The organism is Methylobacterium sp. ME121 (assembly GCF_000974725.1).
Classification (GTDB): Bacteria; Pseudomonadota; Alphaproteobacteria; order Rhizobiales; family Beijerinckiaceae; genus Methylobacterium; species Methylobacterium radiotolerans.
Map to the genome: position 1 here is coordinate 1 of NZ_BBUX01000047.1, position 45,990 is coordinate 45,990.

A 45,990-nucleotide genomic window follows, 5' to 3' on the forward strand; every position below is an offset into this window, starting at 1 on the left:
AGTCTTCCATGGCCGGGTAGAGGATCTCCTCGACCGCCGGGTTGAGCCGGTGGATCTCGTCGATGAACAGGACGTCGCGCTCCTCCAGGTTGGTGAGCTGCGCGGCCAGGTCGCCGGCCTTGGCGATCACCGGCCCGGAGGTCGAGCGGAAGTTCACGCCCAGCTCGCGCGCCACGATCTGGGCCAGCGTCGTCTTGCCCAGCCCCGGCGGACCGACGAACAGCACGTGGTCGAGCGCCTGACCGGTCTTCTTCGCAGCCTCGATGAACACCTGCATGTTCGCACGCGCCGCACGCTGACCGATGAACTCCGACAGGCTCAGAGGGCGGATCGTCTGGTCCACGTCGTCGGTGCGCTTCTCCGGCGTCAGGAGCGCGTTGGTCGGAGGCTTCGGCTTGCTCATGAACCCTGCTTCGTGGACCGTGTCGCGCGGCCCGCGATGGGCGGCCACGCAGGACGGCTGGGCACCGGCGCGTCCGGTTTTGTTCTTCCTTACCCGTGAAAGCCGCGAAGTCTAAGCGCCGTCGCCGGGCGGCATGCCCCGGCGACATGACCCGGCGCTGGCCGGGTACCGTCACCGGCGATGTGAGCGAGCGCACCGGCCGCGCCGTCGGTGCAACCGCGATGCAACCGAACCGTCGGCCCGCGCATTCCTGGACCGAACCTCCAAGCACGGCCGCAGGGCGCATTTCCCCATGAGACTCCGTACGATCGCTGCCGCCGCAGCCGGCACCGTCATGCTCGCCTGGCCGCTCGCGGCCCAGGCCGCCAACGGCCCGGCCGAGACCAAGGTCGCCGAGGCCAATCCGCAGGTTCATCCCGTCTCGGCGGAGCGGGACGACGACGTCACCTGCAGTCGGGCCCGCCGTCGCCTGTGGATCGAGGGCGAGGGCTGGGTGGTCCGGCGGATCACCACCTGCCGCTGACCGGGCCCACCTCTGGGGGCCATCGGCCGGGGATGACGGGGCCTTACGCACTCTGCGCGACTGGAGACGCGGAACGGCCGATGATCCGGTCTGTTGGCCCTGCATCCGGCGCGGACCGCGCGCCGACAACCATCGGAGCCGGCCCCATGGCGAACCGGATGATCCTGACGGTGCTCGCCGTAGCGGCCGCGACGCCCGCCTCGGCGCAGACTGTCCGGAGCCCCGATCCCTATGCACCGGTGGCCTACGCGCCCGGCTACGCCGCCGATCCGAGTTTCGCCGGCGAGTTCGTGCGCGGGACCTATATCGGCGCCCCGCTGACGCGGGTGCCGCGCCCGACCCAGATCGTGCCCAGTCCCTGGAGCTACGGCACCTACGGCGTCCCGACGGTGACCGGCATCCCGGCCGCTCCGGCGGCCCAGCCGACCCTGACGGTGATCGACGCCGTCCCCCGCGGCCGCCGCGGCGAGCGCGCCGCCGGCGCCGCCCCGGTCGCGGGCGCCCGGGTCATCGCGGTTCAGGTTCCCCGGCGCTGAGCGCCGCGAACCACGCCGCGTAGGGCGTGTTGCGGACGAGGTGCCGGTTGAGGTCCGGGGCACCGTCCGTCCACCAGACCGGCCCGCGCTCGCCGAGCGCGATCTTGGCCGCGTCGACCTCGGCCCTGGCGGAAGCCAGCGCGCCCGCCGCGGCCGGCTCGCCCGCCCGCTCGGCCCGCTTGGCCTCCTTCACACCCCGCCGCGCCGCCATGAGGCGCTTCACCAGCGCCGCGCGGCAGGCGTCCGAGAGATCGGGATTGGCGCGGCGCCACAGACGGCCCCGGACAACGATGTAGCGCCGATCCGGAGTGGTAATGGCCGCGGTCATGCCGGGGTTCAGCTCCGTTGGGGGGAGGTTAAGCCTTCCAGCTTACACGGCGGATATCAGTTGCGGGTCACGCCATGCAGATCGTCATCGTCGACTCGAGCCGCGTTGTGCTGCAGATCATCGCGTCCCTGATCGAGCCGCGCGGCCACGCGGTGCACCCCTTCACGGATTCGGAGCGGGCGCTGAAATTCCTGGCGGCGACGCCGGCGGTCCGTGTCCTCATCACCAGCCTGGAGGTGCGGCCGCTCTGCGGACTCGAACTCTGCTGGTCGGCACGGCTGCTCGCGGAATCCCGCGGGCCGCTGCACGTCATCACCATGTCGTCGGCGCGCAACGTCCGCAGCCTCGCCGAGGCCCTCGACAGCGGCGCCGACGACTTCATCGAGAAGCCGCCGAGCGCCGAGGAGCTGAACGCGCGCCTGCGCGCGGCCGAGCGCCTGACCACCATGCAGGAGGAACTGATCCGCCTCGCCGAGACGGATCCGCTGACCGGCTCCTACAACCGGCGCGCCTTCTTCAACCGCGCGCGCGCCGCCGTGGCGCAGGACCCGCGGCCGGACGCCGTCTCGGCCATCCTCCTCGACATCGATCACTTCAAGCGCATCAACGACGAGCACGGGCACGATGTCGGCGACGTGGCGATCAAGGCCGTGGCCGACTTGATCTCCGGCTCCGGGATCGCCGGACGCCTCGGCGGCGAGGAATTCGCCGTCATCCTCCCGGGGCGCGACCTCGGGGAGGCCGTGGCGCATGCCGAGCGCCTGCGCGGCGACGTCCAGGCCCTGCGGATCCGCGGGGCCAAGGGTCCGATCGCGCTGAGCTGCAGCTTCGGCGTCAGCACGTGGCGTGACGGCGACAGCGTCGAGGCCCTGGTCAAGCGGGCGGACGTCGCGCTCTACGCGGCCAAGGGCGGCGGCCGGAACCGGGTGGTCCCGGATCAGGGCACGGGCGTCCACGCCGTCGCGGGCTGACACGGACCGCCCGTACCAGATCGGCACAGTCGGTCGGGCGGTGTCCCACGGTCGTCCCAGATCGGCGCATTGATCCGCCGAGTATCCGTTCTCGGGCAGCGATTCTGCCAATATAAAGCTTAATATTCGCGAGCTGTTGCTGGAACGGATCTTGGAACTTCGCCTTCGATCCCGGCCGCCTGTATCAAGCCGGGAGAGAGAGGTGCGAGGTCATGAGTACGGCCGTTGGCGTCCTGATCCTGGATGAGCCGGAGGACCTGAGCGCGACGGTTCGCGCCACCCTCGAGCACATGCCCGAATTCCACACCATCGGCGAGGCCGATCTCGACCGCGCCGACGCCGGCAGCAGCGTCGCCCTGGTCTTCCTCGACGAGATCCGGCTGGCCGACGGGATCGCCCGCATCGTCGCCCTGAAGGAGCGCCAGCCGGCGCTCCGCACGCTGGTCGCCTTCGGTGCCCTCACGGCGGACGACCTCCGCGCCCTGCTGGCCGCGGGCGCCGACGCCTTCGTGGCGCGCTCCAAGTCGCCGCGCGAGCTCGGCGCGGCACTGCTCGCCCTCGCGGAGGGCTCCGACGTCCTGGTCCCGTCGGAGCAGCCGGTGGCGATGCCGCCGGAGGCGGGCGAGAGCCTCGGGCTGACGCCCCGCGAGGCGGAGGTCCTGCGCTTCCTCAGCTCCGGGTTCAGCAACAAGGAGGTCGCGCGGCGGCTGGCGCTCAGCGTGCGCACGGTGGAGACCCACCGGCTCAACCTGCGGCGCAAGACCCAGACCGGCCGGCTGAAGGACCTGGTCTCGCTGGCCCGCCAGCTGGGCCTGGCCCCCGTGGTCGACTCCGGCGACCAGGTCCGGCGCGGCACCGACAGCCGCTCCTCGGGCAACGACAACCAATCCCGGCACTGAGAGGGGGATCGGGCGGTCTCGTGGAGACCGCCCCCCTAGGCGGCCGCGGCCGCCTTCCGGGCTCCGGACGCGCGCTTGGCCGCTGCCGTCCCGCTCTTGGACCGCTCGGGTGCCTTCGCCCCCCGCCCGCGCGCGCCCGCCGGCTTGACCCGTCCCTTGGCCTTGACGGCGTCCTCCGCGGCTGAGAGGCGCGCCTGCAGCAGTCCCAGCACCGCCGCCTCCTCGGGCCGGAGGCTGGAGAGGTCCTCGCTGAGTTCCGATTCGACCGCGTCCTTCACCTGCAGGAGCAGACCGCCCTCCAGATAGCAGTCGAGGATCTGCGGGTGGATGTAGCACTTGCGGCAGATCGTCGGCGTGTTGCCGAGGCGGCCCGCGACGTTCTCGATGGCCGCGCGGATGTTGCGCTTGGCCCCCGCCTCGCTGTCGAAGGTCTCGAACTCCCGCAGCGTCAGCGCCGCCAGCACGGTGCCGGCCCAGGTGCGGAAATCCTTCGCGGTGAAGTCCTCGCCGGTGATCTCGCGCAGGTACGCGTTCACGTCCGAGGAGGTGACGTCGCGCTGGGTGCCGTCCGGATCCAGATACTGGAACAGCTCCTGCCCCGGCAGATCCTGGCAGGCCTTGACGATCCGGGCGACCCGCCGGTCCTTCAGCGACACGTCCCAGGTCTTGCCGCTCTTGCCCTTGAAGCGGAACGACAGGGCCGCCCCCTCGATCCGGACGTGGGGGTCGCGCAGGGTCGTGAGGCCGTAGCTCTTGTTGGTCCGCGCGTAGTCGTCGTTGCCGACGCGGATCAGCGTGGTCTCGAGCAGGTGGACCACGGTGGCCAGCACCTTGTCGCGGGAGAGGCCCGGCCGCTTCATGTCGGCGTCGACGCGTCGGCGGATCCCGGGCAGCGCGTCCGCGAAGGCCATGATCCGCGAGAACTTGTTGGCCTCCCGCGCCTGCCGGAAGTCCGGGTGGTAGCGGTACTGCTTGCGCCCCTTGGCGTCGCGGCCCGTCGCCTGGATGTGGCCGTTGCGGCGGGGACAGATCCAGACATCCGTGTAGGCTGGCGGGATCGCGAGGCTGCGGATGCGGGCCAGCACCGCCTTGTCGCGCACCGGCGCGCCCTTCGCGTCGAGGTAGCGGAAGCCGGTGCCGCTGCGGCGGCGGGTCAGCCCGGGCCGGCCGTCGTCGACGTAGACGAGTCCGGCCTCCTCGGCCGCGGCGCGGAGGTCTCCGCCGCTCTCCGCCGTCTCGACACACGCCATGACCTGCCCCTCCCATCGACGCCGCCCGGCTGCCTCGCCCGGCGAGAAGGCCTTGGACAACCGGCGGCACGCGATCGCCGTTCCGGGCCTGCACATCCGCCGCAGGACGGGCCGCGGCGCCGTGCTAGAGGGGGGGATGCACGCCGATGCCGCCCCCGGGAATCTGCCCGTTCCGATGCGCCGCCTGGTCTTCGTGGTGACCGAGGACTGGTTCTTCGCCTCCCATTTCCTGCCGATGGCCCGCGCCGCCATCGGCATGGGTCTCTCGGTCGCGGTGGTGACGCGGGTCCGCGCGCACCGGGCCGCCATCGAGGCGACCGGGGCGCAGGTCGTCCCCCTGGAGGCCGAGCGAGCGAGCCTCAACCCCATGGCCGCGGGCTACGCGGCCGGGCAGCTCGCGGCGATCCTGAAGGCGCTGAAGGCCGACGTCGTCCACTGCATCGCCCTGCGCGGCATCCTGGTCGGCGGCACGGCCGCCGCCATGGCGGGCATCCCGGCCCGCGTCTTCGCCCTGACCGGCCTCGGCCTCGTCGGCGCCCGCAGCGACCGGCTCGGGCGGGCGGCGCGCCTCGCCCTGCGCGCGCTGATCCGGGGACCGCTGGCCTCGTCCCGCACGCGCTTCCTGTTCGAGAACCCCGACGACGCCCTGGCCCTGGGCCTGGACCCGCTCGACCGGTCGGTGACCGTCGTGGGCGGCGCCGGCGTCGATCCGACGCTCTTCGTCCCGCATACGCTGCCGCCGATGCCGCCGCTGCGAGTGGCACTCGTCGCCCGGATGCTCTGGTCGAAGGGGATCGACGTCGCCGTCGAGGCGGTCCGCCTCGCCCGGGCTCAGGGCGCGCCGGTGGAGCTGGCGCTGTACGGCGCGCCGGACCCGTCGAACCGGCGGGCGATCGACGCCGCCACCCTGCGCGCCTGGAGCCGCGACGGCATCGTCTGGCACGGGCCGACGACCGACGTGGCGGCGGTCTGGGCCGGCCACCACGTCGCCTGCCTGCCGTCCCGCGGCGGCGAGGGCCTGCCGCGGACGCTGCTGGAGGCCGCCGCCTGCGGCCGGGCGCTGGTCGCGTCCGACGTCCCGGGCTGCCGCAGCCTCGTGCGCGACGGTGTCGAGGGCCTGCTGGTCCCCCCCGACGACGCGCCGGCCCTGGCCGCCGCCCTGGCGCGCCTGAGCGGCGATGCCGGTCTCGTCGCCGGCCTGGGCGCGGCCGCGCGGGCCCGGATCGAGACCGGTGGCTTCACCGAGGACGCGGTGACCGACCGGGTCCGCGCCGTGTGGCGCGACCTGCTGGAGGCCTGACCGTGCGCGCACCGGACGATCCCGCCGGCTTCATCCGCAGCAACACCCGCCTGCTGCCCGTCCCCCACGCGCCCGAGATCCGCCTGCACGTCGCCGATGAGGCGACGGATCTCTGGCAGCGGACCGAGGAGGAATTGCAGGCGATCGGGCTGCCGCCACCGTTCTGGGCATTCGCCTGGGCGGGCGGCCAGGCGCTCGCCCGCTACGTCCTCGACAACCCGGACGTCGCGGACGGGGCGCGCGTGGTGGATTTCGCCTCGGGGTCCGGCCTGGTGGCGATCGCGGCGGCCCGCGCCGGGGCGCGCCACGTCGTCGCCAGCGACCTCGACCCCTTCGCCGTCGCGGCGATCGGGCTGAACGCCGCGGCCAACGGCGTCGGCGACCGCGTCGCCGCAACCTCCGACGATCTCCTCGCCACGGATCCCCAGGCCGATCTCGTCCTGGCGGCCGACGTGTTCTACGAGCGCGACCTGGCCGAGGCCGTGACCGCCTGGCTCGTCGGCCTGCAGGCGCGGGGCGTCACCGTGCTGATCGGCGACCCGGGCCGCACCTACCTGCCACGGGACCGCCTCGACTGCCTCGCGACCTACGCGGTGCCGGTCTCGCGCACGCTGGAGGATTCCGAGATCAAGCGCAGCCATGTCTGGCGGCTCCGGGGATGACGGTTCCGTCGAGACCGTCCCGCCGGACCGCCACCCGCGCGGCCGCGCCGAGGCTTTATCCGGCGCGGGAATGCGTTACCGTCGAATCGACTCGTGTCGCGTGCCGCGCATGCGCCAGAGTGTTGGAAGGCCCGGATCGGGGCGTGCTGCGGCGGAAGGTTTCGTGGTGAGTGTCGAGTCGAGTGTGAAGCCCAGCCGTGCCCGCGTCGTCGCCTTCTCGGGTAGCGCCAAGCGGCCCTCGCGCACCCGCATCCTGGTCGAGGCCCTCGGCGCCGAGCTCGGGCGCCTGCGCGGGATCGACCTCGCCGTCTACGACCTGATCGATGCCGGTCCGGGCCTCGGCGCGACGCAGCGGGACGACCTGTCGGCGCCGGCCGCGCGCCTCATCGAGGCGATCGAGGCGGCGGACGCCCTGATCGTCGGGACGCCCGTCTACCAGGGCGGCTATGCCGGGCTGTTCAAGCACGTCTTCGACTTCGTCGACCCGGCCCGGATGATCGGCATGCCGGTGGCGCTGACCGCGACGGGCGGGGGCCTGCGCCACGCCCTGGTGGTCGAGCACGGGCTCCGGCCGCTGTTCGGCTTCTTCGCGGCCCATGTCGCGCCGACCTCGGTCTATGCCGGCTCCGACGACCTCGTGGACGGACGCATCGTCGACGAGACCGTGTCGGTCCGGCTGCGCGCCGCGGCCGCGGAACTATCCGCCCTGCTCGACGTGTCGCGGACGGCCGCCTCCGGCCCATCAGCCTGACGGGAGACTCCCCCGACCTGAGGCGGGCCCTAGATCGATGCGGGACCACGCTCATCCGCGAGGGATCATGTCAGGCTCTCCGCTCACGGCCGGCAAGGCGCCGACCGCGCTGCCCGCCACCTACGTCACGGCGTCCGGACTGCCGCGCTACCACCCGGTGTCGCAGGCGCTGCACTGGCTGAACGCCGCCCTGGTCCTGGCGGTGCTGCCGCTCGCCTGGGTCGCGATCAGCCTGCCGCCGACCCCCGCCAAGGGCAGCATGTTCGTGCTGCACAAGTCGGTCGGCCTGACGATCCTGGCGATCGTGGTCCTGCGGATCGTCTGGCGGATGGTCCGGCCCGCGCCGCCGGACCCGCAGGCGCCCCGGCTCCTGACGCTGATCGGGCGCGTCAACCACTACCTGCTGTACGCGATCTTCCTGATCATGCCGATCAGCGGCTACCTGCTGAGCGCGCTGTCGGGACGCGACACGCCGTATTTCTGGCTGTTCACGATTCCGGGACTGCCGAAGGATGACGCGACCCAAAAGGTCTTCGAGTCGATCCACGTCTTCGGCCAGTGGCTCGTCTACGCCCTGGTCCTGCTGCATATCGCCGGCACGGCGTGGCACCTGGTCATCCGGCGCGACGGGCTGCTGGAGCGGATGCTCCCGGTCCAGGACGGGCGCGGCTCGTCTCGCTGACCCGACCGACATCGGGCCGCGCGGGGCGGTCAATCGACGCGGCGCAGGACGAAGGTGGTGCCGACCTCGGGATCGCGCCGCCAGCGACCGTCGCCGCTCGGCACGAGGTCGATACTGTGGCCGCGCTTGGCGGTCAGCGTCATCCGGCCGTTCGTGTAGCGCCAGCGCACCGGGTCGAACACCTCCAGGCCACTGTCGTGGCAGCCGGGAACGATGTGGACGCCGCCGCCGCTCCCATCGAGGTTGATCCGGCAGGTGTCGCGCTGCTGGAAGCGGTCGAGGGCGTAGAGGCCCGGCGCCGGCCCCGCCGAGGCGGTCGCCGCCGGCTGTAGCTCGGCCGGGACCCGGGCCGCCGTCCGGAGCGGGGAGGGGGCCGGGTTTGCCGGATCCGCCGGCGCGATCTCGGGTGCGGCCGCCGCGTCGGCCGGCCGCATCGCGACGATGTCGAGGGGAACGAGACTGTAGCGCTCGCCGCCCTCGGCCTGGGCGACGAGGCTGCGCTGGTCCGGCCGCTTGGCGAAGTCGAGGACCGGGCGGACGTTGCGGTCGACGAGGCGGACGGCCCCGTCGACGAAGAGCCAGCCGGCAACCCCGTTCAGGATCGGCAGGGCCCGCCGGCATCCGGCCGGGAAGCGCAGCCGCTGCCCCGCCTCGCCGCTGTCGAGCACCAGCGTCATGACGCAGCGGCGGTTGGTGCCGTCCCGCGACAGGTCCCAGGTTCCCGGCACCTGCCCGAGCTTCTCGGGGAGGCTCGGCGGCGCGGTCGGAGCCGGGGGCGCCGCGAGCGTCTCCGCGGCCGGAGGAGGGGACGGCGGTGCGGCCTCGTCTGTGGCCGCGGGCACGTCCTGGGCGGCGGCCGGTCGGACGATCGCGGCGGCCGCGATCAGCGCCGATGCGGCCAGCAGGGCGGCCCGAGCCTGTCTCACGCGGTCGGTCTCCAGGGTGTCTCGGCCACGGGCGTCAGCGGACCCCGCCCCTCGAACCACGAGACGACGTTGTCGACGACGAGCTGGGCCATCGCCGCGCGGGTGTGCTCGGAGGCCGACCCGACATGCGGCAGCAGCACCGTGTTGTCGAGGGCGGCGAGATCCGCGGGCACGTGCGGCTCGTTCTCGAACACGTCGAGGCCGGCGCCGAGGATCGTACCGGCCCGCAGCGCCGCGGTCAGCGCCGCCTCGTCGACGAGGGTGCCGCGGGCGACGTTGATCAGGATGCCCTCGGGACCGAGGGCCTCCAGCACGGCCGCGTTCACGAGGTTGCGCGTGTCGGCGCCGCCGGGCGCCACCACGATCAGGATGTGGACCGCGCGGGCGAGGCCGAGCAGCGTGTCGTGATACGTGTAGGGCACGTCCGCCTGCCGGCTGCGGCCGTGATAGTCGATCTCGACGCCGAAGCTCTCCAGCCGGTGGGCGATCGCCCGCCCGATCCGGCCGAGACCGAGGATGCCGACCCGCCGCCCGCGCAGGGACGCCGTGAGCGGGAAGGGCGCCTTGGGCCAGTGGCCGTCGCGCAGGTAGCGGTCGGCCTGCGGGATCCGCCGCAGGGTGGCGAGGACGAGGCCGAGGGCGAGGTCGGCGACCTCGTCGGTGAGCACGTCCGGCGTGTTGGTGACGACGATGCCGCGCTGCCGCGCTCCGGCGGCGTCGACGGCATCGTAGCCCACGCCGAAATTCGCGATCAGCTCGAGGTTCGGCAGCCGGTCCATCAGCGCCCCGTCCACCGCGCCGCCGACGCAGAGCGCGCGGATCCGCGGGCCGATCTCGGCGAGCAGAGCCTCCGGGTCCGCGGCCTCCGCCAGCCGGTGGACCCCGTATCGTCCGTCGAAGGCTTTCTCCACGAGCGGGTGCATCTTCCGGAGCAACAGGATCTCTGCCGGGGCCTCAGCCATCGTTCACTCCCACGTTCGGCCGTTCGTCGGTGCCGGCCGCCTCCCCCGTCCCGGCATAGAGCCTGTGCGGGGTGGCGCGCCAGCGCGTCGGAGCCGCCGCGGTGACAACCGCGCGGATCAGCCGGGCGGCCAATCGACCGGCACAGGGCTCGCCTCTTTCGAAAACCGCGCGCGATGCCTACTAAGGACCACGCATCATCGCGAGAGTTCTGCACCGACCCCATTCGCCGAAGACGAAGACCGATGACCAGCCCGCGCACCCTCTACGACAAGATTTGGGACGACCACGTCGTCGATGTCCAGCCGGACGGCTCCAGCCTCCTCTACATCGACCGGCACCTCGTTCACGAAGTGACGAGCCCGCAGGCGTTCGAGGGTCTCCGCGTGGCGGGCCGCAAGGTGCGCCATCCGGAGAAGACGCTGGCCGTCGTGGACCACAACGTCCAGACCTCCGACCGGTCGCAGGGCATCGACGATCCCGAGAGCCGCACGCAGCTCGAGGCGCTCGCCGAGAACGTGCGCGACTTCGGCATCGAGTTCTACGACGCCCTCGACCGCCGCCAGGGCATCGTCCACATCATCGGCCCCGAGCAGGGCTTCACACTGCCCGGCCAGACGATCGTGTGCGGCGATTCGCACACCTCGACGCACGGCGCCTTCGGGGCGCTGGCCCACGGCATCGGCACCTCGGAGGTCGAGCACGTGCTCGCCACCCAGACGCTGGTGCAGCGCAAGGCCAGGAACATGCGCGTCTCCGTCGACGGCACGCTGCCGCCCGGCGTGACCGCGAAGGACATCATCCTCGCGATCATCGGCGAGATCGGGACCGCCGGCGGCACCGGCCACGTCATCGAGTACGCCGGCGAGGCGATCCGCGCCCTCTCGATGGAGGGCCGGATGACGATCTGCAACATGTCGATCGAGGGAGGGGCCCGCGCCGGCATGGTCGCCCCCGACGCGACGACCTTCGCCTACGTGAAGGACCGCCCCAAGGCGCCGAAGGGCGCGGCCTTCGACGCGGCCCGCCGCTACTGGGAGAGCCTCGTCACCGACGCGGGCGCGCATTTCGACCGCGAGGTGCGCCTCGACGCGGCCAACCTGCCGCCGATCGTCAGCTGGGGCACGAGCCCCGAGGACGTGATCTCGGTGCAGGGCCGCATCCCGGACCCGTCCGAGATCGCCGACGAGAACAAGCGGCAGTCGAAGGAGAAGGCGCTGGCCTACATGGGCCTGACGCCGGGGACCCGGATCACCGACATCACCCTGGACCGGATCTTCATCGGCTCCTGCACCAACGGCCGCATCGAGGATCTGCGCGAGGTCGCGCGGGTCGTCGGCGACCGGAAGGTGCACGAGGGTGTTTCGGCGATGATCGTGCCGGGCTCCGGCCTCGTGAAGGCGCAGGCGGAGGCCGAAGGTCTCGACAAGATCCTGAAGGCGGCGGGTTTCGACTGGCGCGAGCCGGGCTGCTCGATGTGCCTCGGCATGAACCCGGACAAGCTGCGTCCGGGCGAGCGCTGCGCCTCGACGTCGAACCGCAACTTCGAGGGCCGGCAGGGTCCGCGCGGGCGCACACACCTCGTGTCTCCCGCCATGGCGGCGGCCGCGGCGGTGGCCGGACGCTTCGTCGACATCCGGGAGTGGCCGCAGGGCTGAAATCCCGATTGACGCCGGCGGCTCCGTTGCCTAAACGGAGCCGTCGCCGGCCGATGGCCGACGGCGAGCCCAGGTGGCGGAATTGGTAGACGCGCTGGTTTCAGGTACCAGTCTCGCGAGAGGTGAAGGTTCGAGTCCTTTCCTGGGCACCAAATGCCTGACAGCAGCCCGCCAAAGCCTTGGCGGGCTTTGTTGTTTCTAGAGGCCGAGAACTCCGGACCGGTCTCCGGGACCCCGCCGCGAGCCGTCGAGGTTCGATTGACGGCCCGGATACCGGTCGCGCCTCCCTCGTTCGGGGATCGGCGGCGCGCATCCGGGTGTCGGGTCTTCGCCGACGCGGACCTGCCGAGGATCGGGCGCGCGGAGGCAGCGGTCTGCAGAACGAGGCGCTCGATGGCGTGGCCTGCCGGCCCTCACGCGAATCGTGCTGGCGGCCGTCGGACAGGCTGGGGGGCGAGGGGCCTCGCCGATTCGACGGAAGATCCCGGGCCCGGGCCAACCACCGTGCGCCGCGGTCTCGGAACCGCACCACCGTCCCGCGCGTAGACCGGACCTCGACATTCCCCAGCGAGATCACCTCGAACCGCCCGGCTCCGGCCGCGGCGGTTTTTTCGCGCCGGGCGTTCCGCTGGCGCGGTGCTCGCGACGGCGCGACATCCCTCCGGGGATCGTCGCTCGGCCCCGCCGGCACCGCCGCGCGGCGCGTCCTCGATCAGGCTGCGGTGACGCGACGGTAGCTCGCGGCGAACGCCTCGGCTTCCTCGTGCGTCAGATCGGTGACCACGAGCCCCGGCGCGTAGACCGTCCAGCGGCCGTCGTTGTCCTCCGACATACGGATCTCGACCACCGCGGACCTCCTCGATCTCGGGTAGAACCTTGCTGTCAGACTGACGATTTCTTGTGCGGGATCAATACCTCTTAAGATACTGGACGGCGCCCGACGCGGACGCGCGGGGCGCCATCCGCGGAAGCGCCCGGTCCACCGGCGCCGGTCCTGTTTCCGGAATCCCCGCGCGGGACCGCCGTTCCGCGGCACGCGGCACGTATCGGTAACCCCGGTCGGTCAATCTATCTTCGAGCCAAGTTGCGTATCGGCTCGGCTCACTCGCTGGTGAGATCAGGCGCTCCCCCGCCCCGTGAGCAGATCGGGGCGGGGCCGAGAGCGCGGGCGGCCTGGCAAGCCTTCTGCCGCGTCCCGATCCTATGTCCGACCTGCCGCCCGCGCCGCGTCGCGACAGGAGTGCGCAGGCCGGGCTGGACCGCTACAGCCAGCGCTCGTCGAGGTCGGTCGCGTTCCGGTCGGCGACGGGCTGCGTCTCGTCACCCTCGGCGAAGACCACCACGTCGTCCGGTCCGACATCGCGGGTCGCGTAGAAATCCCAGCGCCGGTGGATCACGCGCGGGCCGCCGAAGATCCGGTAGGCGTTCCAGTACCGGTCATCACGGAAGCCGACGTAGTGGACGCAGCGGGTGGCCATCGGCTCACCGCAGGCGGGCGATCAGCCGGGCCAAGCGCGGCCGCAGCGGCAGGGACAGCCGGTAGGCCAATTCGGCGAGCGGGAGCACCGGGCGCGCGCCCAGGACGCGCAGGTCGACCACGCGGCCGAGCCAGCGCCAGCCGGGCAGGGTCCGCCAGAGGCGCGCGAACGCGGCCGCACCGGAGATCAGCTGCCCGTCCGCGGTCCGGACGTGGAAGCGCCGCAGGGCCCGATCCCGGTCGAGATCCGGGCCGAGCACCGGCTCGGTCGCTCCGCGGCCGACATCGACGAAGGCGACCTGGCCCGCGCCGGCGCATCGGCGATACTGGTCGATCTCGGCGCGGCACAGCGGGCAGCCGCCGTCGTAGTAGACGCTGAGCGGCCCGTCGGAGCGTTCGTCGGCCGTGGCCGCGCCGGTGCCCACGGTCTCAGTTCGCCGCCGGGCTCAGGACCAGCTTGCCCTTGAAGGGCGCGTCGGCGTTGCGCGTGCTGGTGCAGGCGTACTCTTCCTGCCCGGCCTTCATCGTCCGCAGGCGCAGCGTGCCCTTCCCGTTCTGCTTGACCGTGTAGCCCTTCTCGCTGGCGACATGCACCAGGTCGCCGTCGGCGTGCAGCACGAGGCCGTTCTCGAACTGCCCGGGCGCGGTGATCGTGACCGGCGCGTCGGCGCTGCTCACGATGTTCAGCGCGACGTTGGTGTCGGCCGGAAGCTTGAGCTCGGCCGGGGCGCAGACCGGCTTGCCGTCCTTCAGGCTGATCGTCAGTTCCACGGGCGGCATCGCGTCGGTGGCAGGCTGCGGCAGGGGCTTGCCCTGAGCGAGAGCCGGCCCTGCGGCCAGGAGAACCAGGAGCGTCGCCGATCCGCGCACGAGTGTCAGCATGTGGAGTCAGTCCCGGTTGGAGGGTCGGCGCGGCCCGCGAGCGCACCGCCGGAAAAGGCGGTGCGCTCGGCGACGTTCCCGGGCGCAACGCCGCACCCGTCCGGGTACGGAGGGGTCCGATTGTCGGGATGCCGCCGATCGCGCTCGCGGCCCCGGTGGAGCCGCCCGTCCGCGGTGGCGGCACTCTCCCCTCAGGCTCGGCCCGCGTATCCCGGAACGCGACGCGGGATATAAGGACCCGCTACGGTTTTCGGCGAGGTCGATTCGCGTGCGGTCCGGTTCAAGGCTCTCCGAACGCTGGTTCACGCTGGCGCTCTGGCTCGTCGCGCTCGTCTTCGCGTGGTTCCTGATCGGGCTGGGATCGCTGGTCGTCGGCGATCTGCCGCAGGTGGAGCACCGCTACACCCTCGACCAGTTCCTCGACACCGACCAGGGCACGGCGTCGGCCGAGGCCCTCAAGCAGATCCGCCGGGAGCAGGACGACAACCGACGGAAGGTCGAGCAGGATCAGCTCGCCCTCGAGGCTGCGCAGTCCGCCTCCGAGGGCGCGCGCGAGACCTTCGCCAACTGGCTGAAGACTCGGGACGCCACCCAGCGGGTCGACCAGGATCCCGGGCTCGTCGCGCGCACCCAGCAGCTCGACGCGCTGAAGGCCGCCGAGCGCAGCGTCGAGGAGCGGCTCGCGGCCCTGGCGCGGACGGGGCTCGACCTGTCGGAGCGCGAGGCGGCGCAGCTGCGCGTGGACAGCGATCTGCGGGCGGCGGCGCAGGCGCGGCTCGACGCGGCCGAGCGCGGCCAGGAACTGCGCGTCTTCGGCTATCGCCTCGCCCTGACGCTGCCGCTGCTGGCCCTCGCCGGATGGCTCCTGCTCAAGCGCCGCCGCACCCGCAACTGGCCGTTCGTGTGGGGCTTCGCCTTCGCGGCGGCCTTCGCGTTCTTCGTCGAGCTCGTCCCCTACATGCCGAGCTACGGCGGCTACGTGCAGTACGGCGTCGGCGTGATCGTCACGCTGGTCGCGGGTCGCGCGGCGATCAACGCGCTGCACGCCTACCGCGCCCGGCAGGCGGTGGTGGAGGCGCGCCCGGACGCCGAGCGGCGGACCGAGATCGCCACCGACCAGGCCCTGGCGCGCCTCGCCAAGAAGGCGTGCCCCGGCTGCGAGCGGCCGATCGCCCTCGACGACGCGAGCACGAACTTCTGCCCCCATTGCGGCCTCGGCATCTTCGCGCACTGCCCGTCCTGCGCGCAGCGCAAGAGCACCTTCGAGCGCTTCTGCCGCGCCTGCGGCACCCGGAGCCCGGATCTCGCGAGCGCGGTGACCTGAGGCCGCCCGGACACCCGGTTGCGCCTCAGGCGTTGTCGCCCCGGATCGCCGCGATGACCGCGTCGGTGACCTGACGGGTCGTCGCCGTGCCGCCGAGGTCCGGCGTGTGCAACTCTGGATCCGCCGTGACCCGCTCGACCGCGCGCATCAGCCGGTCGGCCGCCGGCTTCTCGCCGAGGTGCTCGAGCATCTGACACGCCGTCCAGAAGGTCGCGATCGGGTTGGCGATGCCCTTGCCGGCGATGTCGAAGGCCGAGCCGTGGATCGGCTCGAACATCGACGGGAAGGTCCGCTCCGGGTTGATGTTGGCGGTCGGTGCGATGCCGAGCGACCCGGCGAGCGCCGCCGCGAGGTCCGACAGGATGTCGGCGTGCAGGTTCGTCGCCACGATCGTGTCGAGGGTCTCGGGCTTCGTCACCATCCGCATCGTCATGGCGTCGACCAGCATCTTGTCCCAGGTCACGTCCGGGAAGTCCTTCGCGACCTCGGCGGCGATCTCGTCCCACATCACCATGGCGTGGCGCTGGGCGTTGGACTTGGTGACGACGGTGAGCAACTTGCGCGGGCGGGTGCGGGCGAGCTCGAAGGCGTAGCGGATGATCCGGTCCACGCCCGAGCGGGTCATCATCGAGACGTCGGTGGCGACCTCGTTGGGATGGCCTTGGTGGACCCGGCCGCCGACGCCCGCATACTCGCCCTCCGAGTTCTCGCGCACGATCACCCAGTCGAGTTCCGGACCCGAGACGTTGCGCAGCGGGCTGGTGATGCCCGGCAGGATCCGGGTCGGGCGGACATTGGCGTATTGGTCGAAGGGCTGGCAGATCGCGAGCCGCAGGCCCCAGAGGGTGATGTGATCGGGCACGTCCGGCGCCCCCACGGCGCCGAAGAAGATCGCGTCGTGGTTCCGGATCTGCTCGCGGCCGTCGGCCGGCATCATCACGCCGTGCTTCTTGTAGTAGTCCGAGCCCCAGTCGAAATGGTCGAACCGGAAGGCGAAGGAGCCGGCCTTCTCGGCCAGCGCGTCGAGCACCTCGATGCCGGCGGCGATGACCTCGACGCCGATGCCGTCCGCGGGAATGGCCGCGATGGTGTAGGTCTTCGTCATAGGTGTCTTCTCGAGCGTCTTCGGGGGCGAGGCGAGTAAGCGAACCCTGACGGTGGCGCGGGCTCGGCGTCCGGATCGGGACGTGTAACGTTTTGTGACACCGCGCAGTTTCGCGTTGCCGTGCCGTCCGCCGCCCCTATGCTCGCCCGATGCACGAGGGCACCACCATCGCCATCGTCGAGGACGATCCCGACATCCGGGCCCTGCTCGCCGGCTACCTGGAGGGCGAGGGGTTCCGCACCGTCGCCCTCGACGGTGGCGCGGCCCTCGACCGCCTGCTCGCGTCGGGCGTCGCGCCGCACCTCGTCGTCCTCGACTGGATGCTGCCCGGCGAGGACGGCCTGTCCATCTGCCGCCGCCTGCGTGAATCGGGCGGGCCACCCATCGTGATGCTGACCGCCAAGGATGAGGACATCGACCGGGTCCTCGGACTGGAGATGGGCGCCGACGACTACGTCTCGAAGCCGTTCAACCCGCGGGTCCTGCTGGCCCGGATCCGCGCGGTCCTGCGACGGGCCCACGGCGCCGGCGTCCAGGCCGCCGAGGCCGCGAGCGAGCGGCTGAGCGTCGCCGACCTCGTGGTCGATCTCGCGGCCCGCACGGTGCTCACCGGTGAGCCCGCCGCCGAGGTCCCGCTGACCAGCGCCGAGTACGACCTGCTCCACTGCTTCGTCACCCGGCCGCAGCGTGTGCTCTCGCGCGACCAGCTCCTCGACTGGACCCGCGGCCGGACCGCCGACGCCTTCGATCGCACCATCGACGTCCAGGTGAGCCGACTGCGGCACAAGCTCGACGCCTCGGGCAGCCAGGCCGCGTCCCTGCTCAAGACCGTGCGCAACGCCGGCTACATCCTCGCCGCCCCGGTCCGCTCCGGAGCCCCGTGATGGGCCGCATCGGGCTCCTCGGGCGCATCATGCTGCTCCTGCTGGGCGCCCTCTCACTCCTCGTCCTCGCCACAGTGGCCCTGGATCACTGGCAGCGCCGGGAGGAGCGGTGGCCCACCGGCTCCCGCTTCCCGCGGGTCGATCAGGCTGCCGGCATCATGACGCTGCTGCGCGACGCGGATCCCGCTCAGAGACCGGCCATCCTGAGGGCGGTGAGCGGCGAGGTGCTGCGGGCGGAGATCGTCGACGCGTCGCCCGAGACGACCGACCTGATCCGCGAGCCCCACCTCGAAGCCCGGCTTCGCCGGATGACGGCGGAGCCGGCCGACCGCGTCCAGGCCTACACCGACGCCACCCTGCTGCGCCGCGGCGTCGATCCGGCCAACATCGACCCAGCGGAGCGCACCGGACCGGTCGGGCGCCTCGCGCTGGCGACCTACCGGCTGCCCGACGGCCGGTACGCGGTGATCACCGCGGCCCAGCACCATCGCTCGCTCATGCCGTGGCTGTTCGGCCAGCCGCTGAGCCTCTGGGTGGCGGTGCTGGGCGCCGCGGCGGCGGGACTCGTCCTGGTCGGCACGCGCCACGAACTCGCGCCGCTGCGGCGCCTGACCGACGCGGTCACCCGGTTCGACGGCCGCGCCCCGGAGCGGGTGAGCGCGCCCCGGGGCGCGCCGGAGATCCGGCGCCTCGCCCAGGCGGTGCAGGGCATGCAGGAGCGGATCGCGGGCCTTATGGCCGAGCGCTCGCTGCTGATCGGCGCCATCTCGCACGACCTCAAGACCTACCTGACCCGGCTGCGCCTGCGCGCGGAGGCGGTGGCGGAGCCGACGCTCCGGGACAAGCTGGTGGCGGATCTCGACGCCATGACCGAGCTGATCGACGCGTCGCTGGGATTCGCCCGCGGCACCGCGGTCGAGGCGACGCGGGCGCCTGTGGACCTCGCCGATCTCGTCGCCGTCGAGGTGGCCGAGCACGCCGCGCAGGGCGCCACGATCAGCCTGACCGGCGAGGAGGTGCGGGACGCCACGGTGGCCGGCGACGCGGTCGCCCTGCGCCGGGTCGTCGCCAACCTGATCGGGAACGCCGTCAAGTTCGGGCGCTCCTCGGTGGCGGTGGCGGTGAGCCGGGCCGGGACGGTCTGCCGGATCGTGGTCGAGGATGACGGGCCGGGCATTCCCGAGGCCGAGCGGACGGCGGTGTTCAGCCCGTACTACCGGGTCGAGCGCTCGCGCAGCCGGCAGACCGGCGGGACCGGCCTCGGCCTCGCCATCAGCCGGCAGATCGCCGAGGCCCACGGCGGCACGGTAGTGGCGGAGGCCGGTGCGGAAGGCGGCGCGCGGCTCGTCGTGACCCTGCCGAGCCTGTCCTGAACGCGGGCGGCAACGAGCAGGCAACCGGCCGTTACACATCGTTACAGGACGGCGCGGCCCGGTCACATCCGGGAAGCGCGCGCGGACGAACCTTCGCTCACACGCCGCGGCGGATCCTCCGCCCCGGCGGCGGCGGTCGGCTCAAGGCCGGACTGCCCGATCGAGCGGAAGGAGATCATCGATGTTGAAGGTTCTCGTCCCGGCCGCGCTCCTCGTCGGCCTCGCGGTCCCCGCCTCGGCGCTGCCGCTGGTTCAGGACGCGGTCTCCGACGGGGCCGACGGCGCCCGGATCATCCAGGTCTACGGCGGCTGCGGTCCCTACGGGCATCGCGGCCCCTACGGCGGCTGCCGCACCGGCGGCCAGTGGGGCGGCTACGTTCGCGGCCGCTCGTGCCCGGCGGGCTTCCACATCGGTCCCTATGGGCGCCGTTGCTGGCCGAACTGAGCCGCCCCCCGTTCCTCGCCCGGCCCCGCGGCCGGACTCCCGTCGAGACTTCGCTGGAGTTGAGTCATGATCCGCACCCTCGTCATGCCCGTGGCGCTCGCCGCTGGGGTTCTGATGGCCGGTTCGAGCGCCGAGGCGCGCGACGGCTGCGGTCCCGGCTTTCACCGCAATCCCTACGGCTGGTGCCGCCCGAATCTCGGTTATCGGCCGTTCGTCTACGTCCCGGTCTATCCGCGGGTCGGCTATCGGTGGCACTACGGCTACCGCTACCCTTGGCACCGGCGGTTCGCGTGGGGCGGCTATCGCTGGGGCGGGTTCCGCCATGCCGGCTGGCATGGGGGATGGCACGGCGGCTGGCATCATGGCGGTTGGCGCCATCGCTGGTGAACCGGTGCCGGATCCGGCCGCGCCCGTCCCCTATGGCAGGACGAGCCCCGACGCCGCGTAGGTCAGGGCCGCGACCAGGGCCGCGGCCGGCATCGTGATCACCCAGGCGATCACGATGCCCTGCGCGACGTTCCAGCGGACCGCCGAGACCCGCCGCGCCGCGCCGACGCCGACGATGGCGCCCGTGATCGTGTGGGTGGTCGAGACCGGGATGCCGAAGGCGGTCGCGGCGAACAGCGTCGCGGCGCCGCCGGTCTCGGCGCAGAAGCCCTGCATGGGCGACAGCCGCGTGATCTTCGAGCCCATCGTGTGGACGATGCGCCAGCCGCCCAGAAGGGTGCCGAGGGCCATGGCGGTCTGGCAGGACAGCACCACCCAGAGCGGCACGTGGAAGGCCCCGCTCTCGCCGTGAGCGTAGAGCAGGGCCGCGATGATGCCCATGGTCTTCTGGGCGTCGTTGCCGCCGTGGCCGAGCGAGTAGAGCGAGGCCGAGACGAATTGCAGGCCCCGGAACAGGCGGTCGACGGCGTGCGGCGTCGCGCGGACGAAGATCCACGAGACGGCCAGCATCAGCAGCAGCCCCAGGGCGAAGCCGAGGGCCGGCGAGAGGACGATGGCGGCGCTGGTGGCGATGACGCCGGGCCAGACGATCACGCCGACTCCCGCCTTGGCGATGCCGGCGCCCAGCAGGCCGCCGATCAGGGCGTGGGAGCTGGAGGACGGGATCCCGGCGTACCACGTGACGAGGTTCCACGTGATGGCGCCGCCGAGGGCGCCCATGATGACCCGGTCGTCCACCGTGGCGACGTCGATGATGCCCGAGCCCACCGTGCCGGCGACGTGCAGGCCGAAGACCAGGAAGGCGACGAAGTTGAAGAACGCCGCCCAGAACACGGCGTAGCGGGGCGCCAGCACCCGCGTCGACACGATGGTGGCGATGGAGTTGGCGGCGTCGTGCAGCCCGTTCAGGAAGTCGAAGACCAGGGCGAGGACGATGAGGACGACGAGGAGCGTCACGCGGCGACCTGCGGCTCAGACATGTTCGACGACGATGCTGCTGATCTGGTTCGCCACGTCCTCGAACCGGTCCATGACCTTCTCCAGATGGCCGTACAGTTCGGACCCGACGAGGAAGGCCATGGGGTCCCGCCCCGAGGCCTTGAACAGGGCCTTCAGGCCGTCATTGTGCAGGTCGTCGGCCCGCCCCTCCAGCTCGATGACGCGCTCGGTCAGGCTGTTCAGCGCGGCGGCGTTCTCGCCGAGGGCCCGCAGCTTCGGCAGCGCCTCGGCGGTGACCTGTGCGGCTTCCTGGATGACCGCGCCCATCTCACGCATCGCCGGCTCGAAGGTGCTGACCTCGAAGAGCTGGACCGCCTTGGCGGTCTTGAGCATCTGGTCGATGGCGTCGTCGAGGGAGCCGACCAGGGCCTGGATGTCGCCGCGGTCGAACGGCGTGATGAAGGTCCGGCGGACCGCCAGCAGCGCCTCCCGGGTGATCTCATCCGCCGCGTCCTCGTGGGCCGCGATCGCCGCGTAGGCCGCCGGCACGGCCTGAGTCCCGTCGAGAAGGGAACGCAGCGCGGCCGCGCCATCCTCGAGCGTTCGCGCGTGGCGCTCGAAGAGGTCGAAGAACCGGTCCTCCCGCGGCATCAGGGCGCGAAACCAAGCCAGCATGTCGTGTCCGGATCGAGAGGTCGGCGCGTCGGCCGGGTGCGACAACACCCGGCAGGCACAACGGGCGAAAGCGCCGACCCGATCCGGAAGCCGGCAAACAATCCGTCGGAAGCATCGCCGGCCGGCGGCCGGCCCCGCTCAGCGGGCCGGGCTGGCGGCGGCGTGAAGCCAGCCGAAATCGACCGGGTAGCCGAGCCCGTGCAGCATCTTCACCCGCTTCCACGAGGCCGACCGCGCCGAGGCCGCGTCCTGACCGGCGTCGATCTCGGCGCTCTCCATCTCCTGCAGCTCGCGGGTCAGCGCCTCGCGCAGGCCTGTGGCCTTCATGTTGCCGAGCGCGGCGGTGAACGCCTGCTCGGCGATCCGAACCTGATCACAAATCTGACGCACGCTCATCAGTACCGATCCCTCCAGCCCGGCGTGAACACTGCATTTCCGCAGTCGATCGGAGGCTATCACGCGGGCCGTCGGCGGGAGATGTACGTCTTTGGTGCAGCGCCCGTCACCGCAGGGGGAGCAGGCGGAGGCGCCGCGTTGTCCGCGGCGGGCGCGCCCAGCGCCGCTTGCGCCCGAAGGTCCGGCGGGAATCGGAGAGGCGCGCGTCCACGTCCATCTTGCGACCCAACCGCGGCTGGACGCTGGCGCCGATCGCCACCAGCGCGGCTGACCCGATCAGCGCGACGAGTACCGCGCCCCAGAACACACTCTCGAACATCAGGCACTCCCGGACCGGAGCCCCGCCGCGGACCACTCGGGGACGCGCACGATCGTGGAGGAAGCTAGAACATTCCCGGCAATGCAATCAACGCCCTGTATCGAGCGGTATTTAACTGTCGACAACTGATTGCGTCGCCTCGACCGCCCAGGGTCGACGCGGGCGCCGTGTCCTTGCGCAGGATCTGTCCTTGCGCGGGATCAATGCGCGCGCCGGCCCGGTCTCCGACGATCCCCGCGCCAGACCGGAGCCCGAACCATGCGCCTCTATCGCGTCACCTTCTACAAGACCGTCGCGGACGATACTGGCCACGAGCACCGGGTGCGGCAGCGCTCGATCCTGGTCCGGGCGTCGTCGGAGGTGTCGGCCGTCTGGCAGGCCAAGGCGCTTCTCTGCGCCGACGCCCGGGTGGTCGACTGGCGCCTGCGCGCCGACAGCTGCGAGGTCGCGGCCCTGCCGGTCGCCGCGTAGGCCCGCCGGAGCGGCCCCGCGGGCGAGAAGATCGATCCGGCAGACAGGCATCTCCGGCCCGGACGACCGGGACAATCCGGCGGATCCGGCGCCCGGGCTCCGCGACGCGGCCCCGGGATGACGGGGTGCTGCCTCCGCTCGGCCTCGAGACAGAGACCGCACCCCGACCGCAGCGTCGCCCGGTGCGGCACCGCACGCCGCGGAACCGAGCCCGTCCTGCTGTGGCCCCATTCCGCTGCGACAGCGCCCGGATCGGCGTGGCGATCGCCAGCGTCCGCTCCCGGTGCCTTGCGGTGGCGGCGACGATCCCGACGCCGCGCCCAGCGCCGTCGTCGCGGGCCGGCCCGATCGGGGCGGGTTTTACGAAGCGTTCATCCTCCGGGTGTCCGATCCGGGTTGTCAGAGGCGGGAAAGCGGAAGCGATGCCGAGCGAGACGAACCGAGTGACTCAGGATGCCCCGGCGCAGGAGCCGATCCTGGAGCTGTGGCGCATCCTCGCCCTCGCGCTGATCGTCGCGGCCGGCATGCTGTTCGTCCATCTCGTCGTCCCCGCCGAGGCAGACGCGGCCGCGGCCCCGGTCGCGACGGCGCAGACCGCGGGTGAGCACACCACTCGGTAGGCAGCGTCCTCTCGGAGGACGCCCTACGCGGCACCCGAGCGACCTGTCCGGCCGAAGCGGCGCAGCGAGAGACCTGCCGGGCTGAGCCGGTCACGCCCCGATCGAGTCCTGATCGATCGAGTCCTGGTCGATCGAGTCCTGGCAGGACGCGAGGCGCCGCGGCGCCTCACTGCATCGGCAGCGGGACCGCCTCGACGGCGACGTCGCCGATGCCCCGGTCGGCGAGGGCCGCGCGCAGGGCATCGGTCAGGCAGGTGCCGGCCGTGAAGGCGCCGAGCGCCGAGCCGTGCCGGTCCGCCTCGCGGGGGCGGGGGCCGATCAGCTGCACCACGCGCCGGGCAATGGCGGGCGCCGGGTCGATCCAGGTGACCGGCCAGGGCGCCACCGCCTGGAGGCGCGGTAGCAGCAGCGGGTAATGGGTGCAGGCGAGGCAGACCACGTCGGTGCGCCGCCCGTCGGCCTCGGCGACGAAGCAGGGGGCGATCTCGGCGGCGAGGGCGGCGTCGTCCACCGGCGCGCCCGCGAGCTCGGCCTCCGCGAAGCCGGCGAGGTTCTGCGAGCCGACCAGCGTCACCGCGCAGGTGCCGGCATAGGTCGCGATCAGGTCGTGGGTATAGGAGCGCGCCACCGTGCCGGGCGTCGCCAGCAGCGTGACGAGCCGCGAGCGCGTCGCCTCGGCGGCCGGTTTGATCGGCGGCACGACCCCCACGAAGGGCGTGGTGAAGCGCTGGCGCAGAGCCGGGAGGACCAGCGTCGAGGCGGTGTTGCAGGCGATCACCACGAGGTCGGGCCGGTGGGTCGCGACCAGCCGTTCCATCACGGTGAGGACGCGCGCGACGAGGGTCGCCTCCGAGAGCCGGCCGTACGGGAAGGCCGCGTCGTCGCCCACGTAGACGTAGCGTGCGTCCGGGCGGGCGCGGCGCACGGCGTCGAGAACGGTCAGGCCGCCGAGGCCGGAATCGAACACCAGGATGGTCGGCTCGGCGGCGCAGCGCAGCGCGGCGGCGGACAGGCTGGCCCCGGCCATCAGATCGATCCGCATGAGAACCCCGGACTCCTCGAAGAGCGTCCCAAAATCTCGGCAGCGAGGGTTAAGGCAGTCTCACTGCGGCGAGAGAAAGACCCGTGATCCCCAACCCGTTCCGTTAACCGCCGCGCGGCCGCGGCGAAGAAGCCGGAGACGCGCAGGTGGCCGCCCGACCTCGACGTCGAGCGAGCCCCCTGTCGCGGAAGAGCGCTGTCGCAGAGGTTGTCGGAGCACGGCCGGAACATATCTTCTGCGCGCCGGCCAAGGTCGAGAAGACGGTTCTCGGTCAGGCCTGAAACAAGGGACCATCGTCATGGCAGCGACAGCCGCACTGCGCCCGGACGAGACACGCGACCCTGCGGCACCGGCCTTCCCGCCGCCGCCGGTCACCGCCCGGCCGATCGACCGGGCCGCCTGGATCGCCGCCTACCGGCAGGTCCGGAGCGAGACCGAGCGCCGCGCCGCGCCGCTCTCGCCGGAAGACCAGCAGGTCCAGTCGATGGCCGACGCCAGCCCGACCAAGTGGCACCGGGCGCACGTCACGTGGTTCTTCGAGCAGTTCCTGCTCCGGGAGCACCTGCCGGGCTACGCGATCTACGACGCGCGGCTGCACTATCTGTTCAATTCGTACTACGTGGCGGCGGGTCCCCGTCAGCCGCGCATCCAGCGCGGCATGATCACCCGCCCGACCATGGCGGAGGTCGCCGCCTACCGGGCCCATATCGACCGCGCCGTCGAGGCCCTGCTGGGCCAGGCCTCCGAGCGCGCCCTGGAGGCGGTGCTGCCGATCCTGGAGATCGGCCTCTACCACGAGCAGCAGCACCAGGAGCTCCTCCTCACCGACATCCTGCACGCCTTCGCGCAGAACCCGCTCAACCCGGCCTACGACCCGGACTGGCGGTTCCCGAAGGCGGCGGCGCAGGACGGCCAGGTCACGCTCGACCGCGCGATCGCCTGGATCGGGCACGCGGGGGAGGGCTTCTCGTTCGACAACGAATCCCCGCGGCACGAGACGCTGATCCCGGCCGGCCGGATCGATCGGGCGCTCGTGACCAACCGCCAGTGGCTCGCCTTCATGGAGGATGGCGGCTACGCCAAGCCGGAGCTGTGGCTCTCGGACGGCTGGTATGCCGGGCCGGCGGAGGGCTGGGAGGCTCCCGGCTACTGGCGCCGCGCCGGGGAGGGGTGGGCGACCATGACGCTGGGCGGCGAGCGCCCGGTGGACCTCGACGCGCCCGTCACCCACGTCAGCTACTACGAGGCCGACGCCTACGCCCGCTGGGCCGGCCGCTTCCTGCCGACCGAGTTCGAGTGGGAGGTCGCGGCCCGCGACGGCGGCCTGCCGGACGCCTTCGGCCTCGTCTGGCAATGGACCCGCAGCGCTTACGTCCCGTATCCGGGCTACCGGCCGCTCCCGGGCGCGCTCGGCGAGTACAACGGCAAGTTCATGGCCAACCAGTTCGTGCTGCGGGGCTCGTCGGTGGCGACTCCCGAGGGCCATGCCCGCCTGCCGTACCGCAACTTCTTCTATCCGCACCAGCGCTGGCAGTTCACGGGCCTGCGCCTCGCCGATGCCGCCTGACGCGCCCCGGAGCCGCCCTTGACCATCAAGCCCACCTTCACCGACGCGACGCCGGTCACGCTGGACGCGCCGCCGCTGAGCTTCCTCGACGACGTCCGCGCGGGCCTCTCGAAGCCCCAGAAGGCCCTGTCGCCGAAATACTTCTACGACGCGGCCGGCTCCGCGCTGTTCGAGGCGATCACGCAGTTGCCGGAATACTACCCGACCCGCACGGAGATCGGCATCCTCGAGGCCTGCGGCCCCGAGATCGCCGCGCTGCTGCCGGCCCACGCGGCGCTGGTGGAGTTCGGCAGCGGCTCGACCGTGAAGCTGCGCCGGCTCCTGCACCATCTCGACACGCTGGCCGCCTACGTGCCGGTGGACGTCTCGGGCGAGTTCCTGCGCGGGCAGGCGGAGGCCCTGCGGGGCGACTTCCCCGACCTGCGGGTCGAGCCGGTCGTCGCCGACTTCACCCGCGACTTCGACCTGCCGGAGAGCCTGAACGGCCTGCCGCGCGCCGGGTTCTTCCCGGGCTCGACCATCGGCAATTTCGACCCGCACGAGGCCGAGGCGCTGCTGCGCCGGTTCGGCCGGATCCTGGGGCCGGGCGCCCACATGATCGTGGGCGTCGACCTCGTGAAGGACGCCGCGGTGCTGGAGACCGCCTACGACGACGCGCAGGGCGTCACGGCGGCCTTCAACCTCAACCTGCTGACCCGGATCAACCGGGAGCTCGCCGGCCGCTTCGAGCCCGGCGCCTTCAGCCACCGGGCGGTGTTCAACACCGACGCGTCGCGGATCGAGATGCATCTCGTGGCCCGCGACGCGCAGGCCGTGCGGGTCGGCGCCGACACCTTCCGCTTCGCGGCGGGCGAGACGATCCACACTGAGAGCAGCTACAAGTACACGCCGGCCACGTTCCGGGCGCTCACCGAGCGCGCCGGCTGGACGTGGCTGACGGTCTGGACGGACCCGGAGCAGCTGTTCTCGGTCCACGCGCTCCGGCTGGACTGAGGGTCGGCCGGGCAGGGGACGCGACCCATGCGTTTCAGCCCGCGCTGGTTCCTGCTGGTGGCGCCGGGTCTCGGCGCCCTGGCGGGACTGCTCTACGGGGCGATCTTCGGGATCGCCCCGCTGACCGGCACGGCGATCCGCGGCGCGATCATCGGCACGCCGATCCTGCTCTACGAGCGCCGGCTGCTGGCGCCGGGCCTGCGCGACCGCGTCCGCGGCCTCGCGACGCCGCTGTTCCTGCTCGCGACGGTCGCGCTCTACATCGCGCTCATCGTCGTCGGGAACGCCGTGGCCAGCACGGTGCTGAACCAGCTGTTCCGGTTCATGTACAGCGAGCGGAACGCGATGCTGATGTCGCAGTCCGGCCTGCTCTACGCGCTCGGCATCTCGGCCCTGGTGGTGTTCGTGTTCCGGGTCCGCGACCTGATCGGCCCCGGCGTCTTCGCCAACCTGCTGATCGGGCGTTACCACCGGCCGATCAGCGAGGAGCGGATCTTCCTCTTTCTCGACGTGACGGGGTCGACGCGCTTCGCCGACCGGTACGGCGACCGGGCGGCGCAGGCCTATCTCGGGCAGGTCTTCAACGCCCTGGCGCTGCCGGTGGCGCGCGCCCGCGGCTCCATCGATGACTACGTCGGCGACCTGGCGCTGGTGACCTGGACGATGGAGCGGGGCCTGCGCGACGCCGCCTGCCTGCGCTGCGTCTTCGCGTTCCAGGAGCGGCTCGCCGCCGAGGCGGAGAACTGGCGCGGCCGCTTCGGACAGGTGCCGCAGTTCCGCGCGGCGCTGCATTGCGGGCCGGTGGTCACCGCCGAGATCGGGCTGGAGCGGCACAAGATCGCGTATTTCGGCGACGTCGTGAACACGACGGCCCGGCTGGAGGCGCTGTCGAAGACCCTGGGGGTCGACGTCCTCGTCTCGGCCGACCTTCTCGCCCGGATGGGGCCGCTGCCGGACGACCTCGTGGCGGAGGATCTCGGCAGCCACGCCCTGCGCGGCCGCGCCGAGCCCCTGGCCGTGGCGGCGGTCCGGCGCCGGGTCGCCGTCGCGGCGCCGGTGCGGCCGCTGCCGGGCCGCGCCGCGACCGCCTGATCCGGCCGCGGCGGTCGGCCGCTCAGGCGCCCAGCGCCTTCAGCACCGCCCGCGCGGCACGCTCGCCGTCGAGCGTCGCCCCGCCGACCGTCATGGCGCCGCCGCCAGCCAACGCCTCGCCGGCGAAGAACAAGCGCCCGCCCACCGGCGCGCGCAGGCGGTCGCGGGCCTCCGCGTGGCCGGGGGCGGCGATCGAGTAGGAGCCCCGCGCGTGCGGGTCCGTCCACCAGCCGGCGAGGCGGCCTGCCTCGACGGCGCTCCGGGCGCCGCCGCCGAGCACCGCGACGAGTCGCTCGGTGGCGAGCGCCACCGCCTCTGCCTCGCCGGCCCGGCACAGGTCCCGCGCCAAGTCGCCCCCGAGATTGGCCACCGCCAGGGACCGGCCGAAGGGCTGCATCTCGAAGTACATGGTCGGTCCGCCCGTCGCGGCCGAGACCGCGTCGCCGAGGGCGGCTCCGTCGAGGCGTGCCGGGTCGAGGCGCAGGCCGATCTTGGTGTAGGCGCCCATCGACAGGCCGTCGAGCGCCGTCCGGGCGGCCTCCGGCAGGGCCGGCGTGAACGCCACGGCCCCGGCCTTGAGCACGCCGACCGGCACCGTGACGATCGCGGCGGCGGCCGCGATCGTGCCCCGCGCCGTCTCGACCCGGACCCCTCGGCCCGACCAGTCGATCGCCCGCACGGGGCAGCCGAGGCTGACCGGGAGGTCGGCGAAGTGCCGCGCCACGAGGTCGCCGTAGCCGTCGATCCACAGGTCGGAGCCGGACCAGAGCCGGTCGTAGTCGACGGCCGAGACCCGCTCGGGATCCTCGCCGAGGGAGAGCCGGCTCAGACCGGCCGCGGCCGTGGCGGCGTCCGGACCGCCGGCCCGGGCCGCCTCCGCCAGGGACGGGTCGCCGGCCTTCGGGGCGAGCAGCGCGTCGAGGCCGGAGAAGCCGGCGCGCCGCTGCGCCGCCTCGGCGGCGGTGGCGGGACGGCCGTCGATCACGAGCTTGCGCGCCCAGCCGTCCTCGCGGGCGACGGGCGCCTGCGCCGCCCGGGCGATCGGGGCCCAGGGGTTGCGCTCGGCCCAGTGGATGTACTCGGCGCCGGCGTCGAACCGGCACGCGGCGCCGAGCGCCCGGTCGGTGAAGGCGCGGCCGCCGATCCGCTCCCGCGCCTCGACGAGGATGAAACTCTGCCCGGCGGCCCGCAGGAGGGCGGCCGCGGCAAGCCCGGCGGCTCCGGCGCCGACGACGACCACGGGTCCGCCGCTGGCCCGGCCGCGGAGGGCCGGCATCGCCAGGAGGGGAGCAGCGAGAAGCGATCGTCGAGTCGGTGTCATGAACGCGCCCGCGCGGATCCGTCCGGAGGCGTCGGCCTCCGCGCGCGGGCTGCGCGGCGCGCTACCCGCGCGCGTCCTGGCTGCCCGAGCGCTTCTCCATCATGGCCTTGACCTGCATCAGCTGGTCCCAGACCTGGCCCGGCGAGGTGCCGAAGAAGTCGAAGCCGGCGGCGATGCCCCAGTAGATGCCGAAGCAGATGAACGGCACGAGCACCCAGGCGAGCACCTCCTCGCCGCGGCGGCGCCGCTGGCGACGCCGGCGCCGCTCCTCGCGCCGGGTGAGCTTCTTGGGGGGCGCCGGCTGCGCGACGGGGGACAGAGGTCCCTCGTGCAGGTTGTCAGTCATCGGGCGCCTCCTCGCCGCGGCGCATGCGCGTCGCGGCGGTCATAGACCGGCGGCCCCCGAGTCCGGAAGGCCGCCGGCCGGCACGCACAGCATTAGGCGCGCACGAGTGGCACCTTCGGCACGGTCCGGACGCCGCCGCCCGAGCTGCCGCCGCCACCCTTGTTGTCCTTCGGCGTCTTCTTCCGGGACGCGGTGCGGGGCTTGGCGCGCTTGTGGCGCTTGGCGGCGTTGGTCACGTCCTTCTCGGGCTTGGGCGTGACAGGGCCGGCCGGGAACTCGAAGGTCAGGCCGTCCTTCGCGCCGGTCTTGGCCTCGCCGTCCTCCGGCTTGCGGACGACCACGCGGACCGCGCCGCCGTCCTTCAGCCGGCCGAACAGGACCTCGTCGGCGAGCGGCGTCTTGATGGTCGACTGGATCAGCCGGGCCATGGGCCGGGCGCCCATCGCGTCGTCGTAGCCGTGCTCCACCAGCCAGTCCCGAGCCTCGTCGGAGAGCTCGATCGTGACGTTGCGGTCGGCGAGCTGCGCCTCGAGCTGGAGGACGAACTTGTCCACCACCTTCGCCACCACCTCCTTCGGCAGGTGGCCGAACGAGATGATCGCGTCGAGCCGGTTGCGGAATTCCGGCGCGAACAGGCGGTTGATCGCCTCGACGTCGTCGCCGGAGCGCTTCGACTGCGTGAAGCCGTAGGCGGCCTTGGCCAGATCGGACGCGCCCGCATTCGACGTCATGATGATGATGACGTTGCGGAAATCGACCTGCTTGCCGTTGTGGTCGGTCAGCTTCCCGTGGTCCATCACCTGCAGCAGGATGTTGAACAGGTCCGGATGCGCCTTCTCGATCTCGTCGAGGAGGAGCACGCAGTGCGGGTGCTGATCGATCCCGTCGGTGAGCAGGCCGCCCTGGTCGAAGCCCACGTAGCCGGGGGGCGCGCCGATCAGGCGGCTCACCGTGTGGCGCTCCATGTACTCCGACATGTCGAAGCGCAGCATCTCGACGCCGAGGGATGCGGCGAGCTGCTTGGCGGCCTCGGTCTTGCCGACGCCGGTCGGGCCCGCGAACAGGTACGAGCCGATCGGCTTGTCCGGGTCGCGCAGGCCGGCCCGGGCCAGCTTGATCGCCGAGGTCAGGGCCTCGATGGCGTTCGGCTGGCCGTAGACCACCCGCTTCAGGTTCTCGGTCAGGTGCTGGAGCACCACCGCGTCGTCCTTGGAGACGGTCTTCGGCGGGATCCGGGCCATCGTGGCGATGGTCGCCTCGATCTCCTTGATGCCGATGGTGCGCTTGCGGCGCGCCTCGGGCACCAGCATCTGCGAGGCACCGGTCTCGTCGATCACGTCGATCGCCTTGTCGGGCAGCTTGCGGTCGTTGATGTAGCGGGCCGACAGCTCCACCGCGGCCTTCACGGCCTCGGTCGTGTACTTGAGCTTGTGGAACTCCTCGAAGTACGGCCGCAGCCCCTTCACGATCTCGATCGTGTCGGGGATCGACGGCTCGTTGACGTCGATCTTCTGGAACCGGCGCACCAGGGCGCGGTCCTTCTCGAAGTACTGGCGGTACTCCTTGTAGGTGGTCGAGCCGATGCAGCGCAGCGTGCCGGAGGCCAGGGCAGGCTTCAGCAGGTTCGACGCGTCCATGGCCCCGCCCGAGGTCGCCCCGGCGCCGATCACCGTGTGGATCTCGTCGATGAACATGATGGCGTTCGGGTGCGCCTCGATCTCCTTCATCACCTGCTTGAGGCGCTCCTCGAAGTCTCCGCGATAGCGGGTGCCGGCGAGCAGCGTGCCCATGTCGAGGGAGAAGACGGTCGCGTCGGCCAGAACCTCCGGCACTTCGTGCTGGATGATCTTGCGCGCCAGCCCCTCGGCGATCGCGGTCTTGCCGACACCGGGATCGCCCACGAGCAGCGGGTTGTTCTTCTGCCGCCGGCAGAGCACCTGGATGGTGCGCTGGACCTCGCTCTCGCGGCCGATCAGCGGGTCGATCTTGCCGTCGCGCGCCTTCTTGTTGAGGTTGACGCAGTAAGCGTCGAGCGCGTCGCCCTTCTTCTTGGCGCCGCGGGGATCGCCGTCGTCGCTCGGCCGCTCGGAGGCGCCCTCCTCGTCGGCGCCGCGCACCGGCTTCGCCTCGGAGGCGCCGGGCCGCTTGGCGATGCCGTGGCTGATGTAGTTGACCGCGTCGTAGCGGGTCATGTCCTGCTCCTGCAGGAAGTAGGCGGCGTGGCTCTCGCGCTCGGCGAAGATCGCCACCAGCACGTTGGCGCCGGTCACTTCCTCGCGGCCCGAGGACTGGACGTGGATCACCGCGCGCTGGATGACGCGCTGGAATCCGGCCGTGGGCTTGGCGTCCTGACGGCCGTCGCCGGTCAGGTTGGAGAGCTCGGTGTCGACGTAGTCGACCAGGCTGCGCTTGAGCGTGTCGATCTCGACGTTGCAGGCGCGCATGACCGCGGCCGCATCTTGGTCATCCACCAGGGCGAGCAGGAGATGCTCCAGCGTCGCGTATTCGTGCCGGCGCTCGCCGGCGAGCGCCAGGGCGCGGTGGAGGGCTTGTTCTAGGCTGCGTGAGAAGCTTGGCAAAGCTGGCCTCTGTCCTTCGTGCCTACCGCGAGCGGCGCCTATTTCTTTTCCATAACGCACTGGAGAGGATGTTGGTGTTTGCGCGCGAAGTCCATGACCTGCGTCACCTTGGTCTCCGCCACCTCGTAGGTGAAGACCCCGCACTCGCCGACCCCGTTCTGATGCACGTGCATCATGATGTGGTAGGCGTCCTCGTGGCTCTTGTTGAAGAACCGCTCGACCACCAGGACCACGAACTCCATCGGCGTATAGTCGTCGTTCAGAAGGAGTACCCGGTACAGGCTGGGCCGCTTTGTCCGCGGCTTGGTCCGCGTGATGATCGCGGTGTTGGACCGGTCGTCGCCCCCGGGGGCGCGCGAACCGGATGCCGTGACCGCGATGCGCGCCGGCCGGTGGTCCCTCGTCGAAGTCGCGGTGCCCTGCATGGGGACCTGTGTCATGTGCGTCGAACCGATCCCTCGCTCGGAGCGGGCGCCGCCGGCCCTGACGGCCGATCCTGATCCTGGCCTGCCGGGAGCAGCGCTCAGCTCCGCGCCGATCAATCTACAGACGGTGAGCCGACTTCGCCAGACGCCTGTGCGCACTTGTCCGCCCCGCACGGCGCGTCTTCGGCGCATCACCGCCGACCCGCTAGCGTGTCGGGCCGGGACGGGCCGCGGGCGCCGGCGACCCCGCTCTGGGCCGCAGGAGTTCGCCGCTCAGGCCCAGCAGCGCGTCGCCGGCGGCGGCGGAGCGGGCCGCGGCGCGCTCTCCGGCCCGGTGCAGGTACGCGGTCTGCACCGCCAGGATCTCGGTCGGGCTGCGGGCCGCCGCCAGCGCCCCCCAGGTGGCGCCGAGGTCGTCGAGAGCCGTCTTGAACGAGTCGAGATACTCGATGCCGAGGGACTGGGCCGCCCGGCTCGCGATCCCGAACCGCCGCAGCGGCGTGCCGAACCCGAGGACGGCCGGGCCCAGAGGAAGGGCAGGGGGTCTCTGCATCGCCGATCTCCGGACCGCAGCCGAGCCGGCTGGCCATGGGCGACCGGCCGTTTCGGACCGCCGCGAGAGTGTGCGGCACGACAGCCAGCGTCAAGCTCGGGCCGGTAAGCCCCCTGCCAGGAGCCGGCTGGCGATGGCCGCGCGGCGACAGCGGGTCGGGGACGACCGGTAAGCGATGGCAGGGACGACACGATCCGGCATTCGCCGCGACCGCATTAACGGGCCTGTAACTGCACTTGCCTAACTCTCCACTGATGCAGCGGGGCCACGCGATCGGCGGGAGGCTCCGCAGGGGATACGACCGGCCGGACCGGTCTCGCGAGGCAATCAGGCGTGATGCGTAGCGTAGTAGGCCGCTCTCGATCGATTCCAGCGCTCCCGGCCGCGATCCTGGCGGCCGCGGTCCTGACGGCACTGGCCTCGCCGGCGGAGGCCCGGCGCGGCCGGCACCACCACCACGCCCGCGCGGCCGGCGGCTACAACCCGCCCTACGCCGCCATGGTCGTGGACGTGAAGAGCGGCAAGACGCTGCACGCGGTCAACGAGGACGCCCTGCGGCACCCGGCCTCCATCACCAAGGTGATGACGCTCTACCTGCTGTTCGAGCAGATGGAGCGGGGCAAGTTCGCCCTCGATTCCGATCTGACCATCTCGGCCCACGCCGCCGCCCAGGCACCGTCGAAGCTCGGCCTGCGCCCCGGCCAGACCATCTCGGTCGAGGACGCCATCAAGGCGATCGTGACGAAGTCGGCGAACGACGTGGCCTGCGCGATCGGCGAGAACATCGCCGGCTCCGAGGAGCGCTTCGCCCAGATGATGACCGCGAAGGCCCACGCCCTCGGCATGAGCCGGACCCACTACGCCAACGCCTCGGGCCTGCCCGATCCGGAGCAGCTCACCACCGCCCGCGACCTGACCGTGCTGGCCCGGGCGATCCAGGACCGCTTCCCCCACTATTACCGCTACTTCCAGACCCGGTCCTTCGCGTTCCGCGGGCGCGTGATCGGCAACCACAACCACCTGCTGGGCAATGTCCAGGGCGTCGACGGGATCAAGACCGGATACACCCGCGATTCCGGCTTCAACCTGATGACCGCGGCGAAGTCCGAGGGCCGCCAGATCGTGGCGATCGTGCTGGGCGGCAAGTCCGGAGCGGGCCGCGACCGGATCATGGCCGACCTCGTCCGATCCAGCCTGCCGCGCGCCTATGCCGGTGCCCGGATCTCGGCGCCGGTCACCGAGGTCGCGGAGCGCGCCCGCCCGGCGGTCGTCGCCGACGCGGTCTCGCGGACCCGCACGCAGGTCGCCTCCGCGGACGACGAGGACGTCGAGACCACCGGCACCACCGGCGAGCCCCTCGACCTGTCTCCCTCCAAGACGACGACGCCGGGCGGCACCTGGAAGCCGGGCCCGCAGGCGATCCCGAAGGCGGCCCAGGCCTATGCCGGCGGCGGCAACGCCCAGCCGCCCTTCCCGGGCGCGTCCAAGTCCACGGCCCGGGTGGCCTCCCTCGAGCGCGACGAGCCGCCGAAGGCGGTCTCCGGCGCCCGCGTCGTGCCGACCGCCTGGGTGATCCAGCTCGGCGCCATGGACGACGAGGGCAAGGCCCGCTCGATGCTCTCGGAGGCGCGCGCCAAGGTCGGCGGCAGCCTGTCGAAGGCGGCGCCGTACACGGTCAAGGTCGAGCACGGCGGCACCACGCTGTTCCGCGCCCGCTTCTCGGGCTTCGCCGAGCAGGATTCCGCCCAGGAGGCCTGCTCGGCCCTGAAGCGCAGCGGCTTCAGCTGCTTCGCCACCCGGAGCTGAGGCCCGCGAGACCCGACGGCGCGCCCGCGCGCCGGATACGGAACGGCCGCGACCGAGTTCGCCCGCGGCCGACGATCGGTATCTCTCTGACAACGCGCGTGGAGTTCAGCGATGTCGGTTCAGAAGCCTGTCCCGGGCCGCGTTGACGCGCGCCGCTCCCTCGGCGCTGCCGCCCTGGTCGGGGTGGGCGCGCTTCATGAGAGACCTGTGGGCCGACCGGATCTGCTCAGCGGTCGCCCCGCGCTGAAGCCCCAGGATCTCGTACGCCTCCTCCTGCGTCATCGTCCCTGGGTGCGGCGGACGGCGCGGCCGCGGGTCGCGATCGCCCTCAGCGTCTACACGCCATCCGGGCGCCCGGCGGTCGAGATACGGCTCTAGCAGGGCGGCGCCCGCGGCGTCGCGGATCCGGCAGAGCCGCAGCAGCTCGACCACGGCCCCGGTGGGCATGCTGTCGAGCCACGCGCCGGCGCCCGGCCCCGCGATGACGCGGCCGGTGCGCAGGCTGCCGTCCGGGCGCAGGAGCGCGTCGATCAGGACCGTGCGGAAGCGGCGGTCCTGCGGGTCGCGGGGGCGGTCGCCGGATCGCGGCCGGATCAGGCGGCGGAGCCGCGCGGTCATGGCCGCCTGACCCTCGATCATCCAGACGCCGCTGAGCCCGAGCAGCGCCGCGAGGACGATGTTCCCGCGCAGGAGCAGGAACCCCGCGGCGAGCAGCGCGAAGGCGCCGAAGGTCGGCAGACGCGCCCGCCCGCGGGCGGCGTCGAGGCCCGCCCGGAGACCGCGGCGCAGCCGACGGCCGAGGCCGCCCGAGTTCTTCGAGAGCCACCACAGGGTCAGGCAGGCGAGCAGGCCGGCGAACAGCGCCATCGCTCAGCGCCGCACGCCGTAGATGGCCGACGCGCTCCCGCCGATCCGGATACTCGTGCCGTCGCCGAGATCGAAGTGCCCCGGCCGGGACGGCCTCGGCGGGCGGGTCGCGGTGTCGCAGCCGGGCTGCGGCGGCAGGCGCACGCCCTCGGGGAGGTTCTCCGGGCAGAGGCGCGCGCGGGTGGGGACCTCGCCGGCCTGCGCGGCGCCGGCGACGAGGATCAGCAGCAGGGGCAGGGGCAGGGGCAGGCGGCGGTTCGGGTGCGTCATCGCCGGTTCTCCGCGACCTCGGCGGTGGTGACGCGGACCTGCCGGATCCGGCCATCGCGCTCGACCTTGAGGGTCACGCCGGCGCCGAGGCCGGCCTCCTCGATGGCCGCCGTCAGGTCGGCGAGGCGGTGGACGGGGCGGTCATTGGCCTCGACGATCACGTCGCCGATGTCGCCGGTCTGCGGATCGACGCCGCGCAGGCCGGCCTGCGCGGCCGGGGAGCCGGGCAGCACCCGCACGATCACCACGCCGTCGATGCCGAGCCGCGCGGTGGCCGCCTCCTGGGCGGCGATGATGCCGATGCCGGGATTGCGCACCCGTCCGGCCTTGATCAGCTCCGGCACGATCCGGTTCACCACGTCGACGGGTATCGCGAACCCGATCCCGGCGCTGGCGCCGGACGGCGACACGATGGCGGTGTTGACCCCGATCAGCCGGCCCGCGGAACCGAGGAGCGGGCCGCCGGAATTGCCGGGGTTGATCGCCGCGTCCGTCTGGATCACGCCGGACAATTCGCGGCCCTCGCTCGTCGGCATCCGCCGCCGCACGGCGCTGATGACGCCGGTCGTCAGCGTGTGGTCGAGGCCGAACGGGTTGCCGATGGCGAAGGCCGACTGCCCGACCTTGAGATCCGCCGAGGTGCCGATCGCCAGCGGCGGCGGCATGTTCCGCACCCGCCCGAGCTGCAGGACCGCGAGGTCGTAGGACGGCGCCATCCCGACGAGGGTGGCGGGCACGACCTCGCCGTCGCTCATCCGGACCGAGACCGAGCCGCCGCTCCGCGCGGCGTTCTGCACGACATGGGTGTTGGTGACGATGTGGCCGGCGCCGTCCCAGACGAAGCCGGTGCCGGTCTGGGTCCCGCCCTGCTCGCCGCCCTGGTCGTCGAGGTCGAGGAGGTCGCGGTTCTGGGCGGCGCTCTGCGCGAAAACGTGAACGACGGACGGGCTCGCGCGCTCGAACAGCGCCACCGTCGAGGCCTCGGCCGGCGCCAGATCGCCGCGGGCCGTCACGGCCCGGGGGGTGTCGGCCAAGTAGAGCAGCGGCTGCAGGTAGGGCTGGGCGACGTAGAGCGCCAGCAGGACCACGACCGCGGCGAACAGGATGCGCACGGTACGATCCGGCACGGGTGTCTCCGATGCATGGGCGCGCGGGAACGCGCGCGGGCGGGCCCGCGACGGGCGGAGCCTTAAGTGCGCGTTCAGGATCGGGGCGTCAACACAGAGGGGCACCGCCGCCGACAGGCCCCTGACGTGTTCTGGCGCACGTCGGCGACCGGCGCAGACTGGCTAACGGAATGGTCATCATTCAGGAGCCACAATTCTCGCAAGTCCAGGGCAGCTCAGTTGCGCTCAATACGGACATGGAACACCGAGCCGCGCCCGGACTCCTGCCTCGGCACCGGATGCTGGTTTCGAAAACCGCCCGAATTGATCGCAAAGCTGCCGCAGAGATGCTTGCATTGACGCTCAGACCATCGATCGCCGCAGCCCCTCGGCAGAGCCCGGCGGCGGCGGTCTGAACGGTCCAAAACGGTTCGGAAGGACGAGTACAGATGGAAACCGAAGCTCTGGAACGGCCCGCGGATCTGACGATCTGGCGCACGGCCCCGGCGAGCGCCCCGCTCGCGCAGCCCGAGCGCTACCAGACCCTGCGGGAGGCGATCGCCGCCGCGGCCGGCGCCCTGGCCGACCCGGCCAAGCAGCCCTGGATCATCACCGAAGAGGGCGAGATCCTCTCGCCGAACTGGATCCGCACCTATCTGAACTGACGATCCGTCGCCCGAAGAACGGAGATACCGGGGACGGCGGCGCGAAGCCCCGCCCCGGTACCCCGCGGGTTCACTCGGCGGCGTCCGACCGGCGGAAGCCCTCGATCCCGATCTGGTCGGGATTGATCGCGTGCAGCGCCCGCCGGGCCGCCTCGAGGGGGTGCTCGGCCTCGATCCGCACCGAGGTGAGATCCGGGCTCTTGTAGACCGTCACGATCGTGTCCATCACCTCGGTCAGCGTGGTGCGCTTGTCCTCGGGGGCGGCGATGAGGAGCTGCAGCCCCCAGGCGCGGTAGAGATCGACCAGCGCCTGGCTGTTGCGCACGTCGAGCTTCGAGAACGCCTCGTCGAGCAGGCACAGGCCGAGCCCCGGATTCTCGTCGCCCGGCCGGTCGCCCGGATAGTAGGCGCTGGCCAGCGACGCGGCGATCGCCACGTAGAACGGCGCCTGCGCCTCGCCGCCGGAGCCGCGCAGCGCCCGGGCCGACATGGTGGTGCGGTTGCCCGCCCGGTCGCGCATGCCGATCTCGTAGACGAAGTAGTTGCGGTAATCGGCGAGCCGCGCCGCGTCCTCCTCGCCGGCGATCAGCGCGGTGATCTCCTCGAGCGCGGCCGCCATCGGCCCCTCGGCCTCACCGGCGAGCAGCGCCTGCGCGGCCTCGGGCGAGCGGGCGGTCTCGGTGGCCAGCGCGTGGACGGCGGCGTAGCGGCGGTCGACCGCCGCCTCGAACGCGTAGGTCTGGCCGGTGAAGCTGCGCGCCGAGAGCCGCTCGTTCAGGGCCGCGAGGCGGGCGTGGACCCGCTCGAACCGGTCGGCGAGGCGCGTCAGCAGGTCCTCGGTCATCAGGCGGCGCATCTCGGCCTCGGCCCGCTCGGCCTGCGCCCGGTAGCGGCGCAGCTCGTGCCCCTCGACCGCCTCGTATTCCCGCCGCACCCAGGCGAAACCGTCGATCGCCGGGGCGTCCCCGGAGGCGAGCGGGTTCTCCACCCGCCAGGCCGCGCAGGCCTCCGCCAGCTCGCGCTCGGCGATCCGCCCGTGCGAGCGGGCGGCCTCGGCGGAATCGCGGGCGAGGCCGCGCTCGGCACTCACCCGGGCCCCGGCCGCCTTGGCGTCGAGTCCGGCGAGCGACCGCCGCGCCTCGGCGACCGCACCGAGGTCGAACGGCTCGGCGCGGGCGAGGCGCACCCGCGCCGCGTCGCCCCCGCTCAGCTGGCGCAGGGCCGCGCGGCGGGCCGACAGGGCGGCGCGGACGGCCTCGCGCACAGGCCCCATCCGGGCGCGCAGGGCCGCCTCGTCGGCGAGCAGACGATCGAGCTTCGGCTCCAGCTCCTCCGACAGTTCCCGCAGGTAGCCGACCCGCTCGGTGGTCAGCGCGGCGATCTCGGCGGTGAGCCCCGCCGTGTCGCGCTTCTCGATGCCCTCCCGCTCGGTCTGGAGCGTGCGCCGCCGTCCCTCGAGCCCGTCGAGCTCGGCCCGCAAGGCCTCCACGTCGTCGAGGCCCCGGGCGACGCGGGCCCGGATCGCGGCGGCCGTCCTGGCGGCCTCGCGCAGGACCGCGGCCTCGCCGCGCAGGCGCCGCGCCTCCGCGACGGCGATCTCGTGCGCGCGGCGGCTGTCGGCGGTCGGCCCGCGATGACCGCGAGTCATCAGCAGGTCGACGTTGCGGGTCACCGTGTAGGCCATGCCGGCCGTGGTCCGACCGCTCGGCGCCACGGCGCGGGACAGGCGCGCCAGTTCGGCATCGTCCCGGGCGAGGTCGTAGCCGCCGAGCCGCACGCCGAGGAAGGCCTCCGCGTGGGGGTCGCTGGTCTCGATCACGGTGAGCGGCCCGTCGTCGTAGCGGCGGGACCGCTGCTTTGCGGTGTCGGTGGTCTTCACCAGGATGCAGCGGCTGAAGCGGTCGCGGCCCGATTGCAGCACGCCGAGCGCCTCGCTCAGCCGGTCGGGGGCGACCACCAGCGCCTCGCGGGCGCGCCCGAGCAGGCCTTCGAGGGCCGGCCCCCAGGTCGGATCGACGATCTCCGCCAGCTCGCAGATCGGCAGCGCGTCGATGCCGCGCCGCTCCAGCTCGCCGCGAAACGCCACCGTGTCGGAGGACAGGCGCGCCGCCGGGCCGCCGCCGGTGCGCGGGGCCGTGCGCTCGGCCTCGCTCTCCTGGGCCCGGGCCTTGAGCGCCGCGTCCTCGGCGGCCCGCTCCAGGGCCTCGTCGAAATCGGGCAGACGCGCCAGTCCGTCTGCCAGCTCGGCCAGCGGGCCCTCGGGGCGCAGGATCTCCTCGGGCGAGGATTCCCGGCGCAGGCCCGCCCGGGCGCAGGCCTCGGCGAGGCGGGCCGCCTGCGGGCAGCTCTGGCGCAGGAGCGGGGCGACGGGCTGGAGCTTGGCCATCTGCCCGACGAGCCCCACGAGGTCGCCGATCCGGCCGATCAGCTCCTTCCGGTCCCGCTCCAGCATGGACAGGCCAAGCGTCGAGGCCGCGAGCCGGCCCTCGGCGGCGCTCGCGGCGGCCAGCGCCTTCTTCTCGGCGATCTCGCCGTCGATCTCGCGGACGTAGCCTCGGCTCGCGGTGACGCGTTCGCGCGCGATGCGCAGGGTGTCGGCGCCCTCGCGGAGGCGGCTCCGGACGGCGATGAGGTCGAGGCTGCGGCGGCGCAGCTCGGCGCTCGCCGCCCGCAGCTCGTGGGTCGCGGCGGCCAGGACCGCCTCGCCCCAGGCCTCGTAGCGGTCGCGCAGGCGCCGCAGGCGCCCGAGCCGGCTCTCCAGTTCGGCGATGGTCTCCAGGAGGCGCCGCCAGTTGGCGATCGAGTGGCGCACGCGCTCGACGTCGAGGGGCTCCGGGTCGAGCACGAAGGCGCGCACGAACGCGCTGGTGTCGAAGATCGGCTTGAACGCCACCGCGTTGGCGAAGCTGCGCAGGAAGTGGCGCGGCTCCGGCGCCGGCGCCCCCTCGCGCAGGGTCGCGAGCACGTCGGCCGTGAAGCGCTCGCCGGAGGTGCGGTACTCGGTGAAGCTCGACGCGCGGGCGCGCAGGTCGGCGGCGATCTCGCTCCAGGGCGCCGTGTAGGTGCCGCCGGGAGCGGTGCGCGCGTAGTCGGCGACCTCGAACCGGTGCCCGACCGCGATGAAGCGCGACAGCACGGTCTCCTTCGGCTCCACGGCCCGGGCCGCCAGGGCGAGGCCGACCGAGACCACGCGGCCGGAATCGGGGTTCTCGAAGACCAGGACCAGCACGGTCTCGCAGGATTCCCGCGTCGGGCGGCCGCCCTCCGCCGGGTCGCTGATCCAGCCGAGGCAGTAGTCGCGCACCGTGCGGGCGCTGCGGCCGGAGGCCGAGGCGTTGAGGGCGAGGCGGCTGGCGTTGTTGCCGGCCAGCACCGTGCCGACCGCGTCGAAGATCGTCGACTTCCCGGCCCCGGTCGGCCCGACCAGCGCCGCGGCGCCGCGCAGGCGGATCTGCTCGCGGCGGATCAGGTACCAGTTCGAGATGGCGATGTCGGTGAGGACGTACACGGTGTCGGTGGGTCGGGCCGGTGATGAGGGATGTGCGGCCCAGTTGGCCGGACTCGGCCGCGTATGCAAGCCGACACGCGCGAACCCATGATGCCTGATCCTACCTCAGGTTATAACACTGTTAGCACAAGCCGTTCATGTCCTGCGGGTGCCGTTCGCACGACCGGAACCGACCGATGCGTCTCAGTCTCAAAGCAAAACTCAGCGGCCTCTTCGCCCTCATGCTCCTGGCGGCGATGGTTCAGGGCGGCGTGACCCTCTACAAGATGCAGGCGGTCGACCAGCGGCTCGCGGAGCTGATCGACAACGCCGTGCCGTCGATCAACGAGGCCCAGGCGATCAACGCCCTCGTGATGCGCTCGCGACTGTGGCAGTTCCGCTACGTGACGGCGGATACCGACGCCGAGCGCGAGACCAGCCTGAAGAACGCCGACGAGATGATACGGAATCGCCAGGCGAAGGCCGAGGCGTACCGCGGCCTGGTGGCGTCGAAGGAGGAGCAGACCATCTACGACGACCTGCTCGCCAAGCTGGCGGTGCAGCAGGCCGACTGGACCCGTCTGCGCGCCTTCCCGGCCGACCAGCACGACCAGGCGCTCGCCTATTTCCGCGGGCCGATGAACGCCAACTACCTCGCGGCCTCGACCGCGACCCGCGCCCTCGCCGACCTGAACATCCGGAACGGCGAGGCGGCCGGACGCGCGGCCCGCGACAGCCAGGCGGACGCGGTCCGGACGACCGTCGTGAGCCTGCTCGTCAGCCTCGTCATCGCGCTCGGCGCCATGCTGTACGCCTTCACGGGCGTCTCGCGGCCGCTCGCCGGGATGACGCTGTCGATGCGGCGGCTCGCCGACGGCGACACGCAGGCCGAGATCCCCTACGCCGCGCGGCGGGACGAGATCGGCGCCATGTCGGCGACCGTCGCGGTCTTCCGCGAGAACCTGCTGCACGCCCGCGCCCTGGAGGCCGAGACCGCGCAGGCCCGGGCCGGCGCCGAGGCGCAGCGCCGGCAGGCGACGCGCGAGCTCGCCGACCGGTTCGAATCCGCCATCGGCGGCATCGTCGGCTCGGTGACGTCGGCGGCGACGCAGCTCCAGTCTACCGCCCAGAGCCTCACCGCGACGGCGACGCAGACGGCCGGCCAGTCGACCAGCGCCGCGGCCGCCGCCGAGGAGGCCTCCTCCAACGTCACCACGGTCGCGGCGGCGGCCGAGGAGCTGGGCTCTTCGGTCAATGAGATCGGCCGCCAGGTCGGCTCCTCCGCGGACCTGGCGCAGGCCGCCGTCCGCGAGGCGGCCGCCACGGCCGACCTCGTCCAGGCCCTGAGCACCGGCGCGCGCCGGGTCGGCGAGGTGGTGGACCTGATCTCGGCGATCGCCAGCCAGACCAACCTGCTGGCGCTGAACGCCACGATCGAGGCGGCCCGGGCCGGCGTCGCCGGCCGCGGCTTCGCGGTCGTCGCCACCGAGGTGAAGGCGCTGGCCGACCAGACCGCCAAGGCCACGGCCGAGATCTCGGCCCAGATCGCCCAGATCCAGGGCTCGACCGGCCAGGCCGTCCAGGCCATCGACGGCATCGCCGGCCGCATCCGCGAGATCAGCGGCATGGCCAACTCCATCGCGGCGGCGGTGGAGGAGCAGGGCGCGGCCACCCAGGAGATCGTCCGCAACGTCGCCGAGGCCGCGACCGGGACCGAGTCGGTGACCGCCAACGTCAGCGGCGTCGCGGGCGCCGCCGAGGAGACCGGCGCGGCCGCCGCGCAGGTTCTGGCCTCGGCGTCCGAGATGGCCCGCCAGGCGGCCCATCTCGGCAGCGAGGTCGAGCACTTCCTGGCGACGGTCCGGGCAGCCTGAACCGGGAACCGGCGGACGCGGTGGTCCGGGTCGCTCCCTCCGGAGCGATCGGCGGTGAGCTCAGGCCTCGCCGGCCTCTGACCACGCCCGCAGACGCTCCATCCAGGCGTCGGAGGCCAGCACCGTCACGCCCGGCAGGAGCGAGAGCGGCGTGACCCGCTCGACCCGATCGCGCTCGCCGAGGCGCAGGCCGCCGCGCTTGGCGTAGAGGCGCAGGATGTCGGCGAGCCGGCCCTCCTCGGGGGGCTCGTTGCGGGCCACGGCGCGGATCTTCTCGACGATCTCGTCGGTGGTGCAGTCGACGATCCCGTCCGTGCCGGCCCGGTGGTCGCGCAGGCCCTCCTCGTAGAGGAGCCGGAGCGCCAGCAGCACCAGGGTCTCGTCCTTGCGCAGGCGCTCCGAGACGATGTCGTGCCGCGGGGCGTCGGCGGCCGGGCTCAGCGAGACCATCTGGTCGCGGTGCGAGACGGTCAGCGCGTAGCCGAGGCAGGCGAAGTAGTCGGTGAAGAACGGAGCGTAGTGCCGGGCGAGCTCGTAGGACCGTCCGATCCCCTGCGTCTCGGCGTAGATCACCTGCCCCTTCAGCAGAACCTGGAGAGCGCGGCACAGCTCCTCGGCGTCCGGCGCCCGGGCGCCGGGGGGCGGCGGCTCGTCGCCGTCGATGATCGCGCGGAAGCCCTCAAGCACGGGGACGGCGCTCCAGCAGGAAGTCCGGGCAGTCCAGCCAGCCGTTGACAACCCGCTCGGGCAGCCGGGTCAGGGCGTAGCGCGCGCCGAGCTTGGCGTCGAACAGCACGTCGATCTCGCGCAGGCGCTGGAACACGATGAAGTCGTCGACGCCCGCGATCACGATCTGCGACCCGCGCAGGCGCACGGCCTTGCCGAGGCGGGCCTCCACGAAGGCGCTCATGCTCTCCGGGGTCACGGTGGTGCGGCGCCGGAACTCCGCCTTGGCGGCCGCGAAGGCGTCGACCACGGGGTCGTCCTCGATGTCGGGCAGGGGCTCCATGTCGATGGCCGACTTGCGGGCCCGCGGCGCCTGGAGATGCGCGTGGCCGATCGGCGGCCGCAGCAGCGAGACGTCCCCCGGCACCTCGGGGGCGATCTCGGACCCGCCGACGGCGCGCAGCATCGCCGCCACGCGCTCGACGCCGCTCGGGTCCGGGCGGTCCATCACGTGCAGGGCGGAAGCGATCCGGCGCTCCAGCCGCGCCACCACGGCGTCGACGGCGTCGAGGTGGTTGTCGAGGCCCTCGAACACCGCGAGGATCTGGGCGAGATCCGCCCGGACGGCCTTCTGCGCCGCGTCGAGGTCGGCGCTCCGCCCCTCGCGGATCAGGCCCTCGGCCAGCGCCCGGACCGTGAGGGCGTCGCGCAGCGCCCGACCGGCCTCGCGCACCACGCTGGCGCGGAAGCGGAATGGGTTAAAGCGGGTGTGCAGCGTCCGGTAGTCGCTGATCAGGTGGCGCTCGACGAAATCCTCGAAGAACAGCCGGAAGGTCTTGGCGCGGTCGGGCTCGCGCAGGATGCGCTCCTCGACCTTGCGCATGCCGGCCGCGAGGCCGCGCACGTGCGACAGGAAGGCGGCAGCGGCCCGGGCGGCGTTGGACAGCGCCTCGGAGCGATTCGCCGGGTCCGACAGGGCGCTCTCGAGCCCGCCCAGCACCTCCAGCACCGCGCCGCCGTAGGAGCGCGTCTCGCCCCTTTCGAGCCGGGACAGCTCCTCCAGCAGGAGGCGGGCCTCGGGGTCGAACTCCGCGACCGGGACGTAGCGCTCGCGGCGCTCGATCAGCCAGCCGGTGTCGAGGAGGCGCCGGTAGAGCGCCGTGCGGCGCTCGGCCGGGTCGGCCGAGATCGGCTCGTCGCCGCTGACCTCGGGGTCGCTCCAGCCGGCGGCGAAGTCGCCGATCTCCGCCAGGAGCTCGGCCTTGCGCACCGGCTCGGCCCCGAGGACGCGCCGGTGCAGGTGCAGGAGCAGGGCGGCGTTGAAGCCGCGGCTCGGCGAGGCCAGCGGCTTGAACAGCTCGTCAGACAGCTGCGCGAACAGCATGGTACTGTGAACTCTCGCCGTCGCGCAGCCCGAGCCCCGATCGTTGCCTTACTTCGCGCCGAGGAGCTCGACGTCGAAGATCAGCGTGGCGTTCGGCGGGATCACGCCGCCGGCGCCCCGGGCGCCGTAGCCGAGCTGCGGCGGGATGATCAGGGTGCGCTTGCCGCCGGTCTTCATGGTGGCGACGCCCTCGTCCCAGCCCTTGATCACCTGGCCGGCGCCCAGGGGGAAGCTGAAGGGCTGGTTGCGGTCGCGGGACGAGTCGAACTTCTTGCCCTTCTTGCCGCCCTCGTCGAGCCAGCCGGTGTACTGGACGGTGACCGTCTGGCCGGCCTTCGGCTCAGGCCCGGTGCCGACGACCTCGTCCTGATACTTGAGGCCCGACGGGGTGGTCACGGTCTCGGCATTGGCGGCAGTGGTCATGGCGATCAACGCGGCTCCGAAGAGGGGGGACAGGCGAGGCATGGTTTCTCCCTGGAGCCGGCGCCGTGCGCGCCGGCCGTCGGGAGGCCTTCTATCGCCTCGGACCCGTCCAGGCCAGGGAGAGACGGTTGGTGCCCCCCCGGGGCGCTCTCAGGCGGCCCGGACGCCGTCGAGGAAGCGGCCGACCTCGGCGGTCAGCTGCACGGCCTGGGTCGACAGGGCGGCGGCCGCGCCCAGGACCTCGCCCGCGGCCGCCTCGGTCGCGCCGGAGGCCGCGGCGACGCCGGCGACGTGGCCGGTGACCGCGGCCGCGCCCTG

49 protein-coding genes and 1 tRNA gene are annotated in these 45,990 nt (G+C 72.6%); 23 read left to right on the forward strand and 27 right to left on the reverse strand.

Going from position 1 to position 45,990, the window contains the following annotated elements; genetic code table 11:
• On the reverse strand, positions 1-403 hold a 403-nt coding region (locus tag ME121_RS22850; RefSeq protein ID WP_491892863.1), incomplete at its 3' end, for an AAA family ATPase.
• A gap of 292 nt (positions 404-695) precedes the next feature.
• On the opposite strand from ME121_RS22850, the gene ME121_RS22855 reads away from it, so the two are divergent.
• Both ME121_RS22855 and ME121_RS22860 read left to right on the forward strand, forming a co-directional pair.
• Positions 696-926 (forward strand): hypothetical protein, encoded by a 231-nt coding sequence (locus ME121_RS22855; RefSeq protein WP_059409624.1) that lies wholly within the window; start codon positions 696-698, stop codon positions 924-926.
• Between the two features lie 146 nt (positions 927-1,072).
• Entirely contained in the window at positions 1,073-1,462 is a 390-nt protein-coding gene (locus ME121_RS22860) for a hypothetical protein (protein WP_012317757.1), read from the forward strand.
• Here the strand turns inward: ME121_RS22860 and ME121_RS22865 are convergent.
• A complete protein-coding gene (locus tag ME121_RS22865; protein WP_059409625.1) occupies positions 1,434-1,790 on the reverse strand; it encodes a hypothetical protein in 357 nt (118 codons plus the stop codon). The genes ME121_RS22860 and ME121_RS22865 overlap by 29 nt on opposite strands.
• A 74-nt stretch (positions 1,791-1,864) precedes the next feature.
• Between ME121_RS22865 and ME121_RS22870 the strand changes: the two genes are divergently transcribed.
• Positions 1,865-2,761, forward strand: a complete 897-nt coding sequence (locus tag ME121_RS22870) for a GGDEF domain-containing protein (protein WP_059409626.1) — start codon at positions 1,865-1,867, stop codon at positions 2,759-2,761.
• A 212-nt stretch (positions 2,762-2,973) separates the two neighbouring features.
• Positions 2,974-3,660: a LuxR C-terminal-related transcriptional regulator gene (locus tag ME121_RS22875; RefSeq protein WP_012317760.1), complete on the forward strand. Its 687-nt coding sequence runs from the start codon at positions 2,974-2,976 to the stop codon at positions 3,658-3,660.
• Between the two features lie 35 nt (positions 3,661-3,695).
• Here the strand turns inward: ME121_RS22875 and ME121_RS22880 are convergent, their stop codons facing one another.
• Positions 3,696-4,910: a DNA topoisomerase IB gene (locus tag ME121_RS22880; RefSeq protein WP_059409627.1), complete on the reverse strand. Its 1,215-nt coding sequence runs from the start codon at positions 4,908-4,910 to the stop codon at positions 3,696-3,698.
• A gap of 136 nt (positions 4,911-5,046) precedes the next feature.
• Here ME121_RS22880 and ME121_RS22885 point away from each other — a divergent pair, with 136 nt between their 5' ends.
• The 4 genes from ME121_RS22885 to ME121_RS22900 all read left to right on the forward strand — a co-directional run bounded on the left by ME121_RS22885 (position 5,047) and on the right by ME121_RS22900 (position 8,305).
• Positions 5,047-6,210: a glycosyltransferase gene (locus ME121_RS22885; protein ID WP_012317762.1), complete on the forward strand. Its 1,164-nt coding sequence runs from the start codon at positions 5,047-5,049 to the stop codon at positions 6,208-6,210.
• A 2-nt stretch (positions 6,211-6,212) separates the two neighbouring features.
• Entirely contained in the window at positions 6,213-6,872 is a 660-nt protein-coding gene (locus ME121_RS22890) for a class I SAM-dependent methyltransferase (protein WP_012317763.1), read from the forward strand.
• 184 nt (positions 6,873-7,056) lie between these two features.
• Positions 7,057-7,623 carry an NAD(P)H-dependent oxidoreductase gene (locus ME121_RS22895; protein WP_024830975.1) on the forward strand — a complete coding sequence of 189 codons (567 nt, stop codon included), beginning with the start codon at positions 7,057-7,059 and terminating at the stop codon, positions 7,621-7,623.
• A 67-nt stretch (positions 7,624-7,690) separates the two neighbouring features.
• Positions 7,691-8,305: a cytochrome b gene (locus ME121_RS22900; RefSeq protein WP_024830974.1), complete on the forward strand. Its 615-nt coding sequence runs from the start codon at positions 7,691-7,693 to the stop codon at positions 8,303-8,305.
• Between the two features lie 29 nt (positions 8,306-8,334).
• Here the strand turns inward: ME121_RS22900 and ME121_RS22905 are convergent, their stop codons facing one another.
• Together ME121_RS22905 and ME121_RS22910 are read right to left on the reverse strand one after the other, a co-directional pair.
• Positions 8,335-9,231, reverse strand: coding sequence for an AprI/Inh family metalloprotease inhibitor (locus ME121_RS22905; protein WP_059409628.1), 897 nt, complete (start codon positions 9,229-9,231; stop codon positions 8,335-8,337).
• Positions 9,228-10,193, reverse strand: coding sequence for a 2-hydroxyacid dehydrogenase (locus ME121_RS22910; RefSeq protein WP_024830972.1), 966 nt, complete (start codon positions 10,191-10,193; stop codon positions 9,228-9,230). The genes ME121_RS22905 and ME121_RS22910 overlap by 4 nt, the downstream gene beginning before the upstream one ends.
• Positions 10,194-10,436: 243 nt before the next feature.
• Here ME121_RS22910 and leuC point away from each other — a divergent pair, with 243 nt between their 5' ends.
• Together leuC and ME121_RS22920 are read left to right on the forward strand one after the other, a co-directional pair.
• Positions 10,437-11,849, forward strand: a complete 1,413-nt coding sequence (gene leuC / locus ME121_RS22915; RefSeq protein WP_012317768.1) for a 3-isopropylmalate dehydratase large subunit — start codon at positions 10,437-10,439, stop codon at positions 11,847-11,849.
• Positions 11,850-11,916: 67 nt separating this feature from the next.
• Positions 11,917-12,001 (forward strand) — tRNA-Leu (locus ME121_RS22920).
• Positions 12,002-12,561: 560 nt separating this feature from the next.
• On the opposite strand, the gene ME121_RS34070 is transcribed toward ME121_RS22920, so the two are convergent.
• The 4 genes from ME121_RS34070 to ME121_RS22935 all read right to left on the reverse strand — a co-directional run bounded on the left by ME121_RS34070 (position 12,562) and on the right by ME121_RS22935 (position 14,208).
• Positions 12,562-12,696 (reverse strand): hypothetical protein, encoded by a 135-nt coding sequence (locus ME121_RS34070; RefSeq protein WP_012317769.1) that lies wholly within the window; start codon positions 12,694-12,696, stop codon positions 12,562-12,564.
• Between the two features lie 415 nt (positions 12,697-13,111).
• The gene (locus ME121_RS22925; protein WP_012317770.1) at positions 13,112-13,327 is read right to left on the reverse strand and encodes a hypothetical protein; all 216 of its coding nucleotides are present in this window, start codon (positions 13,325-13,327) and stop codon (positions 13,112-13,114) included.
• A 4-nt stretch (positions 13,328-13,331) separates the two neighbouring features.
• Positions 13,332-13,751, reverse strand: a complete 420-nt coding sequence (locus ME121_RS22930; protein ID WP_024830971.1) for a thiol-disulfide oxidoreductase DCC family protein — start codon at positions 13,749-13,751, stop codon at positions 13,332-13,334.
• 4 nt (positions 13,752-13,755) lie between these two features.
• Positions 13,756-14,208, reverse strand: coding sequence for a cupredoxin domain-containing protein (locus tag ME121_RS22935; RefSeq protein ID WP_024830970.1), 453 nt, complete (start codon positions 14,206-14,208; stop codon positions 13,756-13,758).
• Between the two features lie 268 nt (positions 14,209-14,476).
• Between ME121_RS22935 and ME121_RS22940 the strand changes: the two genes are divergently transcribed.
• On the forward strand, positions 14,477-15,532 hold the full coding sequence (locus ME121_RS22940) for a zinc ribbon domain-containing protein (RefSeq protein WP_058608166.1): 1,056 nt from the start codon (positions 14,477-14,479) through the stop codon (positions 15,530-15,532).
• A 25-nt stretch (positions 15,533-15,557) separates the two neighbouring features.
• Here the strand turns inward: ME121_RS22940 and ME121_RS22945 are convergent, their stop codons facing one another.
• Complete coding sequence (locus ME121_RS22945; RefSeq protein ID WP_024830968.1) at positions 15,558-16,637, reverse strand: tartrate dehydrogenase; 1,080 nt, start codon at positions 16,635-16,637, stop codon at positions 15,558-15,560.
• Positions 16,638-16,786: 149 nt separating this feature from the next.
• On the opposite strand from ME121_RS22945, the gene ME121_RS22950 reads away from it, so the two are divergent.
• The 4 genes from ME121_RS22950 to ME121_RS22965 all read left to right on the forward strand — a co-directional run bounded on the left by ME121_RS22950 (position 16,787) and on the right by ME121_RS22965 (position 19,726).
• Positions 16,787-17,521 carry a response regulator gene (locus ME121_RS22950; RefSeq protein WP_012317775.1) on the forward strand — a complete coding sequence of 245 codons (735 nt, stop codon included), beginning with the start codon at positions 16,787-16,789 and terminating at the stop codon, positions 17,519-17,521.
• The gene (locus ME121_RS22955) at positions 17,521-18,894 is read left to right on the forward strand and encodes a sensor histidine kinase (RefSeq protein ID WP_059409629.1); all 1,374 of its coding nucleotides are present in this window, start codon (positions 17,521-17,523) and stop codon (positions 18,892-18,894) included. Before ME121_RS22950 ends, ME121_RS22955 begins: the two co-directional genes overlap by 1 nt.
• A gap of 181 nt (positions 18,895-19,075) precedes the next feature.
• Positions 19,076-19,339 (forward strand): GCG_CRPN prefix-to-repeats domain-containing protein, encoded by a 264-nt coding sequence (locus ME121_RS22960; protein ID WP_012317777.1) that lies wholly within the window; start codon positions 19,076-19,078, stop codon positions 19,337-19,339.
• 66 nt (positions 19,340-19,405) lie between these two features.
• A complete protein-coding gene (locus ME121_RS22965) occupies positions 19,406-19,726 on the forward strand; it encodes a GCG_CRPN prefix-to-repeats domain-containing protein (protein ID WP_024830966.1) in 321 nt (106 codons plus the stop codon).
• A gap of 30 nt (positions 19,727-19,756) precedes the next feature.
• Here ME121_RS22965 and ME121_RS22970 read toward each other — a convergent pair whose 3' ends face one another.
• The 4 genes from ME121_RS22970 to ME121_RS22985 all read right to left on the reverse strand — a co-directional run bounded on the left by ME121_RS22970 (position 19,757) and on the right by ME121_RS22985 (position 22,115).
• On the reverse strand, positions 19,757-20,743 hold the full coding sequence (locus ME121_RS22970; RefSeq protein ID WP_012317779.1) for an inorganic phosphate transporter: 987 nt from the start codon (positions 20,741-20,743) through the stop codon (positions 19,757-19,759).
• Positions 20,744-20,758: 15 nt separating this feature from the next.
• Entirely contained in the window at positions 20,759-21,400 is a 642-nt protein-coding gene (locus ME121_RS22975) for a DUF47 domain-containing protein (RefSeq protein WP_012317780.1), read from the reverse strand.
• A gap of 138 nt (positions 21,401-21,538) precedes the next feature.
• On the reverse strand, positions 21,539-21,796 hold the full coding sequence (locus ME121_RS22980; protein WP_012317781.1) for a hypothetical protein: 258 nt from the start codon (positions 21,794-21,796) through the stop codon (positions 21,539-21,541).
• Between the two features lie 106 nt (positions 21,797-21,902).
• Positions 21,903-22,115, reverse strand: coding sequence for a hypothetical protein (locus tag ME121_RS22985; protein WP_012317782.1), 213 nt, complete (start codon positions 22,113-22,115; stop codon positions 21,903-21,905).
• Between the two features lie 258 nt (positions 22,116-22,373).
• Here ME121_RS22985 and ME121_RS22990 point away from each other — a divergent pair, with 258 nt between their 5' ends.
• Positions 22,374-22,586: a hypothetical protein gene (locus tag ME121_RS22990; RefSeq protein ID WP_012317783.1), complete on the forward strand. Its 213-nt coding sequence runs from the start codon at positions 22,374-22,376 to the stop codon at positions 22,584-22,586.
• 443 nt (positions 22,587-23,029) lie between these two features.
• On the forward strand, positions 23,030-23,206 hold the full coding sequence (locus tag ME121_RS22995; protein WP_234741356.1) for a hypothetical protein: 177 nt from the start codon (positions 23,030-23,032) through the stop codon (positions 23,204-23,206).
• A 166-nt stretch (positions 23,207-23,372) separates the two neighbouring features.
• Here ME121_RS22995 and murI read toward each other — a convergent pair whose 3' ends face one another.
• Entirely contained in the window at positions 23,373-24,248 is an 876-nt protein-coding gene (gene murI / locus ME121_RS23000; RefSeq protein WP_012317785.1) for a glutamate racemase, read from the reverse strand.
• Positions 24,249-24,546: 298 nt separating this feature from the next.
• Here murI and egtB point away from each other — a divergent pair, with 298 nt between their 5' ends.
• The 3 genes from egtB to ME121_RS23015 are packed head-to-tail and all read left to right on the forward strand — an operon-like array spanning position 24,547 to position 27,900.
• On the forward strand, positions 24,547-25,815 hold the full coding sequence (gene egtB / locus ME121_RS23005; RefSeq protein ID WP_059409630.1) for an ergothioneine biosynthesis protein EgtB: 1,269 nt from the start codon (positions 24,547-24,549) through the stop codon (positions 25,813-25,815).
• A gap of 18 nt (positions 25,816-25,833) precedes the next feature.
• Positions 25,834-26,808: an L-histidine N(alpha)-methyltransferase gene (egtD, locus tag ME121_RS23010; protein ID WP_012317787.1), complete on the forward strand. Its 975-nt coding sequence runs from the start codon at positions 25,834-25,836 to the stop codon at positions 26,806-26,808.
• Between the two features lie 27 nt (positions 26,809-26,835).
• Positions 26,836-27,900: an adenylate/guanylate cyclase domain-containing protein gene (locus ME121_RS23015; protein WP_012317788.1), complete on the forward strand. Its 1,065-nt coding sequence runs from the start codon at positions 26,836-26,838 to the stop codon at positions 27,898-27,900.
• A gap of 22 nt (positions 27,901-27,922) precedes the next feature.
• On the opposite strand, the gene ME121_RS23020 is transcribed toward ME121_RS23015, so the two are convergent.
• From ME121_RS23020 to ME121_RS23040, 5 genes are all read right to left on the reverse strand, one after another.
• Positions 27,923-29,221 (reverse strand): flavin monoamine oxidase family protein, encoded by a 1,299-nt coding sequence (locus tag ME121_RS23020; protein WP_024830962.1) that lies wholly within the window; start codon positions 29,219-29,221, stop codon positions 27,923-27,925.
• A 61-nt stretch (positions 29,222-29,282) separates the two neighbouring features.
• Positions 29,283-29,567 (reverse strand): hypothetical protein, encoded by a 285-nt coding sequence (locus tag ME121_RS23025; RefSeq protein WP_059409631.1) that lies wholly within the window; start codon positions 29,565-29,567, stop codon positions 29,283-29,285.
• A gap of 92 nt (positions 29,568-29,659) precedes the next feature.
• Positions 29,660-32,146 (reverse strand): ATP-dependent Clp protease ATP-binding subunit ClpA, encoded by a 2,487-nt coding sequence (gene clpA, locus ME121_RS23030; RefSeq protein ID WP_012317791.1) that lies wholly within the window; start codon positions 32,144-32,146, stop codon positions 29,660-29,662.
• 38 nt (positions 32,147-32,184) lie between these two features.
• Positions 32,185-32,571 carry an ATP-dependent Clp protease adapter ClpS gene (clpS, locus tag ME121_RS23035; RefSeq protein WP_012317792.1) on the reverse strand — a complete coding sequence of 129 codons (387 nt, stop codon included), beginning with the start codon at positions 32,569-32,571 and terminating at the stop codon, positions 32,185-32,187.
• Between the two features lie 205 nt (positions 32,572-32,776).
• Positions 32,777-33,124 (reverse strand): phasin family protein, encoded by a 348-nt coding sequence (locus ME121_RS23040; protein ID WP_024830960.1) that lies wholly within the window; start codon positions 33,122-33,124, stop codon positions 32,777-32,779.
• A 336-nt stretch (positions 33,125-33,460) separates the two neighbouring features.
• On the opposite strand from ME121_RS23040, the gene ME121_RS23045 reads away from it, so the two are divergent.
• Positions 33,461-34,930: a D-alanyl-D-alanine carboxypeptidase gene (locus tag ME121_RS23045; RefSeq protein ID WP_029361563.1), complete on the forward strand. Its 1,470-nt coding sequence runs from the start codon at positions 33,461-33,463 to the stop codon at positions 34,928-34,930.
• Positions 34,931-35,035: 105 nt separating this feature from the next.
• Here ME121_RS23045 and ME121_RS23050 read toward each other — a convergent pair whose 3' ends face one another.
• The 3 genes from ME121_RS23050 to ME121_RS23060 are packed head-to-tail and all read right to left on the reverse strand — an operon-like array spanning position 35,036 to position 37,194.
• Positions 35,036-35,797: a DnaJ domain-containing protein gene (locus ME121_RS23050; protein ID WP_043374929.1), complete on the reverse strand. Its 762-nt coding sequence runs from the start codon at positions 35,795-35,797 to the stop codon at positions 35,036-35,038.
• A gap of 3 nt (positions 35,798-35,800) precedes the next feature.
• Positions 35,801-36,067, reverse strand: a complete 267-nt coding sequence (locus ME121_RS23055) for a hypothetical protein (RefSeq protein ID WP_053621939.1) — start codon at positions 36,065-36,067, stop codon at positions 35,801-35,803.
• Entirely contained in the window at positions 36,064-37,194 is a 1,131-nt protein-coding gene (locus ME121_RS23060) for a trypsin-like peptidase domain-containing protein (protein WP_059409632.1), read from the reverse strand. Before ME121_RS23060 ends, ME121_RS23055 begins: the two co-directional genes overlap by 4 nt.
• 428 nt (positions 37,195-37,622) lie before the next feature.
• Between ME121_RS23060 and ME121_RS23065 the strand changes: the two genes are divergently transcribed.
• A complete protein-coding gene (locus tag ME121_RS23065) occupies positions 37,623-37,838 on the forward strand; it encodes a hypothetical protein (RefSeq protein ID WP_012317798.1) in 216 nt (71 codons plus the stop codon).
• A 70-nt stretch (positions 37,839-37,908) separates the two neighbouring features.
• On the opposite strand, the gene ME121_RS23070 is transcribed toward ME121_RS23065, so the two are convergent.
• The gene (locus tag ME121_RS23070) at positions 37,909-41,346 is read right to left on the reverse strand and encodes an SbcC/MukB-like Walker B domain-containing protein (RefSeq protein ID WP_059409633.1); all 3,438 of its coding nucleotides are present in this window, start codon (positions 41,344-41,346) and stop codon (positions 37,909-37,911) included.
• 176 nt (positions 41,347-41,522) lie between these two features.
• On the opposite strand from ME121_RS23070, the gene ME121_RS23075 reads away from it, so the two are divergent.
• On the forward strand, positions 41,523-43,199 hold the full coding sequence (locus ME121_RS23075; protein WP_059409634.1) for a methyl-accepting chemotaxis protein: 1,677 nt from the start codon (positions 41,523-41,525) through the stop codon (positions 43,197-43,199).
• A 60-nt stretch (positions 43,200-43,259) separates the two neighbouring features.
• On the opposite strand, the gene ME121_RS23080 is transcribed toward ME121_RS23075, so the two are convergent.
• Genes ME121_RS23080 through ME121_RS23090 form a run of 3 tightly spaced genes read right to left on the reverse strand, consistent with a single transcriptional unit; the run spans position 43,260 to position 45,714 of the window.
• Positions 43,260-43,886, reverse strand: a complete 627-nt coding sequence (locus ME121_RS23080) for a DUF4194 domain-containing protein (protein WP_012317801.1) — start codon at positions 43,884-43,886, stop codon at positions 43,260-43,262.
• The gene (locus tag ME121_RS23085; protein WP_012317802.1) at positions 43,879-45,249 is read right to left on the reverse strand and encodes a Wadjet anti-phage system protein JetA family protein; all 1,371 of its coding nucleotides are present in this window, start codon (positions 45,247-45,249) and stop codon (positions 43,879-43,881) included. The genes ME121_RS23080 and ME121_RS23085 overlap by 8 nt, the downstream gene beginning before the upstream one ends.
• Positions 45,250-45,297: 48 nt before the next feature.
• The gene (locus ME121_RS23090; protein ID WP_026605341.1) at positions 45,298-45,714 is read right to left on the reverse strand and encodes an FKBP-type peptidyl-prolyl cis-trans isomerase; all 417 of its coding nucleotides are present in this window, start codon (positions 45,712-45,714) and stop codon (positions 45,298-45,300) included.
• Positions 45,715-45,990 lie beyond the last annotated feature (276 nt).

What these genes read in the sequence shown, in the direction of transcription:
- ME121_RS23090 (WP_026605341.1), bottom strand. Translation starts at nt 45,714, where the DNA reads ATGCCTCGCCTGTCCCCCCTCTTCGGAGCCGCGTTGATCGCCATGACC.
- ME121_RS22985 (WP_012317782.1), bottom strand. Translation starts at nt 22,115, where the DNA reads ATGTTCGAGAGTGTGTTCTGGGGCGCGGTACTCGTCGCGCTGATCGGG.
- clpS (WP_012317792.1), bottom strand. Translation starts at nt 32,571, where the DNA reads ATGCAGGGCACCGCGACTTCGACGAGGGACCACCGGCCGGCGCGCATC.
- leuC (WP_012317768.1), top strand. Translation starts at nt 10,437, where the DNA reads ATGACCAGCCCGCGCACCCTCTACGACAAGATTTGGGACGACCACGTC.
- ME121_RS23055 (WP_053621939.1), bottom strand. Translation starts at nt 36,067, where the DNA reads ATGACGCACCCGAACCGCCGCCTGCCCCTGCCCCTGCCCCTGCTGCTG.
- ME121_RS23045 (WP_029361563.1), top strand. Translation starts at nt 33,461, where the DNA reads ATGCGTAGCGTAGTAGGCCGCTCTCGATCGATTCCAGCGCTCCCGGCC.
- ME121_RS22870 (WP_059409626.1), top strand. Translation starts at nt 1,865, where the DNA reads ATGCAGATCGTCATCGTCGACTCGAGCCGCGTTGTGCTGCAGATCATC.
- ME121_RS22925 (WP_012317770.1), bottom strand. Translation starts at nt 13,327, where the DNA reads ATGGCCACCCGCTGCGTCCACTACGTCGGCTTCCGTGATGACCGGTAC.
- ME121_RS22880 (WP_059409627.1), bottom strand. Translation starts at nt 4,910, where the DNA reads ATGGCGTGTGTCGAGACGGCGGAGAGCGGCGGAGACCTCCGCGCCGCG.
- ME121_RS22935 (WP_024830970.1), bottom strand. Translation starts at nt 14,208, where the DNA reads ATGCTGACACTCGTGCGCGGATCGGCGACGCTCCTGGTTCTCCTGGCC.
- ME121_RS22965 (WP_024830966.1), top strand. Translation starts at nt 19,406, where the DNA reads ATGATCCGCACCCTCGTCATGCCCGTGGCGCTCGCCGCTGGGGTTCTG.
- ME121_RS23065 (WP_012317798.1), top strand. Translation starts at nt 37,623, where the DNA reads ATGGAAACCGAAGCTCTGGAACGGCCCGCGGATCTGACGATCTGGCGC.
- ME121_RS23050 (WP_043374929.1), bottom strand. Translation starts at nt 35,797, where the DNA reads ATGGCGCTGTTCGCCGGCCTGCTCGCCTGCCTGACCCTGTGGTGGCTC.
- ME121_RS22945 (WP_024830968.1), bottom strand. Translation starts at nt 16,637, where the DNA reads ATGACGAAGACCTACACCATCGCGGCCATTCCCGCGGACGGCATCGGC.
- ME121_RS23025 (WP_059409631.1), bottom strand. Translation starts at nt 29,567, where the DNA reads ATGACTGACAACCTGCACGAGGGACCTCTGTCCCCCGTCGCGCAGCCG.
- ME121_RS22855 (WP_059409624.1), top strand. Translation starts at nt 696, where the DNA reads ATGAGACTCCGTACGATCGCTGCCGCCGCAGCCGGCACCGTCATGCTC.
- ME121_RS22875 (WP_012317760.1), top strand. Translation starts at nt 2,974, where the DNA reads ATGAGTACGGCCGTTGGCGTCCTGATCCTGGATGAGCCGGAGGACCTG.
- ME121_RS23015 (WP_012317788.1), top strand. Translation starts at nt 26,836, where the DNA reads ATGCGTTTCAGCCCGCGCTGGTTCCTGCTGGTGGCGCCGGGTCTCGGC.
- ME121_RS22885 (WP_012317762.1), top strand. Translation starts at nt 5,047, where the DNA reads ATGCACGCCGATGCCGCCCCCGGGAATCTGCCCGTTCCGATGCGCCGC.
- ME121_RS22900 (WP_024830974.1), top strand. Translation starts at nt 7,691, where the DNA reads ATGTCAGGCTCTCCGCTCACGGCCGGCAAGGCGCCGACCGCGCTGCCC.
- ME121_RS22865 (WP_059409625.1), bottom strand. Translation starts at nt 1,790, where the DNA reads ATGACCGCGGCCATTACCACTCCGGATCGGCGCTACATCGTTGTCCGG.
- ME121_RS22990 (WP_012317783.1), top strand. Translation starts at nt 22,374, where the DNA reads ATGCGCCTCTATCGCGTCACCTTCTACAAGACCGTCGCGGACGATACT.
- murI (WP_012317785.1), bottom strand. Translation starts at nt 24,248, where the DNA reads ATGCGGATCGATCTGATGGCCGGGGCCAGCCTGTCCGCCGCCGCGCTG.
- ME121_RS22860 (WP_012317757.1), top strand. Translation starts at nt 1,073, where the DNA reads ATGGCGAACCGGATGATCCTGACGGTGCTCGCCGTAGCGGCCGCGACG.
- ME121_RS22960 (WP_012317777.1), top strand. Translation starts at nt 19,076, where the DNA reads ATGTTGAAGGTTCTCGTCCCGGCCGCGCTCCTCGTCGGCCTCGCGGTC.
- ME121_RS23020 (WP_024830962.1), bottom strand. Translation starts at nt 29,221, where the DNA reads ATGACACCGACTCGACGATCGCTTCTCGCTGCTCCCCTCCTGGCGATG.
- ME121_RS22980 (WP_012317781.1), bottom strand. Translation starts at nt 21,796, where the DNA reads ATGAGCGTGCGTCAGATTTGTGATCAGGTTCGGATCGCCGAGCAGGCG.
- ME121_RS22950 (WP_012317775.1), top strand. Translation starts at nt 16,787, where the DNA reads ATGCACGAGGGCACCACCATCGCCATCGTCGAGGACGATCCCGACATC.
- ME121_RS23085 (WP_012317802.1), bottom strand. Translation starts at nt 45,249, where the DNA reads ATGCTGTTCGCGCAGCTGTCTGACGAGCTGTTCAAGCCGCTGGCCTCG.
- ME121_RS22955 (WP_059409629.1), top strand. Translation starts at nt 17,521, where the DNA reads ATGGGCCGCATCGGGCTCCTCGGGCGCATCATGCTGCTCCTGCTGGGC.
- ME121_RS23075 (WP_059409634.1), top strand. Translation starts at nt 41,523, where the DNA reads ATGCGTCTCAGTCTCAAAGCAAAACTCAGCGGCCTCTTCGCCCTCATG.
- ME121_RS23040 (WP_024830960.1), bottom strand. Translation starts at nt 33,124, where the DNA reads ATGCAGAGACCCCCTGCCCTTCCTCTGGGCCCGGCCGTCCTCGGGTTC.
- ME121_RS22975 (WP_012317780.1), bottom strand. Translation starts at nt 21,400, where the DNA reads ATGCTGGCTTGGTTTCGCGCCCTGATGCCGCGGGAGGACCGGTTCTTC.
- egtB (WP_059409630.1), top strand. Translation starts at nt 24,547, where the DNA reads ATGGCAGCGACAGCCGCACTGCGCCCGGACGAGACACGCGACCCTGCG.
- ME121_RS22910 (WP_024830972.1), bottom strand. Translation starts at nt 10,193, where the DNA reads ATGGCTGAGGCCCCGGCAGAGATCCTGTTGCTCCGGAAGATGCACCCG.